Below are 57,671 nucleotides of genomic sequence, written 5' to 3'. Positions count from 1 at the left end.
CATCATACAACTGTATTGATCGTCATCTAGCGGACAACGCAAAGAAAACAGCTATTTTATGGGAAGGTGATAATCCTGCAGATGCTCAAGCGATCACGTTCCAAGAGTTACACTATGAAGTATGTAAACTAGCAAATGGTTTGAAAAAACTTGGTGTGACTAAAGGCGATCGTGTCGCAATCTATATGCCAATGGTTCCACAAGCAGCATATGCAATGCTAGCCTGTGCGCGTATAGGTGCTGTGCATTCTGTTATTTTTGGTGGTTTCTCACCTAATGCGATTGCTGATCGTATTAACAACTCTGATGCAAAAGTGGTTATCACTTGTGATGAAGGTCGTCGTGCTGGTCGCTCTGTGCCATTAAAAGCCAATGTTGATGAGGCTCTAGCCAATGGTGCCTGTCCATCTATTACTGCTGTTGTCACACACAAACTTACTGGTGGTGATGTCACTTGGAATGCTGATGTAGATGTGTGGTGGAACGAGCTAACTGAAGATTGTTCAGCGCAGTGTGAACCTGAAGTTATGAATGCTGAAGATCCGTTATTCATTCTTTATACATCTGGTTCTACAGGTCAACCAAAGGGTGTGGTGCACTCTACAGGTGGGTACTTGTTGTATACAGCGATGACCTTTAAATATGGTTTTGATTATCAGCCTGATGATATCTATTGGTGTACAGCTGATGTGGGTTGGATCACCGGTCACAGTTACATGGTCTACGGTCCAATGGTTGCTGGTGCAACTCAAGTATTCTTTGAAGGTGTACCAACTTATCCTGATGTTCGTCGTATCGCTCAAGTTGTTGAAAAGTACAAAGTTAACAGCCTTTACACAGCACCAACAGCAATCCGTGCCTTAATGGCGCATGGTGAAAAACCAGTTGAAGGTTGCGATTTATCTTCTTTACGTATCTTGGGTTCAGTGGGTGAGCCAATTAATCCAGAGGCATGGGAATGGTATTACCGTGTCATTGGTCAATCTAAGTGTCCAATTGTTGATACTTGGTGGCAAACTGAAACTGGCGGCATGATGATTGCTCCGTTGCCTTCTTCTACACCAAATAAACCTGGTTCTGCTTCTCGCCCATTATTTGGTATTCAGCCGGCATTGTTTGATGCTGAAGGCGTTGAATTAGAAGGCGCTACAGAAGGTAACTTAGTGATTAAAGATAGCTGGCCTTCACAAGCGCGTACTGTTTATAACGATCACAAGCGTTTTATTGAAACGTACTTTAGTGCATATAATAACGTTTACTTTACTGGTGACGGTTGTCGTCGTGATGAAGACGGATATTATTGGATTACCGGTCGTGTAGATGACGTCTTGAATGTATCTGGTCACCGTTTAGGTACGGCTGAGATTGAAAGTGCTTTAGTTGCTCACGAAGTGATTGCCGAAGCCGCCGTTGTGGGTTATCCTCATGACATCAAAGGTCAAGGTATTTATGTGTACGTAACCCCTCTAGATGGTGTTGTAGCAGATGAAGCTCTGACCGCTGAAATTCGTAGCTGGGTGCGTAAGGAATTAAGTCCTATCGCAACGCCAGACCTAATTCAGTGGACTAGTGGTTTACCTAAGACACGTTCTGGTAAAATTATGCGTCGTATCTTACGTAAGATTGCTGCAAATGAATATGAACAATTAGGTGACACATCAACACTTGCTGATCCGTCAGTGGTTGATACGCTGATTGCAGAAAGATTGAATAAATAAAGAAAGGTAGAAAATTATGGCAACGTTGCTTATTGCGGATGATCATCCGCTCTATAGAGATGCACTAAAAGGAGCGTTGTCAGTATCACTGCAAGACCTCAAATTATTGGAGTCTTCAGATTTACCGGAAACGATTGAGATTTTGGAACAAACCGAAATTGATTTATTACTTTTAGATCTTCATATGCCTGGAAGTAATGATTTATTCGGATTATTACACATCTTAAAACTGTATCCAGATTTACCTGTAGCAGTCGTGTCTGGGACTGAAGATCCTCTGATTATTTCGAAAATTGTCGGCGTTGGTGCTTTAGGTTTTATTCCAAAAACAGCCAGTTCTGCTGAAATAGGTGAAGCGATTAAGGCTATTTTAGCGGGTGATGTTTGGTTGCCTGAAGGTCTTTCAGACAGTATCGAAGAGGTTGATGAAGCCTTTTCACAACTCGCTGATAACGTTGCAAGTTTGACACCTTCACAATATAAAGTATTGTGTTTTATGCGTGAAGGACTGCTGAATAAGCAGATTGGCTATAACTTGGATATTGCAGAAGCAACAGTAAAAGCTCACGTGACGGCTATATTTAGGAAACTAGGTATCAATAACCGTACACAGGCCGTATTAATTGCGTCTCAGTTAGAGTTAGAGCCACCCGTTAAGAGCTAGTAGTGATACTACCATTCAAATAAAAAAACACGCTGATTAGCGTGTTTTTTTGTTTAGGACATTTATTTTGTCTAGTCTTTCATTTCAAACTTCTGTTGTTTGGCCATCGACTGCACCATTGCTCGAAGTTTTGCAGGTTTAAGGGGTTTGTTTAAATGCATTATATTTAAGTCATGGCATTTTTGTTTGAGCGCTTCATCATGCAATGCAGTAATGATTGCTGCAGGCACTACTTTGTGCATTTTTTGTTGAATGTCACTAATCAAGTCCAAGCCAAGTAAATCACGGTCGAGTTGATAATCGACGAGCATCAAATCAGGTGTGAATTCATCGACTGCCATTAACCCTTTTTCGTAAGTATTTGCTAGATGAACAACAACCCCCCATTTATCAAGCAGGGTTTGTAAGGCATCCAAGTTCTCGTTTTTATCATCGATACATAATACTTTGAGGCCTTTTAATCCCCTAACTGTACGACGTGTCACACTAGGTTGGATGTGTTCTGGTTCGGTACTTTCTAGACATAAACTAAAACAGCTCCCTACAGACTTTTTAGAAGAAACTGCAACTGTAGCATCCATTTTTTCAGAGAGTCTACGGACAATACCCAGTCCTAAACCTAACCCCGCTGAGGAAGATTCTTGGACCCTAACAAAGTCTTCAAAAATGGCCGATTGGTTTTCTTTCGTTAAACCAATCCCGGTATCATAAACTCTCACATAGGCTTTTTTACCTTGTTTTTTCATGGTGACTAATACTTTCCCAGTATCCGTATACTTGATCGCATTAGAAACAAAATTCTGAATAATCCGATAGGTATAGGTACGATCACCTTTGACCCAAACATCCCGCACGCGAGAGCGTAACTCTAAACCTTTATTCTCAGCTTTCATCGACATATCGGAAATAATATGATTGACGATTTTGGATAAATCGAATGATTCTATCTTGGCCTCTAGGTCGCCTTGGTCAAGACGAGATATGTCCAATAAAGTACTGATCAATTCTTCCGAAGAGGAGACTGAATCATTCAGTTTAGAAAGGATCTCACGCGCTGATTTAGATAATACTGCATCATCTAATGCAGAAAGATAGAGTTTTGCAGCATTAAGTGGTTGAATAATATCGTGACTTGCCAAGGCCAAAAATCTGGTTTTTGAGGCGTTTGCTTCTTCCGCTGCTTTACGTGCTTCAATCAATTCTTTTTCTGTGTCGTAGCGCCGTTCAATTTCTAGGCGTAGATCAGCATTGATAGAGTGGACTTCTTCTGTCCGTTTTTTCATTCGCGTTTCTAGATCAATATTGGCTTCTTCGAGTGCTTGTTGGATTTCAACATGGCTAGTAATGTCGTTGAAACTAGTAACAAAACCGCCACCAGGCAATGGGTTTCCAATCATTTCAATTACTTTGCCATCGTTGCGTTGTCGAGTGAAACGATGTTGAGTACCGTTCTTTAGGTGCTCTATACGGCGCTTTATTAACTCATCTATATCGCCAGGTCCAAGTTCACCTTTGAGTGCGTTAAAACGCATCAGCTTTTCAATAGGTACGCCTACAGTTAAATAGTTATCAGGGTAGGCAAATAATTCTAAGTATTTTTTATTCCAAGCCACTAGATTTAAGTGTTTATCAATTACACTAATGCCATGTTCCATACTTTCTAATGAGGTCATCAATGCTGTCATGTTAAACTGCATGGCCTGGGTGGTGCCATCAAAGAAGTTAATCACTTCGGAGAAGTCGAGTTTTTTACCCTGCAGTAAACTAAATACTAAAACCTGTGCGCTGGAGCCTCCGATAACGCCGCCGAGACCACGCTCACAAAAAGCAATGAACTCTTGCTCGGGTTGTTTCGCCGGATCGATTTTGTATTCGTTAGCCGCTTCAAACTCTAACACGAGTTGTTCACACCGAGTTTGTCCCATAAATGTTGTTAACAAAGTCAATAAATCACTGTTGTTGATATTATCGATGTTTTCTTTGCGGGTCGGAGTATACGTCAAATCTGGGTGCACAAACGCTTCTGCTTGAATTTTGTCAGTGAGTCGAGCTGGAGCAATTTTTGAAAAAAGAATATAGGTTGCAGTATTGGCTAATAAGCTAATGAATGCACCTTGGGTGAGGATTTCAGATTGGCTAAAGACGGACATGTCAGGGTTAAATATCGGAATGATCAACCAAAAAATCCAACTCGTTATTCCCATAAATAAACCAGCATAGACTCCATGAGCATGGCCTTTCTTCCAATATAACCCGCCGACAATAGCTGGTAAAAGTTGGATCACTAAAGAAAACGCAATTAACCCAATCGAGCTCAAAGAACTTGAACCTGTCATTTGCTGTTGATAAATAAAAGATAACCCTAGAATAATAGCAATAATGGTCCGGCGTATGATGCGGATCTTTTGCGTATAGTTTTGTTGTTTCTTTGGCGAGTTTTCATTGGGTAAAAGTTTGGGTAATACCACATCGTTGGCTAACATCGTTGATAACGTCAATGTCGCAACAATGATCATCGCAGTTGCAGCAGATAATCCACCCACAAACACGATCATTTGCAAGAGTAGGCTTTCTGAAACGACAGCAATGGATAGGACATAATTATCTGAATTGATGGTGGTCCCACTGAATAATGTTTGTCCCGCAATCGCAATGACGGGGATCAAAAAAGCAGTGATCAACAAATAAAGGGGAAATAACCAACGCGCAGTTTGTAGGTGGTTGACATTGAGATTATCAATAATGGCTACATGAAACTGTCTCGGCAGGCAAATAATAGCTGCGGCTGCCATAAATGTTTGTGCCCAAAACGAGAATGAAGAGAGTTGGGAATATGAGTGTTGAGCAGTAAATTCACTTATAAATGATTCAGTAGAAGTCGTATTCCAAGCTTGGTATCCCACATAGGCAACCAAGACCAATGCTAGGAGTTTAATCACGGACTCAAATGAAATGGCCAGCATCAAACCTCGGCGATATTCCGTCACGTCGGTTTGTTTGGTACCAAAGTAAATCGCAAACAGTGCGACAAAGATCGTAGAAAGAAAAACAATAAATTGGATATCATCTTCATTCGACATAATGACAAATGAGGCACCTATCGCTTTTAATTGTAATGCGATGTAAGGAATGGTGGCTAACAAGGCTATTAACGTGACCACTAATGCAACTGGTTGTCGTTTGCCATAACGTGAAGAAATAAAATCAGCTATAGTATTGATATGTTGTTTTTTACTGACAATCACCATTTTACGTAAAAAATTATAGCCAAATAAATAAACTAAGGCAGGTCCCAGAAGAATGGGTAAATACATCCAAGCATCACGAGAAGCTTGACCTACACCACCAAAAAAAGTCCAAGCAGTACAATAGATGGCGAGTGCTAAAGAGTACACAACCGGATGAGAGGTAATTTTCCTCGCGAGAGGGGTGTTTTTATCACCCCATTTCGCAATCCAAAACAACAGCATTAGATAAACTAATGCCAGTAAAACCCAACCAAAAGCCATATTATTCTCGTTCTCTGTCGACGTACTTCTTGCACTTTAGCACAGCATTCATAATGTGAATACATAGCCTAATACTAAGGTCGAATTTTGTATTGACGGGGCATTCTCTAGTGTGGGAAATTAGCAGTGCCAGTTGCTTATTGCAGCGTTACCTAGATTGATTATTTGTTTTTATAGCTTCAGCTTGTACAAGGAAGAATAAATGAGCACAGTACCCCATCAAGTCATCGATTTTTTGACCCAGTCAGCCCCGTTTGATGTATTTGATAAAGATACCTTGTTGCATACAGCAAAACATACCAAAGTTATTTATCTTACCGAAGACAATAAAGAAGCTGTGCTTGATGAGCATTGTCCTGCATTGTTCTTGATTCAGTCGGGACAATTCATTATTACGGATGAGAGAGGGAAGGAGCGACATTTAAGTGAAGGTGACTACTTTGGTTTTATTATGTTGCTCGATCCGAATGAAGGAAAAATGCAAGTCACAGTCGATAGCCCTGGCGTTGTTTATTGTTTTTCCTCGGAAGTGTTTAAACAACGGTGTGAAAATAAATCATTTTTGTCATTTTTTACTGCCGCTAGAGATGATGTTGTCGAAAACCAAGCAGTAGCAAACTCAAATGCAATGTGGTTGTACAAGCCTTTGCATGAAATGTTGCAGCGAGCGCCTATTCAGATTGAGCAAACCTTATCCATACAAGCTGCAGCGGAAGTGATGTCTGATGAGGGAGTGAGCTCTCTCATCGTGACTGAAGATGATCACTTAATTGGGATTGTGACAGACCGTGATTTGCGCAACCGTGTAGTGGCAACTGGTTTGGATATCACCTTGCCGGTGGATACCATTATGACGTCTAGTCCAGCGTATATCCTGCATAATCAAAATATGTTTGCGGCGATTGCGTTGATGAGTGAGAAGAATATACACCACTTACCAGTCCTCCATGCGGATGATCGCTCTCCTGTTGGAATGGTAACAACATCCGATGTAGTGCGTCAGCAACGTGGTAATGTACTCTTTATGATTGGTGAGTTATCCAAAACGACTAGTTTATATGAATTGACCCGTGTTGCTTGGCAAATGCCACAGTACTTTGCCGCTAATGCAAAACGTGCAGGTGATTTTGATATCGCCGGTAAGGTACTTTCTCAAGGGACTGACATTATGACCCGTAAACTGATTGATTTCTTCATTGAAATCAATGGTGAGCCGCCAATGAAATATTGCTGGGTTGTCTATGGTTCACAGGCACGTGAAGATCAGACGATGGGTTCTGACCAAGATAATGCATTATTACTTGAGCGAGACCCTGACTCAGCTGAAGCTGAATATTTTGCTGCATTTGCTGAGTATGTGTGTAAAGGCTTAGGTAAATGTGGGATTAAATTGTGTGATGGTAATATCATGGCCTCTAATCCTGATTTACGTTTGTCTTTAGATGCCGCCGTCAAACAAGCTAAACAGTGGATCCGTACAACTACCCCAGAAGCGATTCTTGAGTTTAATATTTTTCTGGATTCTCGAGCCGTTGCCGGAGATAGAACGTTGTTTAAACGTTTGCAGCAACTGCGTAAACCGATTTTACAAGATAATATTTTCCTCGCGGCTTTGGCCCGAAATTCTAATCAAGAATCTGTCCCTTTATCGATGTTTAACAAATTGGTGACGAAAAAGCACAACGGCAAAAGTGACTGTATTAATATAAAAGTCAATGCAGTGGCATTGGTCAATAATCTAGCTCGTTTACACGCCTTAAAAGCGGGATTGACTATTCCAGGGACCATCGAACGCTTTAATATCTTGGGGCAGATTGGTGCAATGAATCCCAAAGACGCAAATAACCTTAGAGATATATGGTTATTTTTAAACCGTTTGCGTTGGCGTCACCAGTTATCCAATAATGCGTCTGATAATTTTGTCAGTATGTCCGATCTCTCATCAATAGAAAAGCATCAACTTAAAGCTGCTTTCAAAAGTATTGATAGAGCCCAACAGTCGGCTGTGCTCCAGTTTTCAGGTGGGATTAGTTAAATGGTAAGTTGGCTGAAAAAAGTCTTAAAATTGAATTCATCAATACCGAGACAATGGCAAAATGTACCGTTAAATACCTTGCCACTGCTCAGTATCGATTTTGAATTTAGTGGTTTAGATCCCAAAAGCGCAATGTTTTTATCAGCGGGTTGGATCCAAGGCCAAGATTACAACATTGATATGGGAACGGCGTATTATGCACTGATTCGTGCGAATACTAATCTTGACCAATCTCCAGTGATCCACGGGTTGACAGAAGATGCATTGATTGATGGTGTGCACGCTGCCCAAATGTATTCTGCGTTAATGACATTTTCCGATAAGGCGGTGTTTGTTGTTCACAACGCGCAATTAGATATGGTTATGTTACAAAAATTAGCGCAAAAACTAGGTGCAACCCTCCCGCATATTGTGGTGATAGATACGATGCAATTGGCATTATATCAACTCAACAAAGAGCACACTGTCATCCCTGGTGATGCGGCGACACTAGGAGCGTGTAGAGAACGTTTTGGCTTCCCATTAGCGCCAGCACATAATGCCCTTGATGATGCACAAGCAACGCTAGAGCTCTGGTTAGCTCAGCGTCACCAAATCGATCCTAAAGGTGTCTTAACACTCAATGATTTAAAGCGGACCGGTGCTGTCAAAGTGTTTGGTGAGATCCGTTAAATACGGAGCATAATGCTGCCATTGGTATCGCGCTTTTTGACTGATAGGTTGTCGTACTTGTTCCGCACTTGGCGTTTTGACATTGCGCTTGGTAGCATAAAACGTCAAACAACTTTCTTCAAAATCTACCCCTAAAAAATCTAGCATCTTACGTACTTGGCCTTCTAAATCGTCCAAAATATCCTCATGCTGTACTTTGAGAATATTTTCAGGGAAACATGTCTGCCAATGATCCATCAAGCGGATATAATCGTCGTAGTAGCGCGCAATATCAGTCTGTCGATAAGAAAACTCTTGGCCTTCGGCAAATAACTGTTTATACCCACTAAAACAACATGCCATAGGCTCCCGGCGGGCATCAATAATTTTTGCATGGGGTAATATTTTTTTGATCAGACCAAGGTGTCTAAAGTTATTGGGCATTTTATCAATAAAATAGGGGGTTCCCGTTCGGTGTATCTGTGTTTCTTTGATAAACTCATTCCCTAGCGCAGTGAGTGTGGCTACGTCTAAGCTTTGTAGATTGGCTGGATATTCAGGTGCAGCTCGTTTATTTCCTGATAAACGTCGGGCGAAAGCCATTATATGAGGTAATTCACTCGTTCCCTCAATTTGCGAATGAGAAGCCAGGATTTGTTCTAATAATGTCGAACCCGCGCGTGGTAAGCCAACAATGAATATAGGAGCAGGATCGGTACACTCAGAGAGATTGTCACTAAAAATACTCGGTGGGCAATGCGTGATTTGTTCAGACATTTGTAGACTGACTTTCTCTGCTTCATATCCGAGTTCAGATGCTTTTAACGTGTTTCCTAAGGCATAATATTCATAAGATTTACCATAGTCTTTTTGATCCTCATACGCTTTACCCAAAGCAAATGCCATATGGTATTTTTCGTTATTCAGTACAAAATCGTCATGCACTAAACGCAGCATTTGTGCGATTTCAACGTCACTAAACTGATATGTTTTTAAGTTAGCAAGGCTCCAATAAGCGTCCCCAAAATCTGCTTTCAAGGTATACGCATGCTGATAATCAGCAACGGCTAAATCTGTCTGCCCGATGGTTTTATAGGCATGACCGCGTTGAATATAAACATTTGCATGCTGTGGCAGCGCTTGAATGACCTCAGTAAAGTGAGTGATTGCCATATCGACTTCATTGATACCCATACATTGGTTAGCCAAGGCCAACGTCGCCATGGGTTCTTTGGGATACTTTGCGTGACAAGTTTGGGCGGAGTGATATGCAGCACTGTGTTTCTGACGTTTTTGTAAAATCTCAATGAGTTCTAGTTCTAAGGTCAGATCGTCAGGTGACAGTTTTTGTGCTGCAGCTAATAAAATTTCTGCATCTTCCAGGATATACAACTGTTTTGCAATTTGGGCTAATAAGCGCATCCCCGGAACGTTCTTGGGGGCTTGTTTGAGAAAATCGCGAGTCATCCGTTCAGCAATAGCTAATTTCCCTTCATGGTATAAACCTGTCGCTTGCAAGATGGGAGGAGGTAAGCGGCTGAGTTCATGCACGCGAGTTTGTGCTTGTGACGCTAATGCATCTTCTTTTTGTAGGGTAAATAATGCATGTAGCTGTTTCCAGCTAGCGACTAATGCAGGATGCAGGTTGACTGCTCTTTGGAAGGCTAGAATAGCAAGTTCGGTTTGTCCTAATACGCGATGACAATGGCCTTGTTCTTGAAAGCCCTTGGCAAAGTCAGGCGCCATTTTTTGTAGTTTTTGTAACTCGTGTAACGCTTCTGAAGGATGTTCTAAATAGCGTAAACATGCCGCCTTTAGATAAGCGATTTCGATGAGAAAAGCTTTAGGATAAGTAGGTGTTTGGGTGTCGGAGGTGTTTAAAATCAAATCAATATCGCGTAATGCAGCAGCAAAATTTTGCTGCTGCATCATGCGTTTAATTGATCTTAAATCCGTGCTTGCAACGGACATAGAAAGACCTTAGTAATACGTATAATTTACACTCATACCAATGGTGCGAGGACGGTTAGTGCTAATGCGACTAATGTCATCTTGATTGTTAATAAACAATGTTGCACGTTCATCAGTAACGTTATCTACGTATAGTCTAACACGCCAGCCATCTTTTTCTGCACCTACTGATGCATTAAATAATGAGTAGCTGTCTTGTGCAAAACGTTCTTCAGCAACAATTGAGCTGTAACTTTTTGCTGCGAACTGCATAGCGACTTGCCAATCGAAGTCGAATCCAGCGTTTGACCAATCATAACGAGCTCTAATATTACCTTGGGTTTTAGGAGTTACAGGTAGCGTAGAGCCAATAGGTGCCATTTCGATAACTTGTGCGTTTACTTCAGTCAACTCAGTATCGTTGAATGAGAATGCACCATATAAGGTGAGGTTATCTGTCGCGATATATTCGAGATCAGTTTCAATACCTCTGATTTCAGAACTCGCCGCGTTTTCAATGAACGTCAAGATAGATACGTTTTGTGGGTCAAAACGCGATGTCTGCATGTTATCCCACTCGATAAAGTAAGCATTACCGTTGAAACGCAAGTTTTGGTCGAGTAATAATGTTTTCCAACCAAATTCATAGTTGGTCACATCATCCGTACCATAAGTCGTTCCTACCATTGGGAAATCAGGGTTACGTGAAGCAACACCACCACCGCGGTTAAAACCACCTGGACGGAAACCTTCAGAATATGTGGCATAGTACATAATTCGGTTCGTTGCTTGATATGCTATGCTAAATTTAGGGATCACGCCATCTTCTTGCAAAGGCTCTGTCGTGTGGCCACCAGAAGCGTCGTAATCACGACCTCGGTCAGTATTGACTGAACCTTGGAAGATACCATCTGCAAAGTTAGATGAACCTTCGAAATCGGTTTCTAAATCATACCAACGTAGACCAAGCGTTGCTTTTAACTTATCAGATATTGCATAAGTCGCTTCACTGAAAACAGCGATTTGATCTTCTGTACGCGTGATATCATTGAAGAATGCAACATCAGCTGGACGCGTTGCATCTGAGATGCTCACCGCAGCAGCAATAGGGGCATTAGGCGCAAAGCCTAACTCTTTAACCGCCGGGTAGATCCAGTCATCAAGTGTTTCGATTTTAGTTGAATCCATATAAATACCGGCAGTAATACTCAAACGTTCGGTTGGATCAGCTGAAACACGTAACTCATGGGTCATACGATTGTGTTGTTGTTGAGTTTGGAATCCTTTAGTCGGATCTTTACACTCACGGTTTTCAGTGATGAATTGAGGATCAATATTGTAGTTCACTACATAATCAGGGTTCGTATATGTACACGTATAATATGCAATAAAGCCACCTGAGTTGTTGTAACCCGTATAATCGATAGACTGTTCTACTTCACGGTCCAAGAAGGCCCCTGCATATACGATGTCTAAATCGTTAACTTCACCTTCAAGTACCCATGATGTTAAATTTACATCATCGCGTAATGCATCGGGGAAATAACGTGATACTGCTAAGTCTCCGACCTCTGGATCGTAATCAAATACCCCATCCGCACCCAAAGATTGTGTGGTGTGTTGGAGTAATAAAGACCAACTATCGTTGATAAAATACTTCAAACCAAAACGACCGCCTTGGTAAAAACTATCGTTGAAGTCATCTTCTACTAATGCTTGGTTCGTGACCGCTTCATAAGATGCATCTGGACCTAAATCTACAGATGATTGAGGGTTTATAGCTGGATCCAATGTAAAAGAACCAGCAACGTTATCGATATAACCACCACGGTTTACGCTATACATAGTCGCGCGGAAGGCTAAATCGTCGGTCAAAGGGATATTGACAAAACCTTCTGCAGAAGTGCTCATTTCACCGTGTTTAGTGTTTTCTAATTTTGTACTGAAACCCGCTTCAAAGCCGCCTAAGCTTGGTTTATTCGTAATATAACGAATCGTACCAGCTTGTGAACTAGCACCAAATAATGTGCCTTGAGGTCCTGGTAATACTTCGATACGTTCTAAATCTGTTGCATATAAATCTAGATTACGCCCTGGCGCAGTAACCGGTTGCTCGTCAATATAAAGGGCCACATTAGGCATCGTTCCTTGGGCACCTGACAGCATAACGGTAATAGGTTGGATAGCCATACCACGAATAAAGACATCTGCCTGACCAGGTCCACGACCGCCTAGGGTAATGTTGGGAGCATAGCGAGCGAAATCATCAAAGTTACTGATGTTTTGTTCTTTTAATTGCTTACCACTCATTGCTTGTACAGCAACAGGTGTTTCTTGAATATTTTGTGTGCGTTTGGTCGCTGTCACTTCAATCGTTTCGATTTTAGCTTGGTCAACAGCCGTATTGGCAAACGCTGAAGCAGATGAAAGGGCTAGTGCAGAACAGACTGCAAGGGTGATTTTTGAACGTTGAGGTAACTTGTGATTACCTTTAATGTGTTTCATTTATATACCATTTAGTTTGAAGTGAAATCAATTTAACTCGGGGCATAGTTTACTTTAACGACAAAAAATTGCAAATTAGCTAGTGTACTAATTAATTGTATACGAATGAGATTATGGTCTGACTGGTCTAGTTACGGTTCTACAGGTACATGTATGATGGTTGTTTTTTATACAAAAAATGAAATACACAGACCATGTTTGGGATGTTAAGGGATATATATTGCTTAAAACCAAGAATAACGTCAAAATAATAGGTGTTAAATAAACCAAAAAGATAGCAAAACTCAATGAGTAATAATAAAAATAGTTATAACCCTAATAAATTGAACAAAAAGGTTTTTATCAGTTCTAGCATTTTAGTGTTACTACTGGTGTGTGCGACAGTCGCCTTTCCTGCATATATGGAAAGCTTCTTTGTCAGTATGCAATCTTATATTGTGGATACTGCGGGCTGGTTTTATGTGATTTCTGTCGCTGGTATACTTGTTGCCGTGGCCTACCTTTGTGTATCTCGCCATGGGCATATCAAATTAGGACCAGATCATGCGGTACCTGATTATACAACGTTGACCTGGTTGGCCATGTTGTTTTCTGCAGGTATGGGGATTGGTTTGATGTTTTTCGGTGTAGCAGAGCCGGTTATGCATTATATGGCACCGCCCACAGCTGAACCTAATTCGATTGAAGCCACCCGTGAAGCGATGAAAATGACCTTTTTTCACTGGGGGTTACACGGCTGGGCAATCTATGCAGTAGTAGCCTTAATCCTCGCGTATTTCTCCTTTCGGCATAATTTGCCTTTGACTATCCGTTCAGCCTTGCACCCTTTGATTGGAGACAAAATATATTCTTGGCGAGGAGATTTGGTCGATGTCTTTGCCGTAATTAGTACTATTTTTGGTGTCATTACCTCACTGGGTTTTGGTGTCATGCAAATTAACTCAGGGATTGATTACTTATTTGGTACCGGTATCTCTTTAAATATCCAATTGATGATCATCGTATTTGTGACCGGTTTAGCTTTAATTTCCGTGTGTACTGGCTTAGATAAGGGTATTAAATACTTATCACAAACCAATATGATTTTAGCGGTATGCTTGTTGCTATTTGTATTGATATTGGGGCCGAGCTTATTTTTGTTACAAGCCTTCGTCCAAAACTTAGGAAACTATTTATCTGATATCGTACATAACACGTTTAACCTATTTGCTTATCAAAAAACCGATTGGATTGGCGGTTGGACCATTTTTTATTGGGCGTGGTGGCTCTCATGGTCACCTTTTGTTGGAATGTTTATTGCGCGTATCTCGAGAGGACGCACGATACGTGAATTTTTGACAGGAGTGCTTTTTATTCCATCAGGTTTTACATTTATTTGGATGACCGTGTTTGGCAATAGTGGTATTGAATTGATTCATACCCAAGGCATGACAGAGCTCGCAGACACGGTTTCTGCGGATGCCTCTCTAGCACTATTTACTTTCCTAGAAACCTTACCATTTACCAATGTTATATCATTTATTGCACTAATTATGGTCATTGTATTTTTCGTCACATCGTGTGACTCTGGCGCTATGGTTATTGATATGTTGGCCAGTAATGGTAATAATGATACACCGTTATGGCAGCGTTTTTATTGGACCATTGTTATTGGGGTTGTGGCTTGTATTTTACTGGTTAATGGTGGCTTATCGGCCTTACAAACAATGTCGATTGTCAGTGCATTACCCTTTACGGTGGTATTGCTAATTGCCATTTACGGCACATTTACAGCGTTGAGTATTGAGTCAACTAAACAGCAAGCAATGAATGTTGCTGTGCCACAAGCCCCTGCAAGTAAAAATGATGACTGGAAAAAACGTCTATCGATTATTGTGAATTTTCCATCAAAATCTAAAGTTTTGGGCTTTTTGAATGACAAGGTGCGACCGGCTTTAGATAAGGTGGCCGCAGAATTACAAAATAATCAAATTAATAGTTCCGTACTCATCGAAGCGGATAAGATGACATTGGTGGTTGAACATGTGGAGCAACCAGACTTTGTATATACGGTGAGGGCACGTACTCATATTCAGCCAGATTTGATTGAAGAAGCAAATGCTGAAGATGAAGAACAATCGTACTTCAGGGCAGAAGTGCATTTAGCTGAGGGTGGTCTGGATTATGATATTATGAGCTGGCCAGAAGAAGCGATTATTAACGACGTAGTTGAGCAGTATCAAAAACACGTTCATTTCCTGCATTTGTTAAAATAAGAGAACAAATATTCATGTTAAAAGATGAAGAATTATTAGTTGCTTTACGTAAAGTTATCCGTGCGATTGATATGCGCTCAAAGCAGCTAAGTCGAGAAGTTGGATTAACAGGACCGCAACTGATTGTCCTCCAAGAAGTCGGTAAACGTCCTGGCGTGATGGTAAAGCAGATTGCTGAAAGTATTAATCTTAGTCCTGCCACTGTCACGAGCATTTTGGATAGAATGGAAGCGAGAACCTTAATCAGTAGGATCCGCAGCACAGAAGATAAGCGTCGTGTTGGAGTATTTTTGACGGAATCTGGGCAGGAAGCCTTGGACAAAGCACCACTACCCTTGCAAGAACATTTTGTGAACCGTTTTTCCGCTCTAGAAGAGTGGGAGAAGTCACAGATGGTCGCCACGATGCAACGCATCGCGACCATGATGGATGCTGAAAAGCTCGATGCTGCTCCATTACTAGAAGTGGGTAATTTGGATAAGCCTATTATTTAGCTTGCGGACCCACTAGCTGGAGTATTAGATAACACCCAGCTCGGTCAAGCGCTCAGTTAAATAGCTTTTTGCAGTATGCTTATCCGATAGTACAACATCTGGGCGAGGGTGCAAAAACAACGGTAATGATATACGAGACTTTGACATATCAGCCCCTTGGGGGTTGATAACTCGATGCGAGGTAGATGGGAAGTAACCTGCAGATGCCTCTTGGAGCATGTCACCAATATTAATGATCAGATTCCCGAAATCACTTGGTACGTCTAACCAAGAACCATCTTTGGCTTGTACCTGAAGTCCAGGTTCATTAGCTGCGGGTAAGATCGTAATCAGATTAATATCTTCATGAGCGGCCGCTCGGATTGCCCCAGCTTCTTCATCACCGTCAAGAGGTGGGTAATGCAAAATCCGCAATAAAATCTGCTCAGAATCTTGGATCATTGAGCTCAACGGTTCACTATAGTGTGTTGCAACATCCGCTGGTGATAATTCTTCAATCCAACTTAAAAGCTCAGCAGCAAAAGCAGATGTTTTTGTGTAGTAATCATGTACTTCTGCTCTTAACTCAGCAGGACACTGCCCCCAAGGATAATAATGAAAATACTCTTTAATATCCTTTTGGGTAAAACCTTTCGCCGTTTCTGAAATACGTGCTGGGAAAAACCCATCTTGAGAACCTTTATTGTATAAACTTGCTTCTTTTTCGGCATCCGCTTGATTGAACCATGTTTGCCAATTGGTATAAATACTTTGTACTGAAGCTTGTTCAACAGGGTGATTTTTAAGTACCCCAAACCCGGTTTCTTTGAGTGATGCGACAAATAATTCCTTGGCATTCGGAGCCAAGTAGTCAACTGCTTGCAGTGTAGATTGTGACATGTTTACTCCTTTTGGTGACCTAGTGTGTATTTTGTTTAGAATGATAAAAAGATGCCAGCTAAGGCCGCACTCATGAGGTTCGCTAGCGTGGCTGCACAGACCGCTTTTAAACCAAGACGAGCGATGTCTTTGCGACGTGACGGTGCCATCGCACCAATCCCCCCCATCAAGATAGCAATAGATGAAAAGTTAGCGAAACCGCATAGTGCAAACGTAATGATTGCTTGCGTTTTTGGGGATAACTCGCCAGATACATCGACAAAGCTCAAATAAGCGACAAACTCGTTGACGACAATCTTTTGGCCAATAAAACTCCCCGCTAACTGTGCCTCAGACCAATCAACCCCAATCGCCCATGCTAATGGCGCTAATAGCACACCCAAGATCTGTTCAAATGTCAGGTTTTCTTGCCCAAATAAACCACCTGCCCAACCAATGATACCGTTGAGCATAGCGATTAAGGCGACAAACGCCAATAACATTGCTCCTACGTTTAAAGCGAGTTGCAACCCGGAGGATGCTCCGGAGGCAGCTGCGTCAAAGACATTCGCAAAGGCATGCTCTGCGTCATTGGATTGGACCACGGCTAAATCATTATGTGGCGTCTGCGTTTCTGGCAGAATAATTTTGGCCATTAATAGGCCGGCAGGTGCCGCCATAAAACTAGCGGCTAAGAGATATTTTAATTCCACTCCAATCCCCGCATAACCAGCCATAATTGAACCTGCTATCGATGCTAAGCCACCGACCATAACAGCAAAAAGTTCTGATTGTGTCATCTTTGGTATAAATGGACGAACCACCAAAGGAGCCTCGGTTTGCCCGACAAAGATATTGGCTGCGGCAGACATGGACTCAGGACGACTTGTGCCGAGGAGTTTTTGTAAAGCCCCCCCTATGATATTGATCACCCATTTCATAACACCCAAGTGATATAACACAGCAATTAATGAAGAAAAGAAAATAATGACGGGTAATACGTTAAAGGCAAAAATAAAGCCAAGTGATTTATTTCCTACAGCACCGAAAACAAAGTTAATGCCTTGATCGGCAAACGCAATAATATTGGCAACAAATTCTGTTACTGTGAGCAAAGCTGCGACACCTGCTGGAACATATAAAATGAATAGAGCAATGCCTACTTGGAGAGCAAAAGCACCTCCAACTGTCCGCCAGTTGATCGCGCTTCGCTGTGAACTCAAGGCTAAAGCTAAACCAATTAGAATAAATATACCGAGGATACCTGTCATAAGGAGTGCCTTTTTTGTTTTTATTAAGTGCTATTTACCCCGAATCATGATTGACCGAGCCGGAATCTTAGTCGGGGTAGGGCATACTGTGATCAGCGTAATAGGGATTGTACGTGATGTGCCACAACATGCAAAGCAGCTTGATTTTCACCGCCTTGGGTAATAACCATGTCGGCAATTGTTTTATTCGGTTCAATGAATGCGTGATACATGGGTTTAACCGTCGCTTGGTATTGCTCTGCAACACATTCAATGGTTCTACCGCGTTCTTGAATATCGCGTAACGTACGACGCAACAGACAAATATCTAAAGGGGTATCAACGAATAATGTCAAATCAAAAGCATCTTTCAATTCAGGAGCGGCCAATACCATGATCCCTTCCACAATAATGATCTTGGCAGGTGGTAAAACGGATGTTGCTGGTTTTCGAGTATGCGTCGTGTAACAATACTCAGGGTAATCCACATTTTTGCCGGAGCGCAAAGCTAAAAGATGCGCTTTTAATAAGTCGTGCTCAAAAGCATTAGGATGGTCGTAATTAGTGATGACTCTAGCAGCCATTGGTTTGTCATCTTGAGCACGGTAATAACGGTCTTCTTGTATGACGATAACATCCGCATTTGGGGGTAACATTGCCACCAAATTAGCAGTAAATAGCGACTTACCCGAACCGGAAGCTCCACTGATAGCAATTACATAGGGATTGGCACAATTTTCTGTCATTATTTAAGTTTTAATTTTATTGAACTATGGAAAGTTTATGCAAAATCGTTAGCAAAGTCACAAAATTATCACTTATTTACGGCCTTTGTAGAAAAAATATACTTTTTCTGCTTCATATAATTGTCATATTTTTCAAATAGAATACAATTCCCATCGAAAACGACAGAAAAGAATAAATAGTTTTAATGGATTAAAGCGCTAAAAAGTCGGGTTTTCGATAAGATATTAATAACTAACATTCATTAAATCTAACAGGAAAACACTTAGCATGATTAAATTTAATCGTATTGCAATGGCTGTAGCTTTATCCGTGGGCCTTTCGGCTGGTGCTATGGCACAGGAAACATCCTCTGGTATTTCAGGTAAAATTGTGACTCCTGCAGGTACACCTGCGGCGGGTACTGCGGTACAAATCTTACACGTTCCTTCAGGAACAGTGCGTAACACTGTGGTTAGTGAGACTGGTTCTTTTAACCTTAAAGGTTTGCGTGTTGGCGGTCCTTATAAAATCATCGTTGATTCTGACGCTTTCCAAGATACGACTGTTGAAGGTGTATTTCTTGAGCTAGGTGAAACGTTCGATGTGAATGTTGCTTTAGAAACGTCTTCTGATGTTGAAGTGATCAGTGTTACAGCATCTGCTGTTTCAACATCTGTATTCGGTAGCACATCTCCAGGTACAGTATTTGACCTTTCTGATATAGAAAACGCTCCAGCGATTAATCGTGATATTAAAGATATCATCCGTTCTGACCCACGCCTTTACATCGATGAAACACGTTCTGATTCCGTTCAGTGTGCAGGTGCATCTCCTCGTTTTAACAGCCTAACACTAGACGGTGTGCGCTTAAACGATAACTTCGGTTTGAACTCTAACGGTTATCCAACCGAAAACATGCCATTTTCTTTTGACTCAATCGAACAGGTTGCAGTTGAATTAGCACCTTTTGACGTACAGTACGGTGGTTTCACAGCATGTAATATCAACGCTGTTACTAAATCGGGTACGAACGAATTAAAAGGCGGTGTATTCTTCGATTATACCTCTGACTCTTTCCGCGGTGATGAAGTGGAAGGTGACAAAAGCGACAATGGTAACTACACTGAGAAGCGTTATGGCTTCAATATCGGTGCGCCATTAATCAAAGATCAGCTTTTCATTTTTACTTCTTATGAAAAAGTGGAAGGTTCACAATTATTCTCGTACGGTGCTTTAGACAACGGTCGAGTTTCTGCTCAAGACGTTGCTGATATCACTCGTATTGCTTCTGATTTGTATAACTATGACGTGGGTGGTTTCCCAGGTAGTGCGCCAATCGAAGACGAAAAATTATTAGTTAAATTAGATTGGAACATTTCTGACCAGCACCGTGCATCATTTGTCTACAACTGGAATGACGGTTTCTCAATCAGCCAGTCTGATGGTGGTTCTAGCCGCTTACCATTCTCTAATCACTTCTATGAGCGTGGTGCAGAGTTAGATTCAACTGTACTTTCTGTATACTCAGATTGGGCTGACAACTTCTCAACTGAAGTGCGTTTAGGTCAAACTAAACTAGACAACCGCCAAACTTCTCTTGACGCTGCATCTGGTTTCGCTGAAGCACAAATCCGTACTGACGGTGGAGCGACGGTATACATCGGTCCAGATGACTCTCGTCAGTCTAATGATTTAAACTGGGAAAACTTCACAGCAAAATTTGCTGGTACTTATTATACGAACAACGATCACAAAATCACGTTTGGTGTTGAGTATGAAGACCTAGATGTATTCAACTTATTTATGCAGCACACTGTTGGTGAATATCGTTTCGATAGTATTGCTGATTTTGAAGCCGGTACACCAGCACGTATTTACTACAACAACTCTGCGGGTACTAACAACCCAGACGACGCAGCGGCAAGCTTCTCTTATGCAACCACGACTTTATACGTCCAAGACGATTTCTATCTTACGGATGAGATTCAGTTAATGGTAGGTTTGCGCTATGACATGTGGAGCTCAGATGACCGTCCGACAGCAAATGCTAACTTTACAGAGCGTTACGGTTTCTCTAATACAGCAAACGTTGATGGTATCAATCTATTACAACCACGTGTTGGCTTTAACTGGGCTTATGCTGATAACTTAGAATTCCGTGGTGGCTTAGGTTTATATGCCGGTGGTAATCCAAACGTTTGGATTTCTAATGCTTACTCGAATGATGGTGTAACCAACATTGGTTTACAAGACCGCAGTCGTAACAGCTTATTTGAATCTGCAGCGAATGGTTTATTATCAGGTGCAGGTCGCCCGATTTACGATATTCCACAAGCATTATTTGATGAAGTCGCTGCGACTTCAATTGCGGACGGTAACGGTAATGTCAATGCCACTGACCCAGGCTTTGAGATCCCTTCTGAGTGGAAATACTCGTTCGGTGCGACTTACATCACTGAAGATGATTATGTCATCAGTGCTGATTTGATGTACACAGATAAGCAGAATTCTGCAACGATTGTTGACTTAGGTTTAACACCAGCAGGCACGGTAGCAGCTGATGGTCGTCCAGCATATGAAACTTCTACTACAGGTCGTCGTGCCGGTAGTGACTTCTTGTTAACAAACGTTGATTCTAGCAACGATGGTGACTCAACAGTGGTTTCTGTATCGGTATCAAAAGAGTGGGATAACGGCATCGATGCAACAGCAGCGTATGCTTATACAGATGCGTCTGATGCAAACCCAATGACTAGCTCTGTAGCGTATTCTAACTTTATTAATGTAGCGGTTTCTGATGTCAATGCACCAGTTGCAGCAACATCTGATTATGAAATTCCACATCGTTTCACATTCAAGTTAGGTTATAAAACAGAAATCTTTGATGGTTTAACAACGCGCTTCAACTTATATGCGACAGCATCTGATGGTAAGCCTTACTCGTTAACGTTCTCTGAATCTGGCGGTGATTTATTTGGCTGGGATGCGTCTAGCTCTCGCGGTCTGGTATATATCCCGACAACTGATGATGCGAATGTCGTTTATGCAGATGGTTTTGATCGTGCAGCATTTGATGCATACGTCGATTCAGCCGGTTTGGCTCGTGGTGAAATCGTTGGCCGTAACAGCCAGAATGCAGAGTGGTGGTCTAAAGTAGATGTTCGTATCTCTCAAGAATTACCAGCATTCTACGAAGGCCACAAAGCAAGTGCATTCTTTGTTATGAAAAACTTAACTAACTTCTTAAACTCTGATTGGGGTGTCTTGAAGCAAGGTAATTTCGTTGGTGATAACATTATCGATGCGCACATTAATGACCAAGGTCAGTATGTGTTTGAACAATTCTTTGCACCTGGCACAAGCTATTCACGTAGCCCGTCTTTATGGGAAGTTCGTGTAGGCTTTAACTACAAGTTCTAAGTATTGTAAGTTAAAGTATCGTAAGTTAGATACAACAGCTAAAAACCGTTGCTAAAGCAGCGGTTTTTTTTATCTGGCGTGTCGTACTAGCATGTTTAAAATTTGCTCTCTCTTATAGGGTTTTGGCAATACATCAGTAAACCCCGTTTTATAATACTCGGCGACTTGTTTGGGCATGACGTTGCCAGTTAACGCGACTACTGGCGTCTTAATATTCATTTTTTGTAGTGATTCAAAGGTCATAATGCCATCCATACCGGGCATTTGAATATCCATGAAGATGAGGTCAAAGTCATTCTTTTCGATAACCTCTAGGCAACTATAGCCATCTTCAGCAACGATAACTTTGATATTTTCATTTTCTAATAAGCTACAAAATACCATTTGGTTGATTTCATTATCTTCCACTAATAAAACGGTTAATTGTTCCGGGAACACGATGGGTGGTGCTGGCTGAGTCATCTGTTCCTGTTTGATATCTGCGCAAATAGGTAAAGGAATGAATAACTCAAATGTTGTGCCTTTTTTGAGTACTGACCGCACTTCGACCAAGCCCCCCATACGTTCTATTAATGTATGAACAATATGCAAACCTAGGCCGGTACCTTGAAACTGCTTGTCTAACTCATTATCAACTTGTTGGAATGCTTCAAAGATGATGGCTAGTTTGTCTTTAGGGATCCCAATACCGGTATCAGATATACTGATTTTCACACTGTCACTTACTGCGGTACTGTGTACATGGACAGTGACAGTACCTTTGCGTGTAAATTTAATCGCATTATTCAGCAAATTTCGAATGATTTGACTCAGCTTGACTGGGTCAAGCATGCGCTGAGACAAGGCCTCCCATTCTGGAATATGATACTCCAGATGTAAGCCTTTTTGTTCGGCAATAGATTCCTGTTCATTGATAACCAAATTCATGACATCGGCTAAATAAAACGGACGGGGACGAATTGGTTCTTCAGCAACTTTATCTTTACTCAAATCTAAAAGGCCATTCACTAAACTCATGATGTGATCATAAGATTGTAGTGCTGAAGCAATATAGCTTTTCACCTTTTTCGGTTCAGCATAGTTGGCCTCGATAGACTGAATAATCCCAAATAGTCCATTAAGGGGAGTACGGATTTCATGGCTGATATTGGATAAAAAGAATTCTTTATCTTTATTATTTAAAATAGTGAGAGCTTGTTCTTGTTTAAGCTTAAGAAGTTTGCGTGTTTGTTTAAGATGCACTTTAAATGCGAACATTAATGCCAATATGACGTAAATAAACGCACCTAAAGAGATGAAAATGTATTTGTTCTGCAGCGAAAGCATGATGGCTAATTCATTCTGGTAATAGGTATTTTGATATTGAATCAGATCCAACATTGATGAAGAGAGTCGTCTAAATAAAATCTTATACTCAGCCCTACTGATGGTTTGACTAGCAAAATCTATTGATGACAACCCTTTGATACTACTAAATGCCTCTGGTGTTCGGGCTATGGATAACGCTAGGCTTTGGGTTAATCGGATGTTATCAATGAGAATTTGAATTTTGGTTAATTCGTTGATGATGAAGTTATCTGTATAACCTAAACTGGTATTGGACTGACTCGCTTCGGTCATATCCATGATATTCTGGAAGTTATCCCCGAGTTGGAGATAAGTTTCAATCTCGGTGTTGATTGCTTGCTCCGACGCTAGTCGATTGGAAATGGTGGTAATGTCTTGTTGGATGATGGTTGAGATGTTTTGTGATTGTGTATTTAAGCGATGGATTTCAAAGACAGCTAAATATGATACTAAGAGCATGATACAGATACTCACACCGACCATGATTAATTTGCGGTTATAGCGTTGTTTATTCATAGCACTTTCCAATCCCCATGTTCTTGACTAACGCTTGTATCTGTTTTTTTGTTGCCAATGTATTTAGCTGTGCCATATGCGGGTTCAGTTTTTCAAAGATACAGCCCAATACTTGGTAATCCTTTACTACATAGCTAATTTCATCTAATGCTATAGTTTGTTTAGTATTGGCTAATAACCCATTTTGAAAAGCAGTACTCTCTTGAATAATTAAGCGGCTAAACAACGCTAAGGCCTTTGTTTGTTCTGGGGAAAGCTCAGACAACACTCCCAAGACATGAGGAATACGCAATGCAAGGCTCGGTACATTATCTAATTCAGGTAAGATGCTAACACCCAAGTTATCCCCAAGTGCATCTGTGAATGTTTCATGCATCCACGTACCATCGATGGCATATGGGATATTCTGATTGAGAAAAAGCGCATTGATACAGGTATTAGTACTACAAGATGCTGGAATTATGGACTGAGTGAAAAACTCTTGGTACATGAATAAAGCATCAGTGAGTGCCCCTTCTAAATTGTGTTTGTTGATGCTTCCGTCTCGCTTAATCAAGCCACTATGATGCCAGAATAACTGTGTAGTAAACGCTGTTCCAAAATTTACAGCAAGGCTGTTTTTAGCAAACATTGAGAAATCACTGGCTGGAGTATCTATTAGTTTTTTATTGAAATATAACGCTAAAAAGAAGCCTTGGTTTAACTGTAAAAAGTTCTTTTGCTGCGCTAGCGTGAGACTGGGCTCAGCACGTTCTAAATCGCTCAAATCTAACAGCATTTCACTAAAGCTATACAGTTGGTCTTGGGCAAAAATCACAGCATGTGGTCGTTGCGCTGTGGCTTGCATAAAATGTATTAAGGGAGGGACTTCTTCAGCAAATGTGCTATGTAGAGTGATCGTTATCCCAGTTTTGGCATATACCTCAGTGTAGAGTTTTGGTAGATTGATTCTGAGACGTTCGAAATCTAGCGCTGAAATTAACACTAGCTTGGACTGGTCTAGTGTGATGTTAGGGTATTCTTGAGCTGCAATAGGTGTTGTTTGCTCATACTGCAATTGGGAATTTTGTGCTAACGCACCACTAGAAAAAAACAGCAGTAAACAGCCTAAATAGTGAATTAATGTGTTTTTTTTCATGTAGATACCGAGACGGCAAGTAGTCATTGTTATTCTACAATATACAATTAGATGCGAAAAATAAAGGGATCCTTATTTTTAAGTCTAGTATTTCATTGTTCTGTATTGGGCAACTATAATTAAGCACGATGCCAGCAACGTATTGGCACATTTCATCATCAATGTTGGTATAAGGATTAACATATGTCAGAAAACGCATACACTCCGCCTAAAGTGTGGACTTGGGACCAAGCGAGTGGGGGTAAATTCGCAAGTATTAATCGCCCCATTTCAGGAGCGACACATGAGCAAGATTTACCTAAAGGTGAGCATCCATTTCAGCTGTATTCATTGGCAACACCCAATGGTGTCAAAGTTACCATTCTGTTTGAAGAGCTTCTAGAGCTCGGTATTCATGAAGCAGAATATGATGCTTGGGGTATAGATATAACCGAAGGTACACAATTTAGTTCGGGATTTGTAGAGGTTAATCCAAATTCAAAGATACCTGCATTATGGGATTATTCTGGTGCAGAACCACTGCGCTTGTTCGAATCTGGCAGTATTATGGTACATTTAGCTGAGAAATTTGGCCAATTCTTGCCGGCTACGGGAGCACAACGTACTGAAGTGATGAACTGGTTATTTTGGCAAATGGGGTCAGCGCCATTTTTAGGAGGGGGGTTTGGTCACTTTTATGCATATGCACCAGAGAAATATGAATATCCCATCAACCGTTATGCAATGGAGGTCAAACGTCAGTTAGATGTTTTAGACAAACAGCTGGCTAAAACAACATTCATCGCTGGGCATGAATATACGATTGCGGATATGGCAGTTTGGCCTTGGTATGGTGTTTTGGTACTTGGAAAATTATATGATGCGGCAGAGTTTCTACAAGTCGGTGAATATACCCATATCAAACGTTGGGCTGATACAATTAATGCGCGTAAAGCGGTAAAACGTGGGCGTTTAGTGAATAAGGTCTGGGGCGTGGAAGATTATCAATTAAGAGACCGACATTCGATGTTAGATTTTCCTGAACATCTGCGTTGAACGGTCCCCTTCTTCTCATCTGAACCTGTTTGGCTAATACTCAAATATGGACAGATTACGTTTTTTTTGTGCGTCAGGTGCCAGTTGTAAAAGGGTTCACTACACTGGCATGTTTAGCCAGGAAATTAGACGTTCTCAAATAAGTTAATCACGTATTGTTGGACATCATCAATTTTATTGACATCTGCTGGCGCTATAAAAATAGTATCATCACCGGCAATCGTCCCCAATACGCCATCTTTTTTGCCTAAGGAATCCAATAGGCGTGCGATGAGTTGTGCTGCGCCAGGGCTCGTTCTAATGACGACCATAACGTTGTTATGTGTCACATCTAACACCAGTTGTTTAAGCGGTGATTTGGCTGTCGGCATACCCAGCTCAGGAGGTAAACAGTACACCATTTCACCGAGGGCATTACGCGTTCTGACTGCACCAAATTTGGTGAGCATACGTGAGACCTTGGATTGACTGATATTTTCATAGCCTTGGTCTTTGAGTAGATTTACGATATCACCTTGGGAGCCACAGCTCTCTGCGATAAGAATTTCTTTGAACGCTTTGATTAACACTTCTTGTTTTGGTGTCGTCATTAGCAAACCTTTAATGTAGTTAGGATATATTATTATTTTTTATTATTGGACTATTTTGCATGAGGGCTTGAAAATTAGCAATTAATCTACATTTATATCCGACATTACAACTAATGTGTGATTGCCTGCCGATGTATCTTTCTATACGGTATGACACACAAAATTGATGATCCATTCCATTTTAGGAGAAAAACATGAAAGTAGCAGTATTAGGTGCAGCTGGCGGTATTGGTCAGGCTTTATCTTTATTATTAAAAACCCAATTACCAGCAGGTTCTGAGTTAGCATTATACGATGTGGCTCCAGTTGTTCCAGGTGTTGCTGTCGACCTAAGTCACATCCCAACAGCGGTAGACGTAAAAGGTTTTGGTGCGGATGATTTAGCTGCAGCGTTAACTGGCTGTGATATTGTACTGATCCCTGCGGGTGTTCCTCGTAAGCCAGGAATGGATCGTTCTGATTTGTTCAACATTAATGCGGGTATCGTAAAAAATCTAATCGAAGGCGTAGCGGATAACTGTCCTGAAGCTTGTGTAGGTATCATTACTAACCCAGTAAATACCACTGTTGCGATTGCTGCAGAAACGTTGAAAGCAAAAGGCGTTTACAACAAAAACAAATTGTTCGGTGTAACAACATTAGACGTTATCCGTGCCGAAGCATTCGTTGCTGAATTAAAAGGCTTAAATGTAGCTGAGACACACGTGCCAGTTATTGGTGGTCACTCTGGTACAACTATCTTGCCATTACTTTCACAAGTTGAAGGTGTAACTTTCTCTGACGAAGAAGTAGCAAGCTTAACCACACGTATCCAAAATGCGGGTACTGAAGTTGTTGAAGCTAAAGCCGGTGGCGGTTCTGCAACATTATCAATGGGTCAAGCTGCAGCACGTTTCTGCCTATCATTAGTTGAAGCAATGCAAGGTGGTGACGTTGTAGAATACACTTACGTTCAAGTAGACGGTTCAGAAGATGCAGCATTCTTCTCTCATCCAGTACGTTTAGGTAAAAACGGTGTTGAAGAAATCTTATCTTATGGCGAATTAAGCGCGTTTGAAACTCAAGCTAAAAACGATATGTTAGAAGGCTTACGTGGCGATATTCAACTTGGTGTTGATTTCGTAAACAAATAAGTTTAATTATTCGTAAAAAAACCGAAACATGTCAATGTTTCGGTTTTTTTGTATCTAGCCCCTGTACATTAACCAGTGTTACGCATGCCGATTGCGATGCCTGCAATGGTTACCATCATCGCTTTTTCGATGGACGCTGCATCCGCTCCTTCTGGAAGATTCCGGATCCGATCTAATAATTCAATTTGTAAATAATGCAACGGTTGTAAGTAGTCCGCGCGAATTTGCATGGAATTAAGACCTTGAGGATCGTCTTGCATGAGATCAGCCTTGTGTGTGATATCCAATAACAACTGACGACTGGTTTGTAGTTCATGACGCAAAGATTCTCCAAAGTGTAATAAATCTTCTGTAACCAAACGGTCATCATAGGCTTTAGCAATTTGTATGTCGGCTTTGGCAAATACCATATCCAGCATCGATAAACGAGATTGGAAAAATGGCCAGTTTGCTAACATATCATCAACGACAGCACTGTGTGTTTGGTAAGTCTTATTTACCGCTCGCATAACGCCTAACCATGCAGGCAATACCAGACGGGTTTGAGCCCAAGCAAAAATCCATGGAATCGCTCGTAAGCTTTCGACACCGCCGTTGGGGTTTCTTTTCGCTGGTCGAGAGCCTAAAGGTAACTTACCCAATTCTTGTTCTGGCGTGGCCAGTCTGAAATATGGGACAAAATCAGGATCGACGCGGACGATATGTCGATAATTATCACGACCCTGAGCAGCCATTTCGTCCATGACATCTCGCCAGGTTTGGTTAGGTGCCGGTGGCGGAGATAATTTAGCTTCTATAATGGCACTTGCATAAATACCAAGACTACGTTTGGCTAAACCAGGCATACCAAACTTATAGCGGATAGTTTCACCTTGCTCAGTGATTCTAAAGCCGCCGTCAAGTGATCCTGGTGGTTGAGATAAAATAGCTGAGTGAGCGGGTAAACCACCACGACCAATTGTGCCACCTCGGCCATGGAATAAGGTCAAGGACGTGTCATATTTAGCACAAATTTCGACTAAAGCTTCTTGGGCAGTATACTGGGCCCAACCAGCTGCCAAGGCACCGGCATCTTTCGCTGAATCTGAATAACCAATCATGACATGTTGGCCATCGGCTAAGCCATTGCGATAACTATCAATACTCAACAGCTGATTGATGACTACCGGTGAGTGATTCAAATCATCTAAGGTTTCAAATAATGGCGCTACAGACATTGGCCAGGTGACTTGTGACTGTTGCAATAATAATTGTACGGCCAAAACGTCTGATGCATAACTGGCCATAGAGATGATATAGATGCCAAACGCATCTTGGTCATTAGCAGCAATGGTACGACAGGTATCCAGTACTTCTTTGACGTCTGCAGAGGGTTGCCAGTCCGTTTGCCACGCATTAGGTAAAAGAGGGCGCTTGGAAGCCAATTCGTGAGTAAGAAATGCCACTTTTTCGTCTTCATTCCAGCTGTGATAATCGCCTAATGAGAGATATTCACAAATTTCTGCAAGCGCATCGGCGTGACGTCCTGAATCTTGGCGTATGTCTAATTTAAGTAGATAAATACCAAAACAGTGAGCTCGACGGATCGTATCCAATAGCGCACCTTTTGCTGTTTGCTCCATCCCACATTTTATTAAAGAACGGTAGCATTGCATTAATGGGGTTAAGAGCTCTGCTTGTGTTTTCACCCATTTAGAAGTGTCTGATACACGTCCATTGAGCAGATCATCAATACCATCTTTGGTGGCTCGCAGCTTTTTGACTAAAGGTTTCAAAATGGCACGATAAGGTTCTGCTACATCGCCGACTAAGTGTCTAATTTCATCATCACAACGGGTCATTGACAACTCAACCTGCAACGCACTGATGTCCTTAGAAAATAACTTGGCAGCGCGTCTGCGTGCCAAATGCAATACCGTTTGAGTGATTTCATGGGTAACGAAAGGATTACCGTCACGGTCTCCCCCCATCCAAGAACTGATTTGAATAGGTTGAGCATCAATCGGTAGTTGTATATTGTATTCTTCTTGGAGTTTCAGGTCCAAGTCACGCATAAAACCTGGGATAGCATCCCACAATGAATTTTCAATGACAGAAAACCCCCAAGTCGCCTCATCGACAGGAGATGGACGTTTGTTGCGGATCTCTTCGGTATGCCATGCTTGTGAAACCAAATCAGCAATACGCTCGGCTAATTGACGTTTTTGGGCTGAATCCAATGTTTCATTGTGTAATTTGCGTAAGCATTCAGCTAACGCGGTATGTTTGTGGATCAGTGTTCTACGTGTCACCTCAGTTGGGTGAGCCGTTAAAACCAAATCGATATCAAGCGAATTCACAGCTTCATAAATGGCTTCTGGTGATTGCTCAGCTTTTCGCAAATGTTCAAATAGAACTTCTACTGAATCATCCAAGTGCTTGGTGCTGTTGAACTCTTGCTCAGCAATGTTAGCAAGGTTGAGAAACTGAGCAAAGGAACGAGCAATGATTAATAGACCGTCATCGTCCATCTCTATAAAAGCATTTTGTAATGCCAAGTTAGCAGAGTCATCTCCACTGTGTCCTGCACGCCCTTGTAGACGTATGTCTTCAATTTTTTGTAACCACTGTGAACCTAGTTCATGTTCGATGGTTTGGCCTAATAACTGACCTAGATCACGAACCGTATGTTTGAGCTGCTCGTCTTGTTGTGCAGTATTTTGCATATAACTATATCCTTTTTTGCGATAATTTACTGTACTGAAAAATATATCCTATGTCTAAACCATTCGGTTCTAATTTATGCCCTCAAAAGAAATAAGGTTATGATATAATCGTTGTTTTTATGGTTCTGCATACGTAATTTGTAGGACAAATTTTACTTACTGCAGGAGATAACATGGCAGATTTAACGACTATCGAAGGTCAAGCAAGCTACGGCATTGGTTTTCAAATGGGACAACAACTCGCATCAAACCCTTTCGATGGTTTAGCAATTGACGGCGTTGTAAAAGGCTTACAAGATGCCTTCGGTGGCGCAGAAAGTGCAGTGGACAATGACACTTTAGGAGCGGCTTTCAGCGAGATCCACAAGCGTATGGAAGCAGAAAAAGCGGCACAGTTCGAAACGGTTATTGCTGAAGCAAATGCGTTTTTGGCTAAAAATGCGGAACGTCCAGAAGTGACAGTAACTGACTCTGGTTTACAGTACGAAGTTATTCATTCTGGTGAAGGTGAAAAGCCAACTGCACAATCTACTGTACGAGTTGATTATCACGGTACGTTATTAAACGGTGACGTTTTTGATTCTTCTTATGACCGAGGTCAACCAGCAGAATTCCCTGTAGGTGGTGTCATCAAAGGTTGGACAGAAGCACTTCAATTAATGAATGTGGGTGACAAGTGGCGTCTCACTATTCCACATGATCTTGCTTACGGTGAACAAGGTGCTGGTGGCGCAATTAAGCCATATTCAACATTGGTCTTTGATGTTGAATTACACGCCATCTTAGGCTAATAAATCGTATTGACTTACGTAGATTTTTACCATGAATTATCGATGTATGGGAATGTATTTCGATAAGCATAATATCCATGGTTAGTAGAAAATGGTTGGTTTGTTACTCTGTTAACAACCAGCCATTTTTTTGTTCTATTCTAAATGTTAATGCGTTCGCAAAAAGTTACTTTCCATATAAAAAAACCTGTAAAAACCAGCACTTCACGCGAAATCTTGTAAAACTTGCAGAGACAACACACCAAACTACTGATTTGACCAGTTAATTATATGCTCGGGTTACAATACAAGGAATTATGAAACAAATTGTGATTGACCAAGTGCTAACTTAAAAAGCCTGACAGACACGATGAATAACAAAAGGAAATCTAATGGTTATCAAACCAAAAGTACGTGGTTTTATTTGTACTAATGCACACCCAGTTGGCTGTGCTAAAAACGTTTCTGAACAAATTGAATATGTACAAAAACAAAACTTATCTTCTACTGACGCACCTAAAAATGTATTGGTGTTAGGTTGCTCTACGGGTTATGGCTTGGCATCTCGTATCACTGCTAGCTTCGGTTATGGTGCAAAAACGTTGGGTGTGTGTTTTGAAAAAGCACCTACAGAACGTAAAACGGGGACCGCGGGTTGGTATAATACTGCAGCCTTTCATGCCGAAGCCAAAGCTGCTGGTATTGAAGCACATACTTTAAATGGCGATGCTTTTTCTAACGATATGAAAGCGCAGGTGATTGCAAAGTTAAAGGAAACCATGGGTAAAGTCGATTTAGTCGTTTATTCCTTAGCATCTCCGCGTCGAACCGATCCAGTAACCGGAGAAGTTTATAAATCAACGTTGAAGCCAGTTGGTCAAGCTTACACGACCAAGACCTATGATACGGATAAAGACCTTATCCATGATGTGTCATTGGAGCCTGCTAGCCAAGAAGAGATTGATAATACCATCAAAGTGATGGGTGGTGAGGACTGGGAATTATGGATAAAAGCCCTGGCTGAAGCTGATTTACTCGCTGATGGTGCAAAAACGACTGCGTATACTTATATAGGCAAAAAGTTAACATGGCCAATTTATGGTGCAGCTACGATCGGTAAAGCTAAAGAAGACCTTGACCGTGCAGCAACAACTATTAATACGGATTTTTCAGCGTTAAACATTGACGCGCATGTTTCTTCATTAAAAGCGTTAGTCACACAAGCCAGCTCAGCTATTCCGGTGATGCCTTTGTATATTTCTTTAATTTATAAGGTCATGAAAGAAGAAGGTACACATGAGGGTTGTATTGAGCAGATCGTTGGGTTATTTGACGAATGCCTGTTAAATAATGACGCTGCCACAGATGAAACAAATCGTTTCCGAATGGATGGTAAAGAAACGAATGATGCAACACAGGCCAAAATTGAAGCATTATGGGGACAAGTGACCCAAGCTAACTTTCATGATTTAAGTGATTATGCCGGATACAATGCAGATTTCTTAAATTTATTCGGCTTTGGCTTTACGGGGGTTGATTACGAAGCTGATGTTGACCCAATGGCTGACTGGGTATAAAAGATAAATACCAGTTATTTTGGTTCTTTAGACCAAAGTGTTAAATGGGAATATACTTATTATAAACCGCCTAAATGGCGGTTTATTTGTTTATAAATCGGGCCTATAGATGGATATGGCAGAATTGCTGAACACTTTAAACAATTGATTGCACTAAAGCTAACAAGAAAGTGCCGATACAGGATGGATAAATAGACAAATTTACTTTATAATCCGCGGGTTTTTTATAATGACATTTGTGCGTGACTTGTTTCTACTTTGACCAGAAAGCCAAGTCCGGTATGGGTAACGAATGCCATTAGGTAAGTTCTGCTAGATGAGCGCTATAAAATAAACGCGCCAAAAATAATAAAAATATTCTAGATGTGATAACGCGATTACAGTTATCAAAAGAGCCGGGCATAGAATATCACCAGTCAAAAACTGCTGAAAATCATTGTTAAACTTGCACATGCATGAAAAAACAGAATTTTAACCAACAATTAGTCAAGTGATTTGGTTCACATGCCTACTGAGTGCTGTTTGTCTCAGATGATTTGCCTAATTGATATCTATACAGAGTAGTACAATTGCTTATGTTAAATAAAATAAAGAAAGGCTTAGACCTCCCAATTACCGGCGCTCCGGTACAGCAGATCAGTGATGGTCCCGCAGTATCAAAAGTAGCTGTTTTAGGTGAGGAATACGTGGGTATGCGTCCAACGATGCATGTTCAAGTGGGTGATGTTGTGAAGAAAGGCCAGGTTCTTTTTGTCGATAAAAAGAATCCAGGTGTTAAATTTACAGCGCCAGCTGCAGGTACCGTTTCAGCTGTTAACCGTGGTGCAAAACGCGTCTTACAATCCGTTGTAATTGACGTTCAAGGTACTGACGCGGAAACATTTGATACGTTTGCTGCTGATAAGTTAGCAGGGATTGCACGTGATAAAGTGGAAACCCAGCTAGTCGACTCAGGTTTGTGGACAGTGTTAAGAACACGTCCATTCAGTAAAGTACCCGCACTTGGTTCTACACCTAGTTCAATTTTCGTAAACGCGATGGACACCAATCCATTAGCTGCTAATCCAGAAGTGGTTTTAGCTGAACGTAAAGACGATTTCATCAATGGTTTGAATGTACTTACAACGTTAACCGAAGGTCAGGTATTCGTATCTAAAGCACCAGGCGCAAATGTTGATACGGGTTCAGCCAAGGTAACTACAGCGGAATTCGCTGGACCACATCCAGCGGGTCTTGTCGGTACACACATTCATACCTTGGATCCAGTCGGTCCTGGTAAGTATGTATGGCATGTTAATTACCAAGACGTTATTGCTATTGGTATCTTGTTCACTACAGGTGAACTAGATACAACACGCGTTGTTTCTTTAGCAGGACCAGCTGCAAAAAATCCACGTTTAGTAAGAACCGTAGTAGGTGCTTCTATTGATGAATTAACCGCTAACGAGTTAAACGGTGATTCTGTACGTGTTATCTCAGGTTCCGTATTGCACGGCACAAAAGCAGAAGGCCCTCACGCATTCTTAGGTCGCTATCACTTACAAGTTTCTCTAATCAAAGAAGACCGTGAGAAAAAATTATTCGGTTGGATTACGCCAGGTTCTGATAAGCACTCAGTAACACGTGCTTATTTAGGTCACCTAAATACCAAGCGTCTATTTGATATGACTTCCACAACTAATGGTTCCGACCGTTCAATGGTTCCAATTGGTAACTATGAGCGCATCATGCCATTGGACATCATTCCAACGTTACTTTTACGTGACATCATCTCTGGTGATACTGACGGTGCGCAAGCACTTGGTGCATTAGAGTTGGATGAAGAAGATTTGGCTCTATGTACTTATGTTTGCCCTGGCAAATATAGTTACGGTCCAATCTTGCGTGAATGTTTGACTAAAATTGAACTAGAGGGTTAAGTTATGGGTTTAAAAGCATTTATCGAGAAAGTCGAGCCGGATTTTGAACCGGGCGGTAAATATGAAAAGTTTTACGCTCTTTATGAAGCGGCCGCGACCATTTTCTATACTCCTGGTAAGGTAAACAAAGCTAACACTCACGTACGTGATAGCATTGACCTAAAACGTATCATGATCATGGTATGGATGGCGACATTCCCAGCGATGTTCTACGGTATGTACAACATCGGTGTACAAGCTAACGACGCTATCTTGTTGGGTGGTGGTACATTACCTGATATGTGGCAGGCTGCATTATTTACTGCCCTTGGCGGTCAAATTGGTGTTGCTGATGCTTCTGTGATGACGTTGTTCTTCTACGGAGCGTGTTTCTGGCTACCAATCTACGCGGTGACGTTTGCTGTAGGTGGTTTCTGGGAAGTATTATTCGCATCTGTGCGTAAACACGAAGTAAACGAAGGTTTCTTCGTTACATCAGTGTTATTCGCCTTGACCTTACCGGCAACTGTGCCGCTTTGGCAAGTCGCTTTAGGTATCACGTTTGGTGTAGTTATCGCTAAAGAAATCTTTGGTGGTACAGGCCGTAACTTCTTGAACCCAGCATTATCAGGTCGTGCATTCTTATACTTTGCTTACCCAGCACAAATGTCAGGTGACCAAATCTGGGTTGCTGCTGACGGTTATTCTGGTGCAACGTGGTTAAGCCAATCAGCTTTTGGTCAATTAGACTACAGCAACATGGATAAGTGGTTCCAAGCATTTATCGGTGCTATCCCTGGTTCAGCTGGTGAAGTTTCGACTTTAGCTATTCTAATCGGTGGCTTATTCATCATGTACTTACGTATCGCTAGCTGGCGCATCGTATTAGGTGGTATCTTAGGTGTGGTATTCCTATCTACTTTACTCAATATGATCGGTTCAGACGCTAACGCTATGTTTGCTATGCCTTGGTACTGGCACATGGTTATTGGCGGTATGGCGTTTGGTTTATTCTTCATGGCAACTGATCCAGTCTCAGCATCGTTTACCAACCAAGGTAAATGGGCGTATGGCTTCTTCATCGGTTTCATGACAGTCGTAGTTCGTGTGTTAAACCCTGCTTTCCCAGAAGGTATTATGTTAGCAATCTTATTCGCTAACTTATGGGCACCATTATTCGACTATTTCGTAGCGCAAAGTAATATTAAGCGGAGGGTTGCCCGTGTCGGCTAACAAAGAAACTTTAGGTAAAACGGTTGGTGTTGTTCTAGCAGTATGTCTAGTCTGTTCCATCGTAGTATCTAGTGCAGCGGTAGGGCTGCGCGCATTGCAACAAACCAATGCGTCATTAGATAAGAAAACAAATATCTTAACAGCGGCAGGTTTAGCAGGTGAAGCTAAGTCTAAAGCAGACATCGAAGCATTATATGCAAAACGTGTAAGTGAGAAGTTTGTTGATTTAGATACAGGGAACTATGTTGAAAACCCTGCAGCAGATTCAGGTAAAGCGTTTGACATGTATGGTAAACGCGCCAAAGATCCTGCTACAAGTATAAAAGTTGAAGGTAACGTTGGTTTCTCTAGCCGTTCTAAAATTGCTAATGTTTATCACATTAAAAATGAAAGCGGTGCTGTAGAACGTGTAATTTTGCCTATCCACGGTAGCGGTTTATGGGATTTAATGTACGGCTTTTTAGCTATCGATTCTGATGGCAATACAATCCGTGAATTAGTTTATTATGCACACAAAGAAACTCCGGGACTGGGTGGCGAAATCCAAAATCCAGCTTGGCAAGCCATGTGGAATGGTAAGCAAATCTTTAAAGACGGTGAAGTACAAATTGAAGTTAAAAAAGCAGCGGGTACTAATAATCCATACGCTGTTGACGCTCTTTCAGGTGCGACTCTAACTTCAAATGGTGTACAAAATACATTGACGTACTGGATGGGTGAGAACGGTTTTGGCCCTTACCTTAAAAACCAATCTTGGAATGAGGGCTAATCATGGCTGATGTTAAAGAAATGAAGAAGGCTCTGTTTGGGCCAATCTTAGACAGTAACCCGATTGCATTACACGTACTTGGTATTTGTTCTGCACTAGCGATTACCACTAAACTAGAAACTGCGTTGGTTATGTCTTTGGCATTAACGACCGTTGTAGCATTTTCTAACTTGTTTATTTCGTTAATTCGCAACCACATACCATCTAGTGTGCGTATCATTATTCAAATGACTATCATCGCTTCATTGGTAATTGTTGTTGACCAAATTTTGAAAGCTTATTCTTATGAGATTTCAAAGCAGCTTTCGGTATTCGTTGGTTTGATTATCACTAACTGTATCGTAATGGGTCGTGCCGAAGCATACGCGATGAAGTCACCACCCGCTATGAGCTTTTTAGATGGTATCGGCAATGGTTTAGGTTATTCCTTCATCCTAATTGTTATTGGTACAATTAAAGAGTTATTTGGTTTCGGTACCATTTTGGGTTATGAAATTTTACCATTAATCACTAATGGTGGTTGGTATCAGGCGAATGGCTTACTTATCCTACCATTTAGCTCTTTCTTCTTAATTGGCGGCATGATTTGGTTTATCCGTACTATTCGCCCTGAGCAAGTTGAACCTAAGGAATAAACATGGAACATTATTTAGCTTTATTAGTGCGCTCTATATTTGTAGAGAATATGGCACTTTCATTATTCTTAGGTATGTGTACTTTCTTGGCCGTATCTAAAAAAGTTTCAACTGCAATGGGCTTAGGTGTCGCAGTTATCGTAGTATTAGGTATCTCTGTACCAGTGAACCAATTAATCTACGTTAACATTCTAGCGCCAGGTGCGTTAGCTTGGGCAGGTTTCCCAGATGCTGATTTAAGCTTCTTGAGCTTCTTAACGTTTATCGGTGTAATCGCTGCGTTAGTTCAGATTCTTGAAATGAGTTTAGATAAGTTTTTCCCAGCGTTATACAATGCACTAGGGATTTTCTTACCGCTTATCACAGTAAACTGTGCGATTTTTGGTGGTGTAGCGTTCGCGGTACAACGTGAATATACGGTCGCAGAGAGTGTTGTTTATGGTGTAGGTAGTGGCGCTGGTTGGGCACTAGCTATCATCTTGTTAGCAGCAGTACGTGAAAAATTAAAGTATGCGGATATGCCAGAAGGTGTCCGTGGTTTAGGTTCAGTATTTATGATTACTGGTCTAATGGCTTTAGGTTTCCAATCATTTACAGGTATTGCGGTATAAGCCGCCTCAGGAGTTTATTATGAATAGTGAGGTTATGTTAGGTGTAGGAATGTTCATCGTGATCGTTCTTGCTCTAGTATTCATCATCATGTTTGCCAAGTCGAAATTGGTACCTGAGGGTGACGTACAGATTTTAGTGAACGGTGATCCAGAAAAAGCCATCACAACTTCGCCAGGTGGTAAGTTGTTAGGTGCTTTAGCTGATTCTGGTATTTTCGTTTCTTCAGCGTGTGGTGGCGGTGGCTCTTGTGGTCAATGTCGCGTTGATATCAAATCAGGTGGTGGTGAAATTTTACCAACTGAGTTGGATCATATTACTAAGCGTGAAGCGAAAGACGGTTGTCGTTTAGCATGTCAAGTTGCGATTAAGCAAGACATGGATATTGAATTACCAGAAGAAATTTTTGGTGTTAAAAAGTGGGAATGCTCTGTTATTTCTAACAATAACGAGGCGACTTTCATCAAGGAATTAAAACTAGCTATTCCTGATGGTGAGTCTGTACCATTCCGTGCTGGTGGTTATATTCAAATCGAGGCGCCACCTCACCATGTTAAATACAAAGATTTTGATGTACCAGAAGAGTATCGTCCAGATTGGAATCATTTCGGTTTCTTTGATGTAGAGTCAAAAGTAGACGAAGAAACAATCCGTGCTTATTCAATGGCTAACTACCCAGAAGAAGAAGGTATTATTATGTTGAACGTGCGTATTGCTACGCCGCCACCTAATAACCTTAGTTTGCCAGCTGGTAAGATGTCTTCTTTCATCTGGAGCCTCAAAGAAGGTGATAAAGTCACTATCTCTGGTCCGTTTGGTGAATTCTTCGCTAAAGATACTGATGCAGAAATGGTCTTTGTTGGTGGTGGTGCTGGTATGGCACCAATGCGTTCACACATCTTTGACCAATTACGTCGTATCAAAACAAACCGTAAGATGACGTTCTGGTATGGTGCTCGTTCCAAGCGCGAAATGTTCTATGTAGAAGATTTTGATATGCTTGCAAAAGAAAACGAAAACTTTGATTGGTATGTTGCATTATCTGATCCACAGCCAGAAGATAACTGGGAAGGTGATACAGGGTTTATCCACAATGTCTTATTGGAAAACTACTTGAAAGATCACCCAGCCCCAGAAGACTGTGAGTTCTACATGTGTGGTCCACCTATGATGAATGCTGCAGTTATCAACATGTTAAAAGATTTAGGTGTTGAAGACGAAAACATCATGCTTGATGATTTCGGTGGCTAATTCATTGCTGTAATTAGATGTTAAAATACCAGCCTTGTGCTGGTATTTTTTTTACAATGGACTATTTACTGGTGGCTATATTCTAGCAATACAGCTGTATTGTTCATTCATTTTGTGTCGTTTGTAGCACGTTCATTTATTTATACGAAAATAGTCTATTTCAACACTTCTAGGCTAGTCGCTAGACACCTAAAAAGCTAGAATAAGTGTTGTTAGAGTGTATCTGGAATTTATAATGCAAAAACTTATTGTCGTATCTTTTTTATTGTTTTTGGTTGGCTGTCAACCTGCTGTACAAACAGTAGAGCCAGAAACTTACCTTTCAGGTAAAACTATGGGGACGACATACAATGTAAAGTTTGTGACGGATCCAAATATTGATAGCGTCGAATTACATAACGAAATTGAGCAAAAACTTATCTCTGTCAATCAGCTCATGTCGACTTATATTCCAGATTCAGAGTTATCCGTTATTAATCAATCACCTGCTAACACGCCGGTACAGATTAGTGCTGAAACTCGATTAGTGTTAGATGAAGCATTGCGTTTGGGTGAGTTAACCGATGGTGCACTTAATGTCACCTTAGGACCGTTAGTCAATCTGTGGGGTTTTGGGCCAGAAAAACGTCCAGAAGTCATTCCAAGTGATGCAGAAATAGCGTTAGCCATGCAATCTGTTGGTTTAGAGCATATTGTCCTTCAGGGGCAACAAATCAGTAAAAAGATAGATGATTTGTATATTGACCTTTCGCCAATAGCTAAAGGGTATGGTGTTGATGCTTTAGCGGAACTACTTGAGTCTTATGGAATTACTGATTATTTGGTAGAAATTGGTGGAGAGATGCGTTTATCCGGCATTAAGTCAACTGGCCAAGAGTGGCGTGTAGCTATCGAAAAGCCCCTTTCTACGCAACGTGCCATCCAACGTATTATTGCTATAGGTGACAATGCTATTGCGACCTCTGGTGATTATAGAAATTATTACGAGGAAGATGGCATCCGCTACTCACATCTGATTGATCCTAAAACAGGGTATCCTATTCAACATAACTTGGTCTCTGTAACTGTTATCCATCCTTCTTCTATGACTGCAGATGGTATGGCTACAGCCTTAAGTATTGTTGGCACACAGGCGGCAATGGAAATCGCAGAGCGTGATAATATTGCTGTTCTGTTGGTTTCTAAAGAGGGTGAAGAGTTTGTTGAGTATCAGTCTCCAGCATTTGCTACAATAGTAAAAGTCATCAAGTAATTTATTGGATATAGTATGAGTACGTTTATTTTAGCGTTTATATTTTTTGTGGCTATGGTGCTAGCCATGGCAGTTGGTTATATTTTACAACGTAAAACTATTGCTGGAAGTTGTGGTGGTTTAGGTGCGCTGGGTATAGCAAAAGCATGTGATTGTCCTGAGCCATGTGATCGTAAAAAAGAACGTATGGCGAGAGAAGAAGCGCGCCAGAAAAAAATAGCAGAATGGGAAAAAGATAAAATCATTTAACTGCGGTTGATGTCTGTGTCTTATTCGCGCAAGCTCATACATATTGATATGGACTGTTTTTATGCTGCTGTCGAAATGCGCGATAATCCAGCCCTTAGAGACATTCCTATCGCTATAGGTGGGAGTTCTGACCGCCGCGGCGTTATCGCTACTTGTAACTATCCTGCACGTGCTTTCGGTGTGCGTTCTGCTATGGCTACTGCTCATGCCTTGCGTTTGTGTCCTGACCTAACCCTCGTCAAAGGTCGGATGGACGTTTATAAAGAAGTTTCCGATCAGATCCGCGAAATTTTTTCTCGCTATACCCCGATTATCGAACCTTTATCTTGGGATGAAGCATTTCTTGATGTGACCTCTTGTCCATTATTTGGCGGTTCAGCAACGTTGATAGCGCAAGATATTCGCCGCGTGATTGAAGCTGAAACTGGGCTAACTGCATCAGCAGGTGTGGCACCGATCAAGTTCGTTGCTAAAGTCGCTTCAGACGAAAACAAACCGAACGGCATATGTGTAGTTGCCCCTGATGATGTCGACAAATTTGTTGCTGAATTACCATTAAAGAAAATACCAGGTGTGGGCAAAGTCACATTAGAAAAGCTACATACCTTGGGTTTGTTTACCTGCGCCGATATTAGAGAGTTTCCATTTGCCCGTTTGCACAAAACATTGGGTAAATTTGGTGCTTTGTTGTGGAATCGTTGTCACGGGATTGATGATCGGTCATTACAAGTGGAACGTCAGCGCAAGTCAGTAGGTGTTGAACGTACATTATCAGAAGATATTTACTCCCGTGATGAAGTGGTCGAGGTAATCGATTATTTGCTACCCAAGTTGGTCGCCCGCATCGCTAATGCGCACGCCGATAAACGAATTAAATCCCAAGGCATAAAATTAAAATTCAATGATTTTCAGCAGACCACGATTGAGCATACTCGTAGTGAGTTTCATGCTGGGTATTTTAACGACTTACTGTCTGAAATTTTATTGCGGCGCAAAGAGCGAGGAATACGCCTAGTAGGGCTTCATGTAGGGCTAAAAGATGAAACGGATATTGAGCAATTAACACTGCCTTTGGATGGTGCTTAATGATTTATTACCTAAATCATAATTGCTCTGGTATTGTGTACGAGTACTTTTGACTTTTTGGCTACAGACCTTTGGTTTATAGCAACGTAATTAACTGGCGTCCCAGGCCTTATTTTTTTCAAGGAACACAATGTTACCCATCAACACACATTTACCAAGTGCTTCTCAACTCGTTTATGGCTGTATGGGGTTGGGTGGAGGCTGGAACGATACCGCAGTAGGCGTTCAGGACGTGATGCAGACGCAGGAGATTGTTGAACTGTGTCTAGAGCTCGGTATTACGGTTTTTGACCATGCAGATATTTATACCTTCGGTAAAGCAGAACAGGCCTTTGGACAAGTGCTTTCGCAACAGCCGAGCCTGCGTGAACACATGATTTTGCAATCAAAATGTGCCATTCGCTTTGCCGATGATCTTGGTCCTAAACGCTATGATTTTTCTGGACAATATCTCACCGAATCTGTTGATGGTATTCTCCAAAGATTGTCTGTAGCACAGCTAGATATTTTGATCTTACATCGCCCAGATCCATTAATGGATATTCGTGAGGTAGCAAGCACAATTGAATTATTGCAGCAACAAGGCAAGATCAAGCATGTGGGTGTATCCAACATGAGTGTTGGGCAAATAGCTTTATTACAATCGGCACTAAATACTCCTTTGGTGTGTAATCAGATAGAGATGAGTTTGGGGCACCACCCCATGATTGAAAGCAATATCACAGCAAATAACGCTGGTATCCAGGGGCAAAATGATTTTTCTGGTTTGTTAGAATACGCACAGTTGTACAACATCCAATTACAAGCATGGGGAAGTTTAGCGCAAGGACGTTTCTCAAAAAGCCTGAGCGCTCTAGCTGAGGGCTCTGTAGCAACTGACGCCCGCATTGCTAAATTGGTGCATAGCTTGGCCGATAAGTATGCCACTAGCGCAACAGCAATAGTGTTAGCTTTTTTACTCAGATTACCTCAAGGGATTCAGCCCGTAATTGGTACAACGCAGCCACAACGAATAAAAGAATGTGTTTCAGCACAATCTTTTACATTAAGTCATGCTGATTGGTTTGCATTGTTAGTAGCGGTCAGAGGTGAGGAATTACCTTAAAAAAACATGCTGTTTTTAACAAGCTTTTCACAAAGGTGTTACTTCAAATTCAAGAGTTTTCTGTAAAAGTAAAAATCGTCTAATCACTTAGTATTAATCGGGGTATTATGGCTTGAGAATGGCTATAGGCTCGGTTAGTCTGAGGGTGCGCATATCTAATCATGATGTTCCTTGAGAACCGAAAATAACAATAATAAAGCATGATAGATCTAATAATTTACCCAAACCTTGTACCTACAAACTCCAGGAGTACCCTACATGTCTATCGCCCAAGACTTGGCCACCTACGGTATCGTTGCTGCAACCGATATCGTATATAACCCATCTTATGAACAATTATTTACTGAAACTACACGTCCTGAATTATCAGGTTATGAAAAAGGTGTAGTCACCGAATGTGGTGCGGTTGCTGTTAATACAGGCCAGTTTACTGGGCGATCTCCAAAGGACAAGTATATTGTCAAAGATGCACTGACTGAAAATTCAGTATGGTGGTCTGATCAAGGTAAAAATGATAATAAAGCCATCTCTCAAGACGTATGGACTGAACTCAAAACTTTGGTAACTACTCAGTTATCTAATAAACGTTTATTTGTGGTTGATACTTTTTGTGGTGCCAACGAAGATACCCGATTAAAAGTGCGATTTGTGACGGAAGTCGCTTGGCAAGCACACTTTGTCAAAAATATGTTTATCCGCCCTTCTGCAGCCGAATTAGCTGATTATGAACCTGATTTTGTGGTGATGAATGGTGCTAAAACTACCAATCCAAATTGGCAAGAGCAAGGTTTGAATTCTGAGAATTTTGTCGCTTTCAACTTGACTGAAAAAATTCAATTGATTGGTGGAACTTGGTACGGTGGTGAGATGAAGAAAGGTATGTTCTCTATGATGAACTATTTCTTACCATTACAAGATATTGCTGCTATGCATTGTTCTGCCAATGTTGGCAAAGAGGGTGATGTTGCTATATTTTTCGGTTTATCTGGTACAGGAAAAACGACCTTATCGACAGATCCCAAACGTGAACTCATTGGTGATGATGAACATGGTTGGGACGATAACGGAATCTTCAACTTTGAAGGTGGTTGTTATGCTAAGACAATCAAGCTAAGCAAAGAAAATGAACCAGATATATATAACGCTATTCGTCGTGATGCTCTGTTAGAAAATGTGACAGTAATAGCAGGTGGTGAAGTGGATTATGATGATGGTTCAGTGACTGAAAATACGCGTGTATCGTATCCAATCCACCATATTGATAATATCGTTAAGCCTATCTCTCGTGCAGGCCATGCGAATAAGGTTATTTTCTTAACCGCTGATGCATTTGGTGTCTTACCTGCTGTATCAAAGTTAACACCTGAGCAGGCTCAGTACTACTTCTTGTCAGGTTTCACTGCAAAAGTGGCTGGTACGGAGCGTGGTATTACCGAACCAACACCAACATTTTCTAGTTGTTTTGGTGCGGCTTTCTTATCACTACATCCGACAAAATATGCAGAAGTGTTAGAGAAGCGAATGCAATCAGTTGGTGCACAAGCATATTTAGTCAATACAGGATGGAACGGAACTGGTGAGCGTATTTCTATAAAAGCCACGCGGGCTATTATTGATGCAATTTTAGATGGTTCGATTGATGAAGCACAAACACTGACGATTCCAACTTTTAATTTGGAAGTACCAGTGGCTTTAAATGAATTAAATAAAGATATTTTAGATCCACGTGAGAGTTATTCTGATACCTCTCAATGGACCGAAAAAGCAGAAAACCTTGCCGGTCTATTTGTCGAAAATTTTGCAAAATTCACAGATACTGAAAATGGCGCAGCATTAGTTGCCGCGGGACCTAAGTTATAATACACAAGATAATATAACTTCAGGTCATCAACTGAGACTCAACCTGGCACTTTCATATAGCGCTTAGAGTCTCAGTTTTCTTTGTTCCTTCGCTACCCGCAATAACTAACCTATGAACTTCCTTATTGTACTCACTCTCTAGTCCAGAAAGGGAGGCTGTTCGAGGAAATCCTGTTGATGTATTTGTTGCATGGTAGCATGACTGATATTACCCCCTGATAGGATCACCATGACCGTTTTGGGGCAAGTTTGCTCACTAAGCCACGCCACCACACCAGCCATAGTCATACAGCAGGTTGGTTCAATATGCAGTTTGAGTAAGTGATGTAACCATTGGGTCCAATAGGCAATTTGGGTTTCGTTAACTTCATAAAACCCATCGAGTTGTTGTAAAAACTGAAAAGTAATATCTCCTACTGCAGGTGTTGCAGCCCCATCTGCTAATGTTATTGGCGTTTCTTTTAGCGTATAGATCTCATTTTGTTGAAGTGATATAGATGCGTCATTAGCGACTTCAGGCTCAACACCTATCACTGCCGTACTTGGGGACAAGCCTTGAGCTGCCAAAACCGCTCCAGAGACCAGACCACCGCCACCACAGGGCGCAAAAATCGCATCTAATTTGGCACCTTGCTGTTGGGCTTGCATAAAAGCCTCCGCACTTGCGGTGCCTTGTCCTGCTATAATATCGGGATGGTTAAATGGCGGGATCCATACGGTTCCCTCTGTTTGAGCGGCAGCTTGGACTGCTTTATCGGCTTCAGGTCGGGTGGGATAGAGTTGTAACGAAGCACCATATGCAGTTGTAGCTGCTGCTTTAACAGTGGAAATATTTGCAGTAGAAAAAATAGTCACTGGACACCCTAACTGAGCACCTGCATACGCAACAGCTTGGGCATGATTACCTGAACTATTCGCCACAACATGATTGGGTAGGCTATATTCAGATTGATATTTAAGTAAAAAATTACTCGCGCCACGAAGTTTAAAAGCACCTGTACGTTGCAGACATTCCGCTTTAAATAATACCTTATGCCCCAACCAGCTATTTAACAATGAAGAGGCCACTATCGGTGTCGGAGTAATAATATCTGCAATTCTTTCTTGCGCGGCTAAGACATCAGAAAACGTAGGTAAAGACACAAAATTACTCCTGTACCAGATTAAAAATTGACACGTATTGAAACATTTTTACTCGGTCTCATACATTAATTTAGTCTACACTGAAAACGTTTATTAACAAATAAAAGGAAGTTTACATGGGTTTACTCGATGGTTTATTAGGTAATGCATCAGAAGTCGATATTACAGAAGTTAGGGAAGAGTTAGGTCCCGTACTAGCTGATGGTGAGTCAGTCACTAAAGCGTATGTTTTGGTTCGTGATATGATTGTTTTTACGACGGCGCGGATGATTATGGTCGATAAACAAGGGATCACTGGTCGCAAAGTTGAATATCACAGTATCCCTTACAAATCTGTCACCCAATTCAAAGTGGAAACAGCGGGTCGTTTTGATATGGAATCAGAATTAAAAATTTATATTTCTGGTCAAAGTACACCATTAGAAGTCAATCTCACACCCGAATGTGCGATGGGTGTGCAACAGGCATTAGCGTCGAATTTATTTAAATAACAGCCGCCAAGCCAAGGTAGGTGTGTTAGCTAACTACCTTGGTTTGGTATCAAATCACCACTAATTTTGACTTATTACTCGCAAAACTCAGCCAATACCTGCCTCAGGTAGAAGATATTTTAATCTCCGTTTATGGGGTAGGGTATCGTTTAAAATAGTGGCATGGTTATCTTTATTGGTAAAACCATAATTAGCAAAGTGGTAAAGCGATAGTACTGAAGCAAAGCAACTCTACATAGGATTTGACGCTAGGTTAGACGCTCACAAAAGTTTGACTGTATCTAGCTAATAGGCCAAAACGGATGACATAAAACTCGCAGATTATGCGTTAGCGACTGCTAAAGCCTATGATAGCGCTAACTCTAGCATTATTCTTACCTTTCCCCCTAATATCCAAATGTTCATTCTCGGTGGTGACTTTTATCAGTAAATTTAAGCTCCCTTTTTTACAATGAAATATACCACAACTAATTCGCTGTATGCGGCTGACAGAAGTAAAAAAAACACTACAAAATGTGTTAACCATTTGTTATTTTGGTTGACAATTTGGTAATCGCGTTATATCTTTTTGGTATGTGGTTTGGTCAAAACTTTAATTGCGTCCCTAGACAAGTATTAAACTCATCAATCCAATCACTTTTTTATGTAGCTAGCGCACCAGATAGCGCTAATTTTTTTTTGAAATACGTGTGTTCTATTTAAGGAGTTATACATGTCTAAACCTACTATTGGTTTTATCGGTCTTGGCCTAATGGGCGGCAATATGGTCGAGAATTTACAAAACAAAGGCTACCCAGTCATTGTTATGGATTTGAATAAAGATGCAGTTGACGTTTGTGTACAACGTGGTGCAAGTGTTGCCGGTTCAAATAAAGAATTAGCAGAAAAAGCAGACATCGTAATGCTTTGCTTAACTACATCAAAAATTGTTGAGCACGTAATTTATTCTGAAGATGGTATTTTAGCGGGTATCAAGTCAGGTTCAGTACTTATCGATTTTGGTACATCAATTCCTGCATCTACTCGTAAAATTGGTGCTGATTTAGCAGCTAAAGGTGCTGGCATGATCGATGCTCCATTAGGTCGTACTCCTGCACATGCTAAAGATGGTCTACTGAACATTATGGCATCGGGTGATCTTGAAACATTTAACAAAGTTAAGCCAGTTCTTGAAGATCAGGGTGAAAACGTTTTCCATTTAGGTGAGTTAGGTGCAGGTCATGCAACTAAACTTATCAATAACTTCATGGGTATGACAACGGTTTGTACTATGGCTCAAGCATTTGCAGTAGCTGAAAAAGCTGGCATAGACGGACAACAGTTGTTTGATATTATGTCTACAGGTCCTTCAAGTTCTCCATTCATGCAATTCTGTAAAAACTATGCAGTCGATAACGTCAGTGACTTAGGTTTCTCAATTGCTAATGCGAATAAAGATTTAGGTTACTTCCTACAAATGGTTGAAGACTTAGGCACAGAATCATTAATCGCGCAAGGCTCATCTGCTAACCTCAATGCTGCTCTAGAAGCCGGTATGGGTAATGGCAATGTACCAGAGATTTTTGATTATTTTAAAACGTTAACGAAATAACGTTTGTTGAGTATGACTCAGATAAAACGGTGTGTTTTATCTGAGTCATACTCCATTCCTACACGTTTTTACACTCATATATAAATTATTAGAAAGAGTCACTTATGGTTTCAATTAAAAAAATCGCATGTATTTTTTCCCTTCTCCTCACCACTCAATATGCATTCTTTGCTCATGCGGATGAGTACTTTATTGAAACCAAAGACGCATACTATGCTATTCAAGACAACTTGAATGCAGGTGATACCGTCATATTAAAAAACGGCACATGGCACGATTTTGAAATTTTATTTTCAGGGCAAGGTACGGCTGACGAACCAATTCGTTTAACCGCAGAAAATGCAGGTCAGGTCATCATTAGCGGCCAATCTAATTTACGTCTTGCTGGTCAATATTTAGAAGTTAGTGGGTTGGTTTTTAAAAACGGCTATACCCCAACGAGTTCTGTCATCGAATTTCGCAAAGACAGCTCTGAACTGGCATTTCACTCACGAGTGACACAAACAGTTATTGATAATTTTAACAACCCTGACAAAACAGAATCAGATTACTGGGTAGCGCTGTATGGTCGGTATAATCGTTTTGATCATAACCATATTGTTGGCAAGCGCAACCGCGGTGTTACGGTTGCTGTGCGTTTAAATACTGAAGCTAGCCAACAAAACCAACACCGCATCGACCATAACTATTTTGGCTATCGTCCGACATTTGGTTCAAACGGTGGTGAAACACTCCGTATTGGCACAAGCCATTATTCATTAACCGATTCATTAACCATTGTTGAAAACAACTATTTTGAGCAAACGAATGGTGAAGTTGAAATTATTTCGGTGAAATCTGGCAAAAATATCATTCGTGGTAACGTATTCCTGGAGGCGCAAGGAACGTTAACAATGCGTCATGGTAACGGAAACTTGATTGAAGAAAATGTCTTCATTGGTAATAAGGTCCCGCACACCGGTGGTATTCGAGTGATTAACAAGGATCAAATTATCCGTAACAACTATCTTGAGGGGTTGACTGGTTATCGCTTTGGCAGTGGTTTTACCGTGATGAATGGGGTACCTAATTCTCGAATTAATCGTTATCATCAAGTTGAAAATGCAACGATTACAAATAATACTCTAGTTGACGTTGAACACATTCAATTAGCGGCTGGCAGTGACTCAGAAAGAAGCGCAGTACCTATTAACAGCGTCATGTCAGGTAATCTAATTATCAATCGTACGACTCAGCAACCATTTACATTATTTGATGACGTCAGCGGTATTAAATTTTCTGACAATGTCATGAACCAAGCCCCTTTGAGTGAATTGAAATACGGCATAAAGCAACAAAATGTCACTCTTGAAAGAGCGGCTAACGGCTTACTTTATCCACAAGATAAGTCTTTAAATATTGGCGCAAAACGCGATCTACGCGTGCTTGATAAATCTACAACGGGTGTTTCATGGTATCCCAAAGTCCCAGCTGTTATTGCGTTTGGTTCAGGTGAGACGCATGCAATTGAGGCAACACCAGAAGCATTGTTAGCGGCATTTGAAGTAGCCAAATCAGGCGATACTATCGCAATAGCCGCCGGTGAATTCACAGTGCCACGCGTATTGTTTGTTGACAAGGTGCTCACCATCAAGGCGCAAGAAGCCGGTTCAGTTAAATTAGGTTTTGAGAAATCTACGTTATTTGAAATTTTAGATGGTGGAAGCTTAGCGCTAGATGGTGTTGAAGTTTCGGGTACTAAGAGTCCAGATTCTTACGGTAACAGCGTTATTCGTACCAAAAAATGGGGCATGATAGAAAATTACCGTTTGCGTGTAACAAATTCACGCTTTGTGGATCTCAACATTAATCATTCTTTTCATTTCTTTGTTACCGGTAAAGGCGCCTTCGCTGATGAAATTACCCTACAAGGCAATACATTTTCAGCGGTTAGCGGTGATATTTTACAGCTGGATGCCGAAATAGAAGACCTAGGTATTTACAACGCCGAGTATGTCAATATTCAAAATAATGCTTTTACAGATGTTTCTGGTGCAGTAGTTAAATTGTACCGTGGTGGGACGGATGAAAGTACTTTTGGACCACATTTATTAGTCAATCAGAATACGCTTAACAACGTTGGTCAAGGTAAGCGCAACAAGACAGGTGCAAGTTTATTTATTCACGGTGTGCAAGTGACTGACATTGAGCAAAATGATTTTGCTGATACCAAAGTCATCGTTGTCGAGCACACAGTAGGTGAGCCAAAGACGGTGATTCGCCAAAACACATACAATACAGTGCCATTTGTAACAGTTGAAGAGTTACGTTTCCCAGGGCCTCACACAGCTGTATTAGATAATAATAAACAAATTAAATAATATTCAAAGGTAATTATATGTTGTTTCGTACATGGAAAAAAATAACGGCAGTCGTTGCATTAGCATTGACAGTTAGTTGTGTAAGCCACTCAAGCCTTGCTCAGAATCCTAACTTGGTAATAACCCAAGCAGATGTTGTAGCTATGCGTATAGGCGTACAAAAAGAAGGGCGTTTTCAGAATGCTTACAATGATTTACGTGCAACGGTTGATCGTCAACTCGTTCAGGAAATCAATGTTCCAGTGCCTAAAGATGGTGGTGGTGGTTATACTCACGAAGTGCATAAAAAAAATTATCAGTACATGTACAATGCTGGACTTATCTTCCAAATAAGCGAAGACCAGAAATATGCTGATTCTGTAAAGGATATGCTGTTGGAGTACGCGGAGTTATACCCGACGCTCGACGTGCACCCTAAACGTAAAGTCAATTCTCAGAATCCTGGTAAATTTTTCTGGCAAAGTCTTAATGAAGCAATGTGGATGGTTTATACCATACAAGCATATGACTTAGTTAAGGCTGCCATTCCTGCCGCAGATAGAGCAACTATAGAGAATGATTTATTAAAGCCAGTGGCTGAGTTCCTTTCTGTTGGTCAACCTTCAACTTTTAACAAGGTTCATAACCATGGTACTTGGGCTACCGCAGGTGTTGGTATGGCTGGTTATGTCTTGGACGAGCCTGAGTGGGTTGAAATGGCTTTATATGACCTTGAAAAATCGGGTAAAGGTGGGTTTTTACGTCAGCTAGATGAGTTGTTTTCTCCACAAGGTTACTATAACGAAGGGCCTTACTATCAGCGCTTTGCTTTGCTTCCGTTCATTACGTTTGCCAAAGCCATAGAAAATAACGAACCAGAAAGAAAAATTTTCGAATATCGTGATGGTATTGTATACAAGGCAATTGATACAACTATCCAACTGAGCTATGCCGGCCTGTTCTACCCAATCAATGATGCGATCAAGAGTAAAGGCACAGACACAATTGAGTTGGTTCACGGTGTTACCATTGCTTACGGTTTATCAGGTGAGCGTGGTTTATTGTCGATTGCAGAAGAACAAAACCAAGTGATTTTATCTGGCGATGGCTTATTAGTTGCTGAAGCTTTAGATCAGGGACTGCAGTTACCATATGCCTATCGCTCAGTAGCGTTCGGTGACGGTAATGACGGTAAACAAGGTGCTTTAGTTATTATGCGCAGCGATTTAGATGGGGAACAGTCCGTCTTATTCAAGCCAGCCTCCCAAGGGTTAGGTCACGGTCATTTTGACAAACTTACATGGCAGTTCTACGACCTAGGAGAAGAGATTGTATCTGATTATGGTGCCGCTAGATTCTTAAATGTAGAAGCTAAATTTGGTGGTCGTTATCTGCCAGAAAATAATAGCTATGCAAAACACACTGTCGCGCATAACACTGTGGTGGTAGATGAGATTTCACACTTTGATAATAACGTCAAAGTGGGTAACGCAAATTGGCCAACATTGGCATATTTTGAGACCTCAGATGAGGGTTCTGTGTCTCGAGCAAGTATCGCTACAGCCTACCCAGGTGTAAATCTAGACCGGACATTGGCATTGGTCAATTTGCCTGAGCTTGGTCGAACAGTAGTAGTCGATGTATTTGCAGTGACGGGTCAGTCGAAACAGCAGTATGACCTCCCTTTACATTATTTAGGTCAGTTGATTGATACGTCTTTTCCATTACAGGCAAAAGCAAATAACCTACAGATGCTTGGCACTGACAATGGGTATCAGCATTTATGGTTAAAAGGTCAAGCTACCCCAGATTCTGGCTTAGCAAAAGTGACTTGGTTAAATAAAAACGGACGTTTTTATACGCAAACCAGTTTAGTAGATGGTTCTGAAACGTTTTTATTCACTCAGTTAGGCGCTACCGATCCAAACTTTAACTTGCGTAATGAGCAAGGTTTCATTCGTCGTGTTAAGAGTAATGAGCACACTTTTGTATCAGTATTAGAGCCGCACGGTGAATATAATCCAAGTAAAGAATATACCTTGGATGCGGTCAGCACAGTGACAAGTTTAACTTATACCGAACAAGATAATGTTGTGTTTGTTGAGTTAAGTATTGCGGGTAATGACTATTTGATCGCACTTAATTCTTCTGCTCAGAACGCAAAAGAAGTGACATTTAAAAATTCAAAATACACGTTAAGCGGTCGCTTAAGTGTGTTTTCACAAAAATAATAAATTTGGAGATTAATTATGAATAAACAAAGCGAACATTTTTTATTTGGTGATGAGACCCCTATTGAAGATTTAGGTGGTGGTTTAAAACGCCAGATGCTTGGTTTTAACCACGAACTAATGGCTGTAAAAATTTGGTTTGATAAGGGCATTGAAGCCTACACACACCAACACCGTCACTCTCAAGTGACATACGTTGTGGAAGGTGAATTTCATTTCAACGTCGGTGGTGTAGTTAAAGTACTAAAAGCTGGTGACAGCTGTTTGATTCCACCACACACGGAGCACGGTGCGATATCACCTACAGGCGGTATTTTGATTGATACCTTTAGTCCTGCACGTGAAGACTTTGTTGAGGATAAATAAATGAAACTGAATGGATTACGTTGGTGGGTTATCGCGTTGATTGCGTTAGCGACCATCATTAATTATATCGACAGACAGACCTTAAGTGTTTTGTGGCCAGAAATTGTAGAAGATTTATTTCCAGATGAATCTGCTTTAGAGCGCAAACAAATATATGCCAATATCTCTATTGTGTTTGTTTTTGCATACGCTTTTGGTCAAGCTATCTTTGGTAAAATATTTGATTGGATTGGTACACGTATGGGTTTTGTTTTATCCATTGGTGTTTGGTCTATAGCGACTATCTTACATGCTTTTACTCAAGGGGTGCTTAGTTTAAGTATTGTTCGTGCAATCTTAGGTGTGGCAGAAGCGGGTAACTGGCCTGGTGCAACCAAAGCCAACGCAGAATGGTTCCCCATTAATGAGCGTGCATTAGCCCAAGGTATTTTTAACTCAGGTGCTGCTATCGGTGGTATTGTCTCTATACCAATGATTGCTTTCTTAACGGTTTATTTCAGCTGGCAAATGGTGTTTGTGGTAGTTGGTGCAATTGGTTTCCTATGGATTGTTCCATGGATAGTGTTAGTTAAATCACCGCCTGGTAAACACCCATGGATCACTGAAGAAGAGCGTCAATATATTCTAACAGGTCAAAAAGCAGTAACAGCTGATAACACGGTATCTGACGATGAATACAACCCTTCTACCGGTGAGTTACTAAAACGCAAAGAAAGCTGGGGGGTTATCTTAGCTTCTGCTGCGATTGACCCTATCTGGTGGTTATTTGTTTTTTGGATCCCCATTTACCTAAACGAAGTTTACGGTATGGATGTTAAATCTATTGGTATATACGGATGGGTGCCTTACGTTGGTGCGATGTTTGGTGCTTGGTTTGGTGGATTGTTAGCGCAAAACCGATTGAAATCAGGCTGGGATGCAAACAAGACAAGAAAACTTGTTATTACTTTGGGCTGTTTGATTATGCTACCTGCTTTATTGGCAATGGCCAACCCAGGTGGTCCAGTAACAGCAGTTCTTATTATGGCTGTTATTTTATTTGGCTTCCAGACAGCTATTGGTAACGTACAAACTTTACCAAGTGATTTGTTAGGTAAGCAAGCAGTTGGAACCCTTGCTGGTTTTGCTGGTATGGCTGCCAAGCTTGGTGCTGTTGGTTTAACATCTTTAGTACCTTTCCTAACAGCTGATGGTAATTACACGCCAGCTTTTGTTATAGGTGCATCATTAGCGGTGACTGCAGTATTATCCGTTTGGGTGCTTATCCCAAGAATAGAACAGCTTAAACCAAAAGCGTAACTATGATTAAGCCTTATGCACCGCATAAGGCTTTACTTTTTCTAAGTGGACATTATGAAATCTATTTATTTTCTAGGTGAATGTATGGTTGAGTTAAAGCCAACTGAACCTGGACTCTTAAAACAATCGTTTGCTGGCGATGTTTTCAACTCTGCGGTCTATCTAAAACGCACATTTAAAGATATTAAAACTGGATTTACTTCAGTAATGGGAACAGACAATTTAAGTCGACAGATGTTTGATGTTCTCTTAGAAGAAGGTATTGATACAAATACAATTTATACAAACCCAGAGCGTACTTTAGGTCTTTACTATATTGAGACTGATCACACAGGAGAGCGTTCATTTACCTATTGGCGCAATCAATCTGCTGCTAGAACGATTGTTAAATACTTAGACGACTCAGCATTAACGGTATTGGGTGAGGCTGACTACGTTTTTGTCTCTGGTATTTCCCTAGCTGTTATTGCACCAGAACAACGTGAGTTATTTTGGCAAAAACTCGAATTGTTAAAAGATCAAGGTGTTGCGATCATATTTGATCCTAATTATCGCGCTAGATTGTGGGCGAGTGAAGATGAAGCTAAAGCGCAATTTACCAAAGCATTAGAGTTTGCGGATATTGTCATGCCAGGCGTAGAGGATTTTACTGCCTTATACGATATTCACACTGCAGAAGCGTTACTTGAATTCTGCAAACCTTTTCAAATACAAGAAATCATTATTAAAAATGGTCCTGGTGTTGTTATCTCACACTACGCTGGAGAGACACAACAGCACACGATTACACCAGTAAAAAATGTTGTTGATACGACGTCAGCAGGGGATGCTTTTAATGGCGTTTACCTGGGAGCTCGGTTATCAGGACAAAGTATTGCTGATGCGGTTGTTATTGCAGCTAAAGCTGCAGGCACTGTCATACAGTTTCCTGGTGCAATCATCCCTGCACAAGATTATGCCAATGTAATGTTGGGCTAAGTGCGAAGTGGAATAGTAGCGACGCTTCGTTGCTATTCACATTCATTTCAATTTTTAAACGAGATTTATTATGAAAAAGTTTTCCTCTTTAATGGCGGAACAGACCCTTTTGCCTATCATTCAGGCTAAAACTCCAGAAGAAGGAGTATTACTTGCTAAAGCAATGCAAGATTCTGGATTGCATTTGGTTGAAGTGGTATTACGTACGGAAGCATCATTAGAAGCGCTTATTGCAATCAAAAAAGAATTACCAGACTTAATTGTTGGAGCTGGTACTGTCATTGATACACAGATTTTACAAAAAGCATTAGAGGCGGGTTCTGATTTCATCGTAACTCCAGCAGTCTCAGGGCACTTATTATCAGAACTTGCTAAGTTAGACATTCCTGTTTTACCAGGTGTTTCTACGACAGGTGAAATTCTACAGGCTTATGAATACGGATTTATGGAGCAAAAACTGTTCCCAGCTTCATTGGCAGGTGGGGCACCTTTCTTATCTGCATTATCATCAGTATTCCGAGATGTATCATTTTGTCCTACTGGTGGTATTAATGGTGCTAATAAAGCAGATTTTCTATCATTACCAAATGTTTTTGCTGCTGGTGGTACTTGGATGGTGCCGAAAGATCTGTTAGCCGCCCAAGATTGGGCTGGTATTACAGAGGCATGTCGTTTAGCTCAACAATAAAAGGATTTGTTATGAATATGCAACCAGGTGTTGTGGTAGGTGCACAAGTAGGTGAATTGTATGCGCATGCTAGAGAGCATCGTTATGCTTTTCCTGCAGTCAATGTGGTAGGCACACAATCATTAAATGCGACTTTAGAAGCCGCAAAAAATGTGAATTCACCAGTGATAATTCAATTATCCAATGGTGGCGCTCAGTTTTTTGTCGGTAAAGGTATTCCTGTAGAAGGGCATGCTAAGGCTGTTTTGGGGGCGGTGGCTGCGGCTAAGTATACCCATGAGGTGGCTGAACATTATGGTATCCCTGTAATGTTGCATACAGATCATGCTGCAAAGAAATTACTACCTTGGATCGATGGGTTATTGGATGCTGGTGAAGCTTACTTTGCACAAACAGGTAAACCTTTGTTTAGTTCTCACATGATTGATCTTTCGGAAGAACCTCTAGCTGAAAATATTGCAATTTGTGCAAAATATTTAGCCCGTATGGCAAAGATGGGTATGACCCTAGAAATTGAATTAGGTTGTACTGGGGGGGAAGAAGATGGTGTTGATAACAGCCATTTAGATAGCTCTGCACTATATACCCAGCCTGAAGATGTTGCTTATGCGTATGCTGAGTTGAGTAAGATTAGCCCTAATTTCATTATTGCTGCATCCTTCGGTAATGTACATGGCGTTTATAAACCAGGTAATGTTGTTTTGACACCAACCATTTTACGAGATTCACAGGCTTATGTGAGTGACCAATTTGGCTTACCACACAATAGCTTAAATTTTGTTTTCCATGGTGGTAGCGGTTCTGATCCTGAGAAAATAACTGAATCTTTAGGTTATGGTGTTGTTAAAATGAATATCGACACTGATACTCAGTGGGCAACTTGGTCAGGTTTACTGAATTATTACAACGACAAGCAAGCTTACCTACAAGGTCAACTGGGTAATCCGGAAGGGTCTGATAAGCCAAATAAAAAACATTATGATCCTCGTGTCTGGTTACGTGAATGTGAAACCAGTATGGTGACCCGACTTGAGACTTGTTTTGCTGACTTGAATTGCCTGAACAGGTATAGCCAATGAAAAGATTAATTCCTGTGCTAAAACAAGATGGTGTTGATACCCAGTTGATAATGCTCATTAGGACTATTCTAGCGAGTACCAAAGAAATTGCATTTAGAGTCAGTCAGGGCGAATTAGCTGGCGTATTGGGCTCCACTTTAAATTCAAATATCCAAGGTGAAGTCCAAAAGAAGCTGGATATTTTATCTAATCAACTGCTCAAAGACCTCCTTGCTGAAGATGATAGTGTCATGGCAATAGCTTCTGAGGAAGAAGATGACGTTGTTGGTGTGAACCCTGAAGGTCAATTCTTAGTAGCATTTGATCCGCTTGATGGTTCTTCAAATATCGATGTAAATGGCCAAATAGGTACGATATTTACCATTTATCCAGCTCAGCCTGATGTTGCTTATGACAGTACAGTCCAGTTTGCTCAACCAGGTAAGAACCAATTGTGTGCTGGATATGTGTTATACGGTCCGTCTACATTATTAGTTATGTCAACAGGAAGCACAACACGGTGCTACACCTTAGATTTGACGCATGGTGGTTTTCTATTAACCCAAGAGTCATTTTCTATCCCTGAGTTTAGTAAAGATTTTGCGGTGAATATGGCTAATTACCGCTATTGGCCAAATCTGTAATCCCCCCATTTCAAGTAGCAAAAATAACTAGACTATCACGCTGCTTGTAA

Annotated in this window: 42 protein-coding genes and 1 pseudogene (1 of these 43 running past the window's edge); 32 read left to right on the top strand and 11 right to left on the bottom strand. The window is 41.1% G+C overall.

The window, feature by feature from the left end; genetic code table 11:
* Positions 1 to 1,718 carry the 3' portion of an acetate--CoA ligase gene (gene acs / locus NLF92_RS09780; RefSeq protein WP_254101325.1) on the top strand. 226 nt of this gene lie to the left of the window's left edge, so only the last 1,718 of its 1,944 coding nucleotides appear in the window; its start codon lies off the left edge, out of view; its stop codon occupies positions 1,716 to 1,718.
* A gap of 16 nt (positions 1,719 to 1,734) precedes the next feature.
* A complete protein-coding gene (locus tag NLF92_RS09775; RefSeq protein WP_254101323.1) occupies positions 1,735 to 2,382 on the top strand; it encodes a LuxR C-terminal-related transcriptional regulator in 648 nt (215 codons plus the stop codon).
* A 71-nt stretch (positions 2,383 to 2,453) separates the two neighbouring features.
* On the opposite strand, the gene NLF92_RS09770 is transcribed toward NLF92_RS09775, so the two are convergent.
* Positions 2,454 to 5,891 carry a PAS domain-containing hybrid sensor histidine kinase/response regulator gene (locus NLF92_RS09770; protein WP_254101321.1) on the bottom strand — a complete coding sequence of 1,146 codons (3,438 nt, stop codon included), beginning with the start codon at positions 5,889 to 5,891 and terminating at the stop codon, positions 2,454 to 2,456.
* Between the two features lie 202 nt (positions 5,892 to 6,093).
* Here NLF92_RS09770 and NLF92_RS09765 point away from each other — a divergent pair, with 202 nt between their 5' ends.
* Positions 6,094 to 7,926, top strand: coding sequence for a DUF294 nucleotidyltransferase-like domain-containing protein (locus NLF92_RS09765; protein WP_254101319.1), 1,833 nt, complete (start codon positions 6,094 to 6,096; stop codon positions 7,924 to 7,926).
* A complete protein-coding gene (locus NLF92_RS09760; RefSeq protein ID WP_254101317.1) occupies positions 7,927 to 8,598 on the top strand; it encodes a 3'-5' exonuclease in 672 nt (223 codons plus the stop codon).
* On the opposite strand, the gene NLF92_RS09755 is transcribed toward NLF92_RS09760, so the two are convergent.
* Together NLF92_RS09755 and NLF92_RS09750 are read right to left on the bottom strand one after the other, a co-directional pair.
* Positions 8,554 to 10,548 carry a tetratricopeptide repeat-containing sulfotransferase family protein gene (locus NLF92_RS09755; protein WP_254101315.1) on the bottom strand — a complete coding sequence of 665 codons (1,995 nt, stop codon included), beginning with the start codon at positions 10,546 to 10,548 and terminating at the stop codon, positions 8,554 to 8,556. The genes NLF92_RS09760 and NLF92_RS09755 overlap by 45 nt on opposite strands.
* Before the next feature lie 9 nt (positions 10,549 to 10,557).
* Positions 10,558 to 13,032 carry a TonB-dependent receptor gene (locus NLF92_RS09750; protein WP_254101313.1) on the bottom strand — a complete coding sequence of 825 codons (2,475 nt, stop codon included), beginning with the start codon at positions 13,030 to 13,032 and terminating at the stop codon, positions 10,558 to 10,560.
* A gap of 287 nt (positions 13,033 to 13,319) precedes the next feature.
* Between NLF92_RS09750 and NLF92_RS09745 the strand changes: the two genes are divergently transcribed.
* Together NLF92_RS09745 and NLF92_RS09740 are read left to right on the top strand one after the other, a co-directional pair.
* A complete protein-coding gene (locus NLF92_RS09745) occupies positions 13,320 to 15,287 on the top strand; it encodes a BCCT family transporter (protein WP_254101311.1) in 1,968 nt (655 codons plus the stop codon).
* A gap of 14 nt (positions 15,288 to 15,301) precedes the next feature.
* Entirely contained in the window at positions 15,302 to 15,781 is a 480-nt protein-coding gene (locus NLF92_RS09740; RefSeq protein WP_254101309.1) for a MarR family winged helix-turn-helix transcriptional regulator, read from the top strand.
* A gap of 24 nt (positions 15,782 to 15,805) precedes the next feature.
* Here the strand turns inward: NLF92_RS09740 and NLF92_RS09735 are convergent, their stop codons facing one another.
* The 3 genes from NLF92_RS09735 to udk all read right to left on the bottom strand — a co-directional run bounded on the left by NLF92_RS09735 (position 15,806) and on the right by udk (position 18,635).
* Positions 15,806 to 16,660, bottom strand: coding sequence for a 2OG-Fe(II) oxygenase family protein (locus NLF92_RS09735; protein WP_254101307.1), 855 nt, complete (start codon positions 16,658 to 16,660; stop codon positions 15,806 to 15,808).
* Between the two features lie 35 nt (positions 16,661 to 16,695).
* Positions 16,696 to 17,910 (bottom strand): NupC/NupG family nucleoside CNT transporter, encoded by a 1,215-nt coding sequence (locus NLF92_RS09730; protein WP_254101305.1) that lies wholly within the window; start codon positions 17,908 to 17,910, stop codon positions 16,696 to 16,698.
* A gap of 92 nt (positions 17,911 to 18,002) precedes the next feature.
* On the bottom strand, positions 18,003 to 18,635 hold the full coding sequence (gene udk / locus NLF92_RS09725; RefSeq protein WP_254101303.1) for a uridine kinase: 633 nt from the start codon (positions 18,633 to 18,635) through the stop codon (positions 18,003 to 18,005).
* 268 nt (positions 18,636 to 18,903) lie between these two features.
* Between udk and NLF92_RS09720 the strand changes: the two genes are divergently transcribed.
* A complete protein-coding gene (locus NLF92_RS09720) occupies positions 18,904 to 22,035 on the top strand; it encodes a TonB-dependent receptor (RefSeq protein WP_254101301.1) in 3,132 nt (1,043 codons plus the stop codon).
* Between the two features lie 69 nt (positions 22,036 to 22,104).
* On the opposite strand, the gene NLF92_RS09715 is transcribed toward NLF92_RS09720, so the two are convergent.
* Positions 22,105 to 23,898 carry an ATP-binding protein gene (locus NLF92_RS09715; RefSeq protein WP_254101299.1) on the bottom strand — a complete coding sequence of 598 codons (1,794 nt, stop codon included), beginning with the start codon at positions 23,896 to 23,898 and terminating at the stop codon, positions 22,105 to 22,107.
* Entirely contained in the window at positions 23,891 to 25,036 is a 1,146-nt protein-coding gene (locus NLF92_RS09710) for a type 2 periplasmic-binding domain-containing protein (RefSeq protein WP_254101297.1), read from the bottom strand. Before NLF92_RS09710 ends, NLF92_RS09715 begins: the two co-directional genes overlap by 8 nt.
* A gap of 183 nt (positions 25,037 to 25,219) precedes the next feature.
* On the opposite strand from NLF92_RS09710, the gene yghU reads away from it, so the two are divergent.
* A complete protein-coding gene (gene yghU, locus NLF92_RS09705) occupies positions 25,220 to 26,071 on the top strand; it encodes a glutathione-dependent disulfide-bond oxidoreductase (RefSeq protein ID WP_254101295.1) in 852 nt (283 codons plus the stop codon).
* A gap of 125 nt (positions 26,072 to 26,196) precedes the next feature.
* Here the strand turns inward: yghU and argR are convergent, their stop codons facing one another.
* Complete coding sequence (gene argR, locus NLF92_RS09700; protein ID WP_254101293.1) at positions 26,197 to 26,661, bottom strand: transcriptional regulator ArgR; 465 nt, start codon at positions 26,659 to 26,661, stop codon at positions 26,197 to 26,199.
* Positions 26,662 to 26,855: 194 nt separating this feature from the next.
* Between argR and mdh the strand changes: the two genes are divergently transcribed.
* Complete coding sequence (gene mdh / locus NLF92_RS09695; protein WP_254101291.1) at positions 26,856 to 27,794, top strand: malate dehydrogenase; 939 nt, start codon at positions 26,856 to 26,858, stop codon at positions 27,792 to 27,794.
* Between the two features lie 68 nt (positions 27,795 to 27,862).
* Here the strand turns inward: mdh and ppc are convergent, their stop codons facing one another.
* Complete coding sequence (ppc, locus tag NLF92_RS09690) at positions 27,863 to 30,499, bottom strand: phosphoenolpyruvate carboxylase (RefSeq protein ID WP_254101289.1); 2,637 nt, start codon at positions 30,497 to 30,499, stop codon at positions 27,863 to 27,865.
* A 173-nt stretch (positions 30,500 to 30,672) separates the two neighbouring features.
* Between ppc and bamJ the strand changes: the two genes are divergently transcribed.
* The 13 genes from bamJ (at position 30,673) to pckA (ending at position 44,793) form a co-directional block, all read left to right on the top strand.
* Positions 30,673 to 31,290, top strand: coding sequence for a BamJ family beta-barrel-assembly machinery protein (bamJ, locus tag NLF92_RS09685; protein ID WP_254101287.1), 618 nt, complete (start codon positions 30,673 to 30,675; stop codon positions 31,288 to 31,290).
* Between the two features lie 371 nt (positions 31,291 to 31,661).
* A complete protein-coding gene (gene fabV / locus NLF92_RS09680) occupies positions 31,662 to 32,846 on the top strand; it encodes an enoyl-ACP reductase FabV (protein WP_254101285.1) in 1,185 nt (394 codons plus the stop codon).
* Between the two features lie 575 nt (positions 32,847 to 33,421).
* Complete coding sequence (locus NLF92_RS09675) at positions 33,422 to 34,765, top strand: Na(+)-translocating NADH-quinone reductase subunit A (RefSeq protein ID WP_254101283.1); 1,344 nt, start codon at positions 33,422 to 33,424, stop codon at positions 34,763 to 34,765.
* A gap of 3 nt (positions 34,766 to 34,768) precedes the next feature.
* The gene (locus tag NLF92_RS09670; protein WP_254101281.1) at positions 34,769 to 35,977 is read left to right on the top strand and encodes an NADH:ubiquinone reductase (Na(+)-transporting) subunit B; all 1,209 of its coding nucleotides are present in this window, start codon (positions 34,769 to 34,771) and stop codon (positions 35,975 to 35,977) included.
* Positions 35,967 to 36,746, top strand: coding sequence for a Na(+)-translocating NADH-quinone reductase subunit C (locus NLF92_RS09665; RefSeq protein WP_254101279.1), 780 nt, complete (start codon positions 35,967 to 35,969; stop codon positions 36,744 to 36,746). The genes NLF92_RS09670 and NLF92_RS09665 overlap by 11 nt, the downstream gene beginning before the upstream one ends.
* A gap of 2 nt (positions 36,747 to 36,748) precedes the next feature.
* Positions 36,749 to 37,381 (top strand): NADH:ubiquinone reductase (Na(+)-transporting) subunit D, encoded by a 633-nt coding sequence (locus NLF92_RS09660; protein ID WP_254101277.1) that lies wholly within the window; start codon positions 36,749 to 36,751, stop codon positions 37,379 to 37,381.
* Between the two features lie 2 nt (positions 37,382 to 37,383).
* Positions 37,384 to 37,992, top strand: coding sequence for an NADH:ubiquinone reductase (Na(+)-transporting) subunit E (nqrE, locus tag NLF92_RS09655; protein WP_254101275.1), 609 nt, complete (start codon positions 37,384 to 37,386; stop codon positions 37,990 to 37,992).
* Between the two features lie 19 nt (positions 37,993 to 38,011).
* A complete protein-coding gene (gene nqrF / locus NLF92_RS09650; protein ID WP_254101273.1) occupies positions 38,012 to 39,241 on the top strand; it encodes an NADH:ubiquinone reductase (Na(+)-transporting) subunit F in 1,230 nt (409 codons plus the stop codon).
* 235 nt (positions 39,242 to 39,476) lie between these two features.
* On the top strand, positions 39,477 to 40,493 hold the full coding sequence (locus NLF92_RS09645) for an FAD:protein FMN transferase (protein ID WP_254101271.1): 1,017 nt from the start codon (positions 39,477 to 39,479) through the stop codon (positions 40,491 to 40,493).
* A 15-nt stretch (positions 40,494 to 40,508) separates the two neighbouring features.
* Positions 40,509 to 40,742, top strand: coding sequence for a (Na+)-NQR maturation NqrM (gene nqrM, locus NLF92_RS09640; protein WP_254101269.1), 234 nt, complete (start codon positions 40,509 to 40,511; stop codon positions 40,740 to 40,742).
* 9 nt (positions 40,743 to 40,751) lie between these two features.
* Positions 40,752 to 41,828 (top strand): DNA polymerase IV, encoded by a 1,077-nt coding sequence (dinB, locus tag NLF92_RS09635; protein ID WP_254101267.1) that lies wholly within the window; start codon positions 40,752 to 40,754, stop codon positions 41,826 to 41,828.
* 130 nt (positions 41,829 to 41,958) lie between these two features.
* Positions 41,959 to 42,933, top strand: a complete 975-nt coding sequence (locus NLF92_RS09630) for an aldo/keto reductase (RefSeq protein WP_254101265.1) — start codon at positions 41,959 to 41,961, stop codon at positions 42,931 to 42,933.
* Between the two features lie 258 nt (positions 42,934 to 43,191).
* A complete protein-coding gene (gene pckA / locus NLF92_RS09625; RefSeq protein ID WP_254101263.1) occupies positions 43,192 to 44,793 on the top strand; it encodes a phosphoenolpyruvate carboxykinase (ATP) in 1,602 nt (533 codons plus the stop codon).
* A gap of 138 nt (positions 44,794 to 44,931) precedes the next feature.
* Here pckA and NLF92_RS09620 read toward each other — a convergent pair whose 3' ends face one another.
* Positions 44,932 to 45,936: a serine/threonine dehydratase gene (locus tag NLF92_RS09620; RefSeq protein WP_254101261.1), complete on the bottom strand. Its 1,005-nt coding sequence runs from the start codon at positions 45,934 to 45,936 to the stop codon at positions 44,932 to 44,934.
* Between the two features lie 116 nt (positions 45,937 to 46,052).
* Here NLF92_RS09620 and NLF92_RS09615 point away from each other — a divergent pair, with 116 nt between their 5' ends.
* The 10 genes and pseudogenes from NLF92_RS09615 to NLF92_RS09570 form a co-directional block, all read left to right on the top strand.
* The gene (locus NLF92_RS09615) at positions 46,053 to 46,427 is read left to right on the top strand and encodes a PH domain-containing protein (RefSeq protein WP_254101259.1); all 375 of its coding nucleotides are present in this window, start codon (positions 46,053 to 46,055) and stop codon (positions 46,425 to 46,427) included.
* 712 nt (positions 46,428 to 47,139) lie between these two features.
* On the top strand, positions 47,140 to 48,018 hold the full coding sequence (locus tag NLF92_RS09610) for an NAD(P)-dependent oxidoreductase (protein ID WP_254101257.1): 879 nt from the start codon (positions 47,140 to 47,142) through the stop codon (positions 48,016 to 48,018).
* Between the two features lie 104 nt (positions 48,019 to 48,122).
* Positions 48,123 to 50,378 carry a chondroitinase-B domain-containing protein gene (locus tag NLF92_RS09605; protein ID WP_254101255.1) on the top strand — a complete coding sequence of 752 codons (2,256 nt, stop codon included), beginning with the start codon at positions 48,123 to 48,125 and terminating at the stop codon, positions 50,376 to 50,378.
* 17 nt (positions 50,379 to 50,395) lie between these two features.
* Positions 50,396 to 52,588, top strand: a complete 2,193-nt coding sequence (locus NLF92_RS09600) for a heparinase II/III domain-containing protein (RefSeq protein WP_254101253.1) — start codon at positions 50,396 to 50,398, stop codon at positions 52,586 to 52,588.
* An 18-nt stretch (positions 52,589 to 52,606) separates the two neighbouring features.
* Positions 52,607 to 52,954, top strand: coding sequence for a cupin domain-containing protein (locus NLF92_RS09595; protein WP_254101251.1), 348 nt, complete (start codon positions 52,607 to 52,609; stop codon positions 52,952 to 52,954).
* On the top strand, positions 52,955 to 54,253 hold the full coding sequence (locus tag NLF92_RS09590; RefSeq protein ID WP_254101249.1) for an MFS transporter: 1,299 nt from the start codon (positions 52,955 to 52,957) through the stop codon (positions 54,251 to 54,253). It abuts the gene before it with no gap.
* 54 nt (positions 54,254 to 54,307) lie between these two features.
* Positions 54,308 to 55,231, top strand: coding sequence for a sugar kinase (locus NLF92_RS09585; RefSeq protein WP_254101247.1), 924 nt, complete (start codon positions 54,308 to 54,310; stop codon positions 55,229 to 55,231).
* A 70-nt stretch (positions 55,232 to 55,301) separates the two neighbouring features.
* Entirely contained in the window at positions 55,302 to 55,919 is a 618-nt protein-coding gene (gene eda / locus NLF92_RS09580; RefSeq protein ID WP_254101245.1) for a bifunctional 4-hydroxy-2-oxoglutarate aldolase/2-dehydro-3-deoxy-phosphogluconate aldolase, read from the top strand.
* An 11-nt stretch (positions 55,920 to 55,930) separates the two neighbouring features.
* Complete coding sequence (fbaA, locus tag NLF92_RS09575) at positions 55,931 to 56,998, top strand: class II fructose-bisphosphate aldolase (protein ID WP_254101243.1); 1,068 nt, start codon at positions 55,931 to 55,933, stop codon at positions 56,996 to 56,998.
* Positions 56,995 to 57,609 (top strand): annotated as a pseudogene (locus NLF92_RS09570) (class 1 fructose-bisphosphatase); the annotation flags it as partial. The gene fbaA and the pseudogene NLF92_RS09570, both read left to right, overlap by 4 nt.
* Positions 57,610 to 57,671 lie beyond the last annotated feature (62 nt).

The sequence above is a fragment of the Opacimonas viscosa genome, assembly GCF_024199005.1.
Lineage (GTDB): Bacteria > Pseudomonadota > Gammaproteobacteria > Enterobacterales > Alteromonadaceae > Opacimonas > Opacimonas viscosa.
This window is presented reverse-complemented; position numbering and strand designations above follow the sequence as displayed.

What these genes read in the sequence shown, in the direction of transcription:
- NLF92_RS09775 (WP_254101323.1), top strand. Translation starts at nt 1,735, where the DNA reads ATGGCAACGTTGCTTATTGCGGATGATCATCCGCTCTATAGAGATGCA.
- NLF92_RS09770 (WP_254101321.1), bottom strand. Translation starts at nt 5,891, where the DNA reads ATGGCTTTTGGTTGGGTTTTACTGGCATTAGTTTATCTAATGCTGTTG.
- NLF92_RS09765 (WP_254101319.1), top strand. Translation starts at nt 6,094, where the DNA reads ATGAGCACAGTACCCCATCAAGTCATCGATTTTTTGACCCAGTCAGCC.
- NLF92_RS09760 (WP_254101317.1), top strand. Translation starts at nt 7,927, where the DNA reads ATGGTAAGTTGGCTGAAAAAAGTCTTAAAATTGAATTCATCAATACCG.
- NLF92_RS09755 (WP_254101315.1), bottom strand. Translation starts at nt 10,548, where the DNA reads ATGTCCGTTGCAAGCACGGATTTAAGATCAATTAAACGCATGATGCAG.
- NLF92_RS09750 (WP_254101313.1), bottom strand. Translation starts at nt 13,032, where the DNA reads ATGAAACACATTAAAGGTAATCACAAGTTACCTCAACGTTCAAAAATC.
- NLF92_RS09745 (WP_254101311.1), top strand. Translation starts at nt 13,320, where the DNA reads ATGAGTAATAATAAAAATAGTTATAACCCTAATAAATTGAACAAAAAG.
- NLF92_RS09740 (WP_254101309.1), top strand. Translation starts at nt 15,302, where the DNA reads ATGTTAAAAGATGAAGAATTATTAGTTGCTTTACGTAAAGTTATCCGT.
- NLF92_RS09735 (WP_254101307.1), bottom strand. Translation starts at nt 16,660, where the DNA reads ATGTCACAATCTACACTGCAAGCAGTTGACTACTTGGCTCCGAATGCC.
- NLF92_RS09730 (WP_254101305.1), bottom strand. Translation starts at nt 17,910, where the DNA reads ATGACAGGTATCCTCGGTATATTTATTCTAATTGGTTTAGCTTTAGCC.
- udk (WP_254101303.1), bottom strand. Translation starts at nt 18,635, where the DNA reads ATGACAGAAAATTGTGCCAATCCCTATGTAATTGCTATCAGTGGAGCT.
- NLF92_RS09720 (WP_254101301.1), top strand. Translation starts at nt 18,904, where the DNA reads ATGATTAAATTTAATCGTATTGCAATGGCTGTAGCTTTATCCGTGGGC.
- NLF92_RS09715 (WP_254101299.1), bottom strand. Translation starts at nt 23,898, where the DNA reads ATGAATAAACAACGCTATAACCGCAAATTAATCATGGTCGGTGTGAGT.
- NLF92_RS09710 (WP_254101297.1), bottom strand. Translation starts at nt 25,036, where the DNA reads ATGAAAAAAAACACATTAATTCACTATTTAGGCTGTTTACTGCTGTTT.
- yghU (WP_254101295.1), top strand. Translation starts at nt 25,220, where the DNA reads ATGTCAGAAAACGCATACACTCCGCCTAAAGTGTGGACTTGGGACCAA.
- argR (WP_254101293.1), bottom strand. Translation starts at nt 26,661, where the DNA reads ATGACGACACCAAAACAAGAAGTGTTAATCAAAGCGTTCAAAGAAATT.
- mdh (WP_254101291.1), top strand. Translation starts at nt 26,856, where the DNA reads ATGAAAGTAGCAGTATTAGGTGCAGCTGGCGGTATTGGTCAGGCTTTA.
- ppc (WP_254101289.1), bottom strand. Translation starts at nt 30,499, where the DNA reads ATGCAAAATACTGCACAACAAGACGAGCAGCTCAAACATACGGTTCGT.
- bamJ (WP_254101287.1), top strand. Translation starts at nt 30,673, where the DNA reads ATGGCAGATTTAACGACTATCGAAGGTCAAGCAAGCTACGGCATTGGT.
- fabV (WP_254101285.1), top strand. Translation starts at nt 31,662, where the DNA reads ATGGTTATCAAACCAAAAGTACGTGGTTTTATTTGTACTAATGCACAC.
- NLF92_RS09675 (WP_254101283.1), top strand. Translation starts at nt 33,422, where the DNA reads ATGTTAAATAAAATAAAGAAAGGCTTAGACCTCCCAATTACCGGCGCT.
- NLF92_RS09670 (WP_254101281.1), top strand. Translation starts at nt 34,769, where the DNA reads ATGGGTTTAAAAGCATTTATCGAGAAAGTCGAGCCGGATTTTGAACCG.
- NLF92_RS09660 (WP_254101277.1), top strand. Translation starts at nt 36,749, where the DNA reads ATGGCTGATGTTAAAGAAATGAAGAAGGCTCTGTTTGGGCCAATCTTA.
- nqrE (WP_254101275.1), top strand. Translation starts at nt 37,384, where the DNA reads ATGGAACATTATTTAGCTTTATTAGTGCGCTCTATATTTGTAGAGAAT.
- nqrF (WP_254101273.1), top strand. Translation starts at nt 38,012, where the DNA reads ATGAATAGTGAGGTTATGTTAGGTGTAGGAATGTTCATCGTGATCGTT.
- NLF92_RS09645 (WP_254101271.1), top strand. Translation starts at nt 39,477, where the DNA reads ATGCAAAAACTTATTGTCGTATCTTTTTTATTGTTTTTGGTTGGCTGT.
- nqrM (WP_254101269.1), top strand. Translation starts at nt 40,509, where the DNA reads ATGAGTACGTTTATTTTAGCGTTTATATTTTTTGTGGCTATGGTGCTA.
- dinB (WP_254101267.1), top strand. Translation starts at nt 40,752, where the DNA reads ATGTCTGTGTCTTATTCGCGCAAGCTCATACATATTGATATGGACTGT.
- NLF92_RS09630 (WP_254101265.1), top strand. Translation starts at nt 41,959, where the DNA reads ATGTTACCCATCAACACACATTTACCAAGTGCTTCTCAACTCGTTTAT.
- pckA (WP_254101263.1), top strand. Translation starts at nt 43,192, where the DNA reads ATGTCTATCGCCCAAGACTTGGCCACCTACGGTATCGTTGCTGCAACC.
- NLF92_RS09615 (WP_254101259.1), top strand. Translation starts at nt 46,053, where the DNA reads ATGGGTTTACTCGATGGTTTATTAGGTAATGCATCAGAAGTCGATATT.
- NLF92_RS09610 (WP_254101257.1), top strand. Translation starts at nt 47,140, where the DNA reads ATGTCTAAACCTACTATTGGTTTTATCGGTCTTGGCCTAATGGGCGGC.
- NLF92_RS09605 (WP_254101255.1), top strand. Translation starts at nt 48,123, where the DNA reads ATGGTTTCAATTAAAAAAATCGCATGTATTTTTTCCCTTCTCCTCACC.
- NLF92_RS09600 (WP_254101253.1), top strand. Translation starts at nt 50,396, where the DNA reads ATGTTGTTTCGTACATGGAAAAAAATAACGGCAGTCGTTGCATTAGCA.
- NLF92_RS09595 (WP_254101251.1), top strand. Translation starts at nt 52,607, where the DNA reads ATGAATAAACAAAGCGAACATTTTTTATTTGGTGATGAGACCCCTATT.
- NLF92_RS09590 (WP_254101249.1), top strand. Translation starts at nt 52,955, where the DNA reads ATGAAACTGAATGGATTACGTTGGTGGGTTATCGCGTTGATTGCGTTA.
- NLF92_RS09585 (WP_254101247.1), top strand. Translation starts at nt 54,308, where the DNA reads ATGAAATCTATTTATTTTCTAGGTGAATGTATGGTTGAGTTAAAGCCA.
- eda (WP_254101245.1), top strand. Translation starts at nt 55,302, where the DNA reads ATGAAAAAGTTTTCCTCTTTAATGGCGGAACAGACCCTTTTGCCTATC.
- fbaA (WP_254101243.1), top strand. Translation starts at nt 55,931, where the DNA reads ATGAATATGCAACCAGGTGTTGTGGTAGGTGCACAAGTAGGTGAATTG.